This window comes from Comamonas kerstersii (assembly GCF_008801935.1).
Taxonomy (GTDB): Bacteria; Pseudomonadota; Gammaproteobacteria; order Burkholderiales; family Burkholderiaceae_C; genus Comamonas; species Comamonas kerstersii.
Window position 1 is genome coordinate 57,099 of record NZ_VZOT01000009.1, and the last position, 56,165, is coordinate 113,263.

General features: G+C 59.4%; 44 protein-coding genes, 1 tRNA gene, 2 pseudogenes and 1 other annotated feature (1 of these 48 only partly in view). Of the genes and pseudogenes, 29 read left to right on the plus strand and 18 right to left on the minus strand.

Annotation, left to right across the window (positions count from 1 at the left end):
- Positions 1-563, minus strand: the 5' portion of a protein-coding gene (mnmH, locus tag F7P80_RS12410; protein WP_054066332.1) for a tRNA 2-selenouridine(34) synthase MnmH. It extends 484 nt beyond the left edge of the window; only the first 563 of its 1,047 coding nucleotides appear in the window; the start codon lies at positions 561-563; its stop codon lies off the left edge, out of view.
- Positions 564-922: 359 nt separating this feature from the next.
- Between mnmH and fdnG the strand changes: the two genes are divergently transcribed.
- The 9 genes from fdnG to F7P80_RS12455 all read left to right on the plus strand — a co-directional run bounded on the left by fdnG (position 923) and on the right by F7P80_RS12455 (position 13,146).
- Positions 923-3,982, plus strand: coding sequence for a formate dehydrogenase-N subunit alpha (fdnG, locus tag F7P80_RS12415; protein WP_151045098.1), 3,060 nt, complete (start codon positions 923-925; stop codon positions 3,980-3,982).
- A 13-nt stretch (positions 3,983-3,995) separates the two neighbouring features.
- On the plus strand, positions 3,996-4,922 hold the full coding sequence (fdxH, locus tag F7P80_RS12420) for a formate dehydrogenase subunit beta (protein WP_054066329.1): 927 nt from the start codon (positions 3,996-3,998) through the stop codon (positions 4,920-4,922).
- The gene (locus tag F7P80_RS12425) at positions 4,919-5,545 is read left to right on the plus strand and encodes a formate dehydrogenase subunit gamma (RefSeq protein ID WP_151045100.1); all 627 of its coding nucleotides are present in this window, start codon (positions 4,919-4,921) and stop codon (positions 5,543-5,545) included. The genes fdxH and F7P80_RS12425 overlap by 4 nt, the downstream gene beginning before the upstream one ends.
- Before the next feature lie 102 nt (positions 5,546-5,647).
- Positions 5,648-6,622, plus strand: a complete 975-nt coding sequence (fdhE, locus tag F7P80_RS12430; RefSeq protein ID WP_151045103.1) for a formate dehydrogenase accessory protein FdhE — start codon at positions 5,648-5,650, stop codon at positions 6,620-6,622.
- A 126-nt stretch (positions 6,623-6,748) separates the two neighbouring features.
- Positions 6,749-8,155, plus strand: a complete 1,407-nt coding sequence (selA, locus tag F7P80_RS12435) for an L-seryl-tRNA(Sec) selenium transferase (RefSeq protein ID WP_151045105.1) — start codon at positions 6,749-6,751, stop codon at positions 8,153-8,155.
- Positions 8,156-8,367: 212 nt separating this feature from the next.
- Positions 8,368-10,293 (plus strand): selenocysteine-specific translation elongation factor, encoded by a 1,926-nt coding sequence (selB, locus tag F7P80_RS12440; RefSeq protein WP_151045108.1) that lies wholly within the window; start codon positions 8,368-8,370, stop codon positions 10,291-10,293.
- A 65-nt stretch (positions 10,294-10,358) separates the two neighbouring features.
- Positions 10,359-10,454 (plus strand) — tRNA-Sec (locus F7P80_RS12445).
- 274 nt (positions 10,455-10,728) lie between these two features.
- Entirely contained in the window at positions 10,729-12,198 is a 1,470-nt protein-coding gene (locus tag F7P80_RS12450; protein WP_054066325.1) for a cryptochrome/photolyase family protein, read from the plus strand.
- A gap of 102 nt (positions 12,199-12,300) precedes the next feature.
- Positions 12,301-13,146 carry a sulfite exporter TauE/SafE family protein gene (locus F7P80_RS12455; RefSeq protein WP_151045110.1) on the plus strand — a complete coding sequence of 282 codons (846 nt, stop codon included), beginning with the start codon at positions 12,301-12,303 and terminating at the stop codon, positions 13,144-13,146.
- 258 nt (positions 13,147-13,404) lie between these two features.
- Here the strand turns inward: F7P80_RS12455 and F7P80_RS12460 are convergent.
- A pseudogene (locus tag F7P80_RS12460) lies at positions 13,405-13,817 on the minus strand (transposase); the annotation flags it as partial.
- Positions 13,420-13,536, minus strand: a sequence feature (AL1L pseudoknot). (Overlaps the previous pseudogene by 117 nt.)
- A 39-nt stretch (positions 13,818-13,856) precedes the next feature.
- On the opposite strand from F7P80_RS12460, the gene F7P80_RS12465 reads away from it, so the two are divergent.
- Together F7P80_RS12465 and F7P80_RS12470 are read left to right on the plus strand one after the other, a co-directional pair.
- A complete protein-coding gene (locus F7P80_RS12465) occupies positions 13,857-14,264 on the plus strand; it encodes a chemotaxis protein CheW (protein ID WP_428840871.1) in 408 nt (135 codons plus the stop codon).
- 81 nt (positions 14,265-14,345) lie between these two features.
- Positions 14,346-15,482, plus strand: a complete 1,137-nt coding sequence (locus F7P80_RS12470) for an iron-containing alcohol dehydrogenase (protein WP_054066321.1) — start codon at positions 14,346-14,348, stop codon at positions 15,480-15,482.
- A 7-nt stretch (positions 15,483-15,489) separates the two neighbouring features.
- Here the strand turns inward: F7P80_RS12470 and F7P80_RS12475 are convergent, their stop codons facing one another.
- The 8 genes from F7P80_RS12475 to F7P80_RS12510 all read right to left on the minus strand — a co-directional run bounded on the left by F7P80_RS12475 (position 15,490) and on the right by F7P80_RS12510 (position 25,914).
- Complete coding sequence (locus tag F7P80_RS12475; RefSeq protein ID WP_054066320.1) at positions 15,490-15,942, minus strand: Lrp/AsnC family transcriptional regulator; 453 nt, start codon at positions 15,940-15,942, stop codon at positions 15,490-15,492.
- Between the two features lie 348 nt (positions 15,943-16,290).
- Positions 16,291-17,748, minus strand: coding sequence for an efflux transporter outer membrane subunit (locus F7P80_RS12480; RefSeq protein ID WP_170265379.1), 1,458 nt, complete (start codon positions 17,746-17,748; stop codon positions 16,291-16,293).
- A complete protein-coding gene (locus F7P80_RS12485) occupies positions 17,745-20,906 on the minus strand; it encodes an efflux RND transporter permease subunit (RefSeq protein ID WP_151045114.1) in 3,162 nt (1,053 codons plus the stop codon). Before F7P80_RS12485 ends, F7P80_RS12480 begins: the two co-directional genes overlap by 4 nt.
- A gap of 24 nt (positions 20,907-20,930) precedes the next feature.
- Positions 20,931-22,220, minus strand: coding sequence for an efflux RND transporter periplasmic adaptor subunit (locus F7P80_RS12490; protein ID WP_114070914.1), 1,290 nt, complete (start codon positions 22,218-22,220; stop codon positions 20,931-20,933).
- 229 nt (positions 22,221-22,449) lie between these two features.
- Positions 22,450-23,364: an SDR family oxidoreductase gene (locus tag F7P80_RS12495; protein ID WP_054066315.1), complete on the minus strand. Its 915-nt coding sequence runs from the start codon at positions 23,362-23,364 to the stop codon at positions 22,450-22,452.
- 83 nt (positions 23,365-23,447) lie between these two features.
- Entirely contained in the window at positions 23,448-24,464 is a 1,017-nt protein-coding gene (locus tag F7P80_RS12500) for an NADP-dependent oxidoreductase (protein ID WP_151045116.1), read from the minus strand.
- Positions 24,465-24,560: 96 nt separating this feature from the next.
- Positions 24,561-25,001, minus strand: coding sequence for a PaaI family thioesterase (locus tag F7P80_RS12505; RefSeq protein WP_054066313.1), 441 nt, complete (start codon positions 24,999-25,001; stop codon positions 24,561-24,563).
- A 127-nt stretch (positions 25,002-25,128) separates the two neighbouring features.
- The gene (locus tag F7P80_RS12510) at positions 25,129-25,914 is read right to left on the minus strand and encodes an SDR family oxidoreductase (RefSeq protein WP_151045118.1); all 786 of its coding nucleotides are present in this window, start codon (positions 25,912-25,914) and stop codon (positions 25,129-25,131) included.
- A gap of 188 nt (positions 25,915-26,102) precedes the next feature.
- Between F7P80_RS12510 and F7P80_RS12515 the strand changes: the two genes are divergently transcribed.
- Complete coding sequence (locus F7P80_RS12515; RefSeq protein WP_151045120.1) at positions 26,103-26,423, plus strand: hypothetical protein; 321 nt, start codon at positions 26,103-26,105, stop codon at positions 26,421-26,423.
- Between the two features lie 246 nt (positions 26,424-26,669).
- On the opposite strand, the gene purL is transcribed toward F7P80_RS12515, so the two are convergent.
- Positions 26,670-30,680 (minus strand): phosphoribosylformylglycinamidine synthase, encoded by a 4,011-nt coding sequence (purL, locus tag F7P80_RS12520; protein WP_151045122.1) that lies wholly within the window; start codon positions 30,678-30,680, stop codon positions 26,670-26,672.
- Positions 30,681-31,108: 428 nt separating this feature from the next.
- On the opposite strand from purL, the gene map reads away from it, so the two are divergent.
- Positions 31,109-31,924, plus strand: coding sequence for a type I methionyl aminopeptidase (gene map / locus F7P80_RS12525; protein WP_054066309.1), 816 nt, complete (start codon positions 31,109-31,111; stop codon positions 31,922-31,924).
- 326 nt (positions 31,925-32,250) lie between these two features.
- Here map and ompA read toward each other — a convergent pair whose 3' ends face one another.
- Positions 32,251-32,886 (minus strand): outer membrane protein OmpA, encoded by a 636-nt coding sequence (gene ompA, locus F7P80_RS12530; RefSeq protein WP_054066308.1) that lies wholly within the window; start codon positions 32,884-32,886, stop codon positions 32,251-32,253.
- A 240-nt stretch (positions 32,887-33,126) separates the two neighbouring features.
- Between ompA and gyrA the strand changes: the two genes are divergently transcribed.
- From gyrA to F7P80_RS12580, 10 genes are all read left to right on the plus strand, one after another.
- Positions 33,127-35,808, plus strand: a complete 2,682-nt coding sequence (gene gyrA, locus F7P80_RS12535) for a DNA gyrase subunit A (RefSeq protein WP_077393553.1) — start codon at positions 33,127-33,129, stop codon at positions 35,806-35,808.
- Between the two features lie 119 nt (positions 35,809-35,927).
- A complete protein-coding gene (gene serC / locus F7P80_RS12540) occupies positions 35,928-37,034 on the plus strand; it encodes a 3-phosphoserine/phosphohydroxythreonine transaminase (protein ID WP_151045124.1) in 1,107 nt (368 codons plus the stop codon).
- Between the two features lie 120 nt (positions 37,035-37,154).
- Positions 37,155-38,258: a prephenate dehydratase gene (gene pheA, locus F7P80_RS12545; protein ID WP_151045126.1), complete on the plus strand. Its 1,104-nt coding sequence runs from the start codon at positions 37,155-37,157 to the stop codon at positions 38,256-38,258.
- Between the two features lie 9 nt (positions 38,259-38,267).
- Complete coding sequence (locus F7P80_RS12550) at positions 38,268-39,164, plus strand: prephenate dehydrogenase (RefSeq protein ID WP_054066304.1); 897 nt, start codon at positions 38,268-38,270, stop codon at positions 39,162-39,164.
- An 11-nt stretch (positions 39,165-39,175) separates the two neighbouring features.
- The gene (locus F7P80_RS12555; protein WP_151045128.1) at positions 39,176-41,215 is read left to right on the plus strand and encodes a bifunctional 3-phosphoshikimate 1-carboxyvinyltransferase/cytidylate kinase; all 2,040 of its coding nucleotides are present in this window, start codon (positions 39,176-39,178) and stop codon (positions 41,213-41,215) included.
- Positions 41,216-41,371: 156 nt separating this feature from the next.
- Positions 41,372-43,054 (plus strand): 30S ribosomal protein S1, encoded by a 1,683-nt coding sequence (rpsA, locus tag F7P80_RS12560; protein ID WP_054066302.1) that lies wholly within the window; start codon positions 41,372-41,374, stop codon positions 43,052-43,054.
- A 103-nt stretch (positions 43,055-43,157) separates the two neighbouring features.
- Positions 43,158-43,466: an integration host factor subunit beta gene (locus tag F7P80_RS12565; RefSeq protein WP_077345057.1), complete on the plus strand. Its 309-nt coding sequence runs from the start codon at positions 43,158-43,160 to the stop codon at positions 43,464-43,466.
- A gap of 78 nt (positions 43,467-43,544) precedes the next feature.
- Positions 43,545-43,850 (plus strand): LapA family protein, encoded by a 306-nt coding sequence (locus F7P80_RS12570; protein ID WP_054066300.1) that lies wholly within the window; start codon positions 43,545-43,547, stop codon positions 43,848-43,850.
- The gene (gene lapB / locus F7P80_RS12575; RefSeq protein WP_151045130.1) at positions 43,840-44,997 is read left to right on the plus strand and encodes a lipopolysaccharide assembly protein LapB; all 1,158 of its coding nucleotides are present in this window, start codon (positions 43,840-43,842) and stop codon (positions 44,995-44,997) included. Before F7P80_RS12570 ends, lapB begins: the two co-directional genes overlap by 11 nt.
- Positions 44,998-45,120: 123 nt before the next feature.
- Positions 45,121-45,630 (plus strand): flavodoxin family protein, encoded by a 510-nt coding sequence (locus F7P80_RS12580; protein ID WP_054066298.1) that lies wholly within the window; start codon positions 45,121-45,123, stop codon positions 45,628-45,630.
- Here the strand turns inward: F7P80_RS12580 and F7P80_RS12585 are convergent.
- Positions 45,627-46,841, minus strand: coding sequence for an MFS transporter (locus F7P80_RS12585; RefSeq protein ID WP_151045132.1), 1,215 nt, complete (start codon positions 46,839-46,841; stop codon positions 45,627-45,629). The genes F7P80_RS12580 and F7P80_RS12585 overlap by 4 nt on opposite strands.
- A 217-nt stretch (positions 46,842-47,058) precedes the next feature.
- Between F7P80_RS12585 and F7P80_RS12590 the strand changes: the two genes are divergently transcribed.
- From F7P80_RS12590 to F7P80_RS12605, 4 genes are all read left to right on the plus strand, one after another.
- Positions 47,059-47,928 carry a DMT family transporter gene (locus F7P80_RS12590; protein WP_249041465.1) on the plus strand — a complete coding sequence of 290 codons (870 nt, stop codon included), beginning with the start codon at positions 47,059-47,061 and terminating at the stop codon, positions 47,926-47,928.
- A gap of 131 nt (positions 47,929-48,059) precedes the next feature.
- Positions 48,060-48,437 carry a GntR family transcriptional regulator gene (locus F7P80_RS12595; protein ID WP_170265380.1) on the plus strand — a complete coding sequence of 126 codons (378 nt, stop codon included), beginning with the start codon at positions 48,060-48,062 and terminating at the stop codon, positions 48,435-48,437.
- A gap of 310 nt (positions 48,438-48,747) precedes the next feature.
- Positions 48,748-49,185 (plus strand): hypothetical protein, encoded by a 438-nt coding sequence (locus tag F7P80_RS12600; RefSeq protein ID WP_151045137.1) that lies wholly within the window; start codon positions 48,748-48,750, stop codon positions 49,183-49,185.
- A gap of 163 nt (positions 49,186-49,348) precedes the next feature.
- Complete coding sequence (locus F7P80_RS12605; RefSeq protein WP_151045140.1) at positions 49,349-50,215, plus strand: methyl-accepting chemotaxis protein; 867 nt, start codon at positions 49,349-49,351, stop codon at positions 50,213-50,215.
- A 115-nt stretch (positions 50,216-50,330) separates the two neighbouring features.
- Here the strand turns inward: F7P80_RS12605 and F7P80_RS12610 are convergent, their stop codons facing one another.
- Together F7P80_RS12610 and F7P80_RS12615 are read right to left on the minus strand one after the other, a co-directional pair.
- On the minus strand, positions 50,331-51,185 hold the full coding sequence (locus tag F7P80_RS12610; RefSeq protein ID WP_151045143.1) for a GNAT family N-acetyltransferase: 855 nt from the start codon (positions 51,183-51,185) through the stop codon (positions 50,331-50,333).
- A 28-nt stretch (positions 51,186-51,213) separates the two neighbouring features.
- Positions 51,214-52,143: an alpha/beta hydrolase gene (locus F7P80_RS12615; protein ID WP_054066317.1), complete on the minus strand. Its 930-nt coding sequence runs from the start codon at positions 52,141-52,143 to the stop codon at positions 51,214-51,216.
- Positions 52,144-52,416: 273 nt separating this feature from the next.
- Between F7P80_RS12615 and selD the strand changes: the two genes are divergently transcribed.
- Both selD and F7P80_RS12625 read left to right on the plus strand, forming a co-directional pair.
- The gene (gene selD, locus F7P80_RS12620; RefSeq protein WP_054066291.1) at positions 52,417-53,493 is read left to right on the plus strand and encodes a selenide, water dikinase SelD; all 1,077 of its coding nucleotides are present in this window, start codon (positions 52,417-52,419) and stop codon (positions 53,491-53,493) included.
- Positions 53,494-53,643: 150 nt separating this feature from the next.
- Positions 53,644-54,057 (plus strand): peptidase associated/transthyretin-like domain-containing protein, encoded by a 414-nt coding sequence (locus F7P80_RS12625; protein WP_054066290.1) that lies wholly within the window; start codon positions 53,644-53,646, stop codon positions 54,055-54,057.
- Between the two features lie 119 nt (positions 54,058-54,176).
- Here F7P80_RS12625 and F7P80_RS12630 read toward each other — a convergent pair whose 3' ends face one another.
- The 3 genes and pseudogenes from F7P80_RS12630 to F7P80_RS12640 all read right to left on the minus strand — a co-directional run.
- A complete protein-coding gene (locus F7P80_RS12630; protein WP_151045146.1) occupies positions 54,177-55,250 on the minus strand; it encodes an alkene reductase in 1,074 nt (357 codons plus the stop codon).
- A gap of 168 nt (positions 55,251-55,418) precedes the next feature.
- Positions 55,419-55,739: a hypothetical protein gene (locus F7P80_RS12635; protein ID WP_151045149.1), complete on the minus strand. Its 321-nt coding sequence runs from the start codon at positions 55,737-55,739 to the stop codon at positions 55,419-55,421.
- Positions 55,740-56,020: 281 nt separating this feature from the next.
- Positions 56,021-56,165, minus strand: a pseudogene (locus F7P80_RS12640) (IS256 family transposase); the annotation flags it as partial.

Genomic DNA, 56,165 nt, shown 5'->3' on the forward strand with positions numbered 1-56,165 from the left:
GCAACACCAGGCAGACTCCCGAGCAAGGAGCCCTTGTGGCGCGCCAGCCCTTCCAGGTCAATCACCTGCTCGCCCAGCTGCTTCAGCGCATGCAGCACGCGGGTTTTGGCGCTGCCCGTAGCTCCGCAGAGCACACGCATCTGCATCTGTGGAACGATGGATTCAATGTCGTCCACCACCTGACGGCGGAAAGCCTTGTAACCACCGGCCAGCTGCTGGGCATCCCAGCCCACCAGACGCAACCAGGTCACCATGGAACCGCTGCGCAGCCCCCCGCGCCAGCAATAGACCAGCGGTTTCCAGTTGGCAGGCTTATCGGAAAACGTTTCGTACAGGTGCTTGGACAGGTTGGCTGCCACCATGGCAGCGCCCAGACGCTTGGCTTCAAATGGGCTGACCTGCTTGTAAATCGTGCCGATGGTGACGCGTTCTTCGTTGCTCAGCACGGGGCAGTTGATAGCGCCCGGGATGTGATCGAGCTCGAATTCCGCTGGAGTTCTGGCATCAATGATGGTGCTGTAGCTGTCAATTTCCGTGACGCGCACGGGTTGTCGATGGGACATCAGTTAGTCAACGCTTCTCATATGGCCCTTGAGACTTCGTACGATCGACATCTCAAAGCCCAGCAAACACAAAAGGAAGGTCGAACTCGACACACCCATGAACCGTATGGCGCAAGCATACGGATTCACAAATCCCCTCGCCGCTGCATTACCTCCGGCTGCTATGGAAGCCGCAGCAAGTAAGACTGAGCCTGACAGGCAATTCAGGGATTTACATATGTATACCTAATTTCAAAACGTGTAAGTATTGAGCTGCATTCTCCAGTCTTCGGTATCGGATAAAGGTCTATACGTGGTCTTGTATGAGACATAACTCTAGAATGCGCCGCACAAGCGTCAAGTTTTAAAAAGGTAACCCCATGGTGCAATTCTCCAGACGCCAGTTCATGAAAGTGACTGGCTCAAGTCTGGCAGCATCCAGCTTGGCGGTAATGGGTTTCTCGCCCACTGCTGCACTTGCGGAAGTTCGCCAGTACAAGTTGACCGCCGCCACAGTGACACGCCAGACGTGTACTTACTGCTCGGTAGGCTGCGGCATTTTGATGTATTCGATGGGCGACGGCACGCTCAACAACAAGCTGTCCGTCATTCACGTCGAAGGTGACCCAGATCACCCAGTGAACCGCGGCACACTGTGCCCCAAGGGCGCATCGCTGCTGGACTTTGTTCACAGCCCCAGCCGCCTGCAGTACCCCGAGTACCGCGCTCCTGGTTCCAGCGAGTGGAAGCGTATCTCCTGGGATGAAGCACTGGATCGCATCGCAAAGCTTCTGAAGGAAGACCGCGATGCCAACTTCATCGAAAAGAATGAAAAGGGCCAAACGGTTAACCGTTGGGTCACTACCGGCATGCTGGCGGCTTCGGCCTCCAGCAACGAAGCCGGTTATGTCACGCACAAGGTAGCCCGTTCCTGGGGTCTGCTGGCGCTGGACAACCAAGCACGTGTCTGACACGGCCCAACGGTGGCAGGTCTTGCCCCAACATTTGGCCGTGGCGCTATGACAAATCACTGGGTTGACATCAAGAACGCTGATGTCATCCTGATCATGGGCGGTAACGCTGCTGAAGCGCACCCCTGTGGTTTCAAATGGGTTACCGAAGCGAAGGCGCACAACAACGCGCACTTCATGGTAGTTGACCCCCGCTTTAACCGTTCTGCCGCTGTGGCCGATTTCTATGCCCCTATCCGTTCGGGCTCGGACATCGTGTTCCTCGGAGGCATCATCAACTACCTGTTGACGAACGACAAGATCCACCACGAATACGTGAAGAACTACACAGACTTCTCGTTCATCGTGCGTGAAGACTTCGCGTTCGACGAAGGTATCTTCTCGGGCTACAACCCTGAAACTCGTACCTACGACAAGGCTTCGTGGGATTACGAACTGGGCGAAGATGGCTTCGTGAAGGTGGACCCCACCCTGCAACACCCTCGTTGCGTGTACCAGTGGCTCAAGCGCCATTACGCTTCCTACACCCCTGAAAAGGTGGAAAGCGTCTGCGGTACGCCCAAGGAGAAGTTCCTGCACGTTGCAGAAAAGTTTGCTTCCACAGCGCAAGCTGGCCGTGTTGCAACCATCATGTACGCCCTGGGCTGGACACAGCACACCATCGGCGCACAGATGCTGCGTACTGGCGCCATGATTCAGCTGCTGTGCGGCAACATCGGTGTGGCCGGTGGTGGTATGAACGCGCTGCGCGGTCACTCCAACATTCAGGGCCTGACCGACCTGGGTATTCTGTCCGCTTCGCTGCCTGGTTACCTGTCGCTGCCTAACGAAGCTGAGCAGGAATACTCCAAGTACATCGCTGCACGCACCCCTAAGCTGCTGCGTCCCGGCCAGATGAACTACTGGCAGAACACGCCCAAGTTCCATGTGAGCTTGATGAAGGCGTGGTGGGGCCCTGCTGCAACTGCGGAAAACAACTGGGCTTATGACTATCTGCCCAAGCTGGACATGCAGTACGACATGCTGCGCATCTTCGACCTGATGGTGCAAGGCAAGGTCAATGGCTACATCGCCCAAGGCTTCAACCCTCTGGCGGCTCTGGCCAACTCCAACAACGTGCGCGAAGGCTTGAAGAAGCTGAAGTTCCTCGTTGTGATGGATCCGCTGGTTACAGAAACTTCCGAGTTCTGGAAGAGCTACGGCGAGTTCAACGATGTGGACAGCGCCTCCATCCAGACCGAAGTGTTCCGTCTGCCTACGACCTGCTTCGCTGAAGAAGACGGTGCAGTAGTGAGCTCTTCGCGCGTGCTGCAGTGGCACTGGAAGGCTTCCGAACCTCCAGGAGAAGCCCGCACCGACATAGCCATCATGTCGGGCCTGCACCTGCGTCTGAAGAAACTTTACGAAACCGAAGGCGGCAAGTTCCCTGACCCTATCGTCAACCTGTGGTGGCCTTACGCCCGTGCAGACCATCCTACTTCCGAGGAAATCGCCAAGGAATACAACGGTCGCGCACTGGTAGACCTGAAGGATGCCAACGGCAACATCATCCGCAAGGCGGGTGAACAGCTGAGCGGCTTTGGAGAGCTGCGTGATGACGGTTCGACCGTGGGCGGTTGCTGGATCTGGTCCGGCTGCTGGACATCGTCGGGCAATCAGATGGCTCGCCGTGACAACAGCGACCCAACAGGTATCGGCAATACGCTGAACTGGGCGTGGGCATGGCCTGCTAACCGCCGCGTGCTGTACAACCGTGCCTCGGCTGACCGCCAGGGCAAGCCATTCAATCCGAACCGTGTTCTGATCGAATGGAACGGCAGCAAGTGGGTCGGTGCAGACGTACCAGACATCGCTCTGACAGCCAACCCTGAAGTGGTGAATCCGTTCATCATGAACCCCGAGGGCGTGGCTCGCTTCTTCTCGCGCAAGGGCATGAACGACGGTCCATTCCCAACGCACTACGAAGCGTTCGACAACCCACTGGGCTACAACCCCATGTACCCCAAAAACAAGCTGGCAGTGATCAACCCTGCTGCTCGTATCTTGAAGTCTACCGAAGGCACTCAGGGCTCGCCCGAAGAGTTCCCGCACGTGGGTACGACCTATCGTTTGACCGAGCACTTCCACTACTGGACCAAGCACGTGCAGCTGAACAACATCATTCAGCCACAGCAGTTCGTGGAAATCGGTGAAGCGTTGGCCAAGGAACTGGGTATCGAAGACAGCCAGATGGTGAAGGTCTCGTCCAAGCGTGGCTTCGTGAAGGCAGTTGCCGTGGTGACCAAGCGCATCAAGCCTCTGCAGATCGACGGCAAGACCATCCACCAGGTGGGCGTGCCCATCCACTGGGGCTTCTCGTCGACAGGTCGTAAGGGCTATCTGGCCAACAACCTGACTGCTTCGATTGGTGATGCCAACAGCCAAACCCCTGAATCCAAGACCTTCCTCGTGAAGGTTGAGAAGGCATAAGGAGGAATAGCTGATGTCTTCAACCATGTCTCTCGATATCAAGCGTCGCTCTGCGACGACTACCCCCTCCCCCAGCGCGCGCGGCGCGCACGCTGGCGAGGTGGCCAAGCTGATCGACGTCTCCAAGTGCATTGGCTGCAAGGCTTGCCAAACAGCTTGCATGGAGTGGAACGATCTGCGCGATGCCATCGGTGTGGTGGATGACGGCTATAACAACCCGACCGATCTGACCGATCAGTCGTGGACCGTCATGCGCTTTACCGAGTACGAAAATGAAGCCACAGGCAACCTGGAATGGCTGATCCGCAAGGACGGCTGTATGCACTGTGACGACCCCGGCTGCTTGAAGGCTTGCCCTTCGCCCGGAGCCATCGTTCAGTACAAGAACGGTATCGTTGACTTCCAGCAAGACCAGTGCGTGGGCTGCGGCTACTGCGTCACAGGCTGCCCATTCAACATTCCACGTATCTCCAAGAAGGACAACAAGGCGTACAAGTGCACCTTGTGTTCGGACCGCGTGGCTGTTGGCATGGAACCTGCCTGCGTCAAGACCTGCCCTACCGGTGCCATCATGTTTGGCACCAAGGAAGCCATGAAGGATCAGGCCGAGACTCGTATCGCCGACCTGAACCGCCGTGGCTATGCCAACGCTGGCCTGTACGACCCACAGGGTGTGGGCGGCACGCACGTGATGTACGTTCTGCATCACGCTGACAAGCCATCTCTCTACAAGGGCCTGCCTGACGATCCTTCGATCAGCCCCATGGTCTCTCTGTGGAAGGGCGTTGCTAAACCTTTGGCTGTTGCAGCCTTGGGCGTTGCTGCCGTTGGCAGCCTGTTCCATTACATCACCAAGGGCCCGAACGACGTGTCCAAGGAACTGGAAGATGAAATGGAACGCAAGGACGCCGAAGCTGAGAAGAAGGAGAAGAGCAAATGAAACGCAATCCCCGCGACCTCGTGCGCTATAACGCATCGGAACGCGCCAACCACTGGGTGGTAGGCATTTGCTTCATCTTGCTGGCTCTGTCTGGCTTGGCGTTCTTTCACCCCGCCTTCTTCCCGCTGACTCAGCTGTTTGGTGGCGGCCCATGGACTCGCATCCTGCACCCCTATATCGGTGTAGTGATGGCCGTGTTCTTCATCATCATGGCGTTCCGCTTCTGGCGCTTGAACGTGATTGAGCCTCGCGATATCGAGTGGCTCAAGAACGTGAACAAGATGATTGATGGTGATGACCATGACATGCCTGAACAAGGCAAGTACAACGGCGGTCAAAAGCTGTTGTTCTGGGGTCTGGTCATCGGCATGGCTCTGATCACCATCTCCGGCTTCCTGATGTGGCGCGCCTGGTGGAACCTGCCCGTGGACGTTGTCCGCTCGGCTTCCGTCATCCACGCCGTCGCAGCAGTCTGGATGATTGGCCTGATCATCATGCACGTCTATGCGGCTATTTGGACCAAGGGTACGATCCGCGCCATGCTGTATGGCACAGTGACACGTGCTTGGGCCAAGCAACACCACCGCGGCTGGTATCGCAAGATGACCGGCGACAACAAATAAGTCGCCGCAGAAGCTGCAATAGAAGTCACTTAGACGCTTGTTGATTACCGCCGGTATTGCCCAGCTGGGCGTACCGGCGGTTTCAATTCAGGGATTTATTTCATGCAAACACGCATTCTCCAACCCGGCGAAATTGAAGCACTGGACAAGACCTCCTTCCCCCGAGTGCTGCTACCACAAGTCTCCACACTGTTTGCGGAACGTGCTGCGCGTCTGCGTCAACTGGCTGACGGCAATCCCATTGCCGACTATCTGCAATTTGCAGCCAAGATTGTGGATGCACAGCATGCGGCTGCAGGCTCCGTAGAGCTGCAGCCCATGGACCGCAGCAATATCGAGCGCTCGCAGCAGTTCTCCATGCCCCTGCTGCCCGCCGCCGACCACATTGACCCCGCATGGCAGCAAGTACTGAATGCCATGCTGGACACTCTGTCTGGCAGCGAAGGCCTGCCAGAGCCCCTGCAGCCTTTGCTGCAGTCGCTGCGCGACCTGAGCCAGGACGAGCGTGACACCATTGCCAAGCGCCTGCTGCAAAAAGAAGTGGCCGCGCGCCACATTGGCATGGCTCCTTTCATCATGGCTGCCCTGCAAGTCACCTACGCCCAGCGTGCTGCAGCCCTGGATGTGGAAGATGTTCCCTACACCGACCCTGCCACCATCTGCCCAGTCTGCGCCAGCGAGCCTGTCTCCAGCGTACTGCGCATTGGCGGCAAGGCCAACGGTCACCGCTATCTGCACTGCGGCACCTGCTGCACAGAGTGGCAGCTGGTACGCGTGAAGTGCTCGCACTGTGAATCCACCAAGGGCATTCACTACCAGAGCGTTGAAGGCGGCAAGGAAGTGGTAACTGCTGAAACCTGTGACGAATGCGGCACCTACCGCAAGGTCGTCAACCAGGAAAAAGACCCCATGGCCGAACCTCTGGCCGATGATCTGGCCACACTGACGCTGGATTTGCTGATGAGCGAGAACACCCAGTTCAAGCGTGCCAGCGCCAACCCTCTGCTGTTTGTGGCTGTGGCCGAAGAACAGACAGACGCACAAAGCGCGGAACTGGTAGACCCTGCGGCAGAATAAAGGCTTCCGCATCCGCCGAAAGGCCGCGCAAGCGGCCTTTATTTTTGTTAGTACCGTTCACACCACCGTGCCAACCGCAGATCAAGGGTGGTGGGAGCGGGCCTTAGCCCCATTGCGAGTTCCACATTGAACACTGCCGCCCCCCGTCTGCCTTCGGTAGACAAACTGCTACAAACCCCCGTCTTGCAAGGCTTGCAGACTGAATTTGGCCGCTCCAGCGTGACCAATGCAGTTCGGCAAGTGCTGGATACCCTGCGTCTGCAGCTGCGTGATGGCTCGCTGCAGGCCGAGCAGGTGCAGGAAACTGTACTGACCACCGCCGTGCAGCAGCGCCTGACTGAGCGCTTTGCACCACGCCTCAAATCTGTGTTCAACCTCACGGGCACCGTGCTGCACACCAACCTGGGCCGCGCCCTGCTGCCGCAGGAAGCCGTAGATGCCGTGGTCGAAGCCCTGACCAACCCCGCCAATCTGGAATACGACCTGGAGACTGGCGGCCGTGGCGACCGTGATGATCTGGTCGAGCAGCTGATCTGCGAACTCACCGGCGCCGAAGCTGCCACCATCGTCAACAACAATGCCGCTGCTGTGCTGCTGACACTGTCTACCCTCGCACCCGGCAAGGAAGTGGTGGTCTCACGCGGTGAGCTGGTGGAAATTGGCGGTGCTTTCCGCATTCCAGACATCATGAAGCGTGCAGGCTGCCAGCTCGTGGAAGTGGGCACCACCAATCGTACGCACGCCAAGGACTATGCCGAGGCCGTCACCGAAAACACCGCCCTGCTCATGAAGGTGCACACCAGCAACTACGAGGTGGTGGGCTTTACCAAGAGCGTGTCAGATGCCGAAGTGACCGCCATGGCGCACGAGCGCGGCCTGAACATGATCGTAGATCTGGGCAGTGGCACCTTGGTCGATCTGCGCGACTGGGGCCTGCCGCATGAAGTCACCGTGCGCGAGACCGTGGAAGCAGGCGCTGATGTGGTGACCTTCTCTGGCGACAAGCTGCTGGGCGGCCCACAGGCCGGCATCATCGTCGGCCGCAAGGACTTGATCGCCAGGATCAAGAAAAACCCCATGAAGCGCGCCCTGCGCGTGGGCAAGCTCACACTGGCCGCGCTGGAGCCCACGCTGCGCCTGTACCTGCACCCCGAAAAACTGGCCGAGCGTCTGACCACGCTGCGCCTGTTCACCCGTCCCCAGGCCAATATGCAGGCGCAGGCCGAAAGCCTGGTGCCGCAGCTGCAAGCTGCGCTGGGTGCAGCCTGGGTGGTAGAAACTGCTGCCATGAACAGCCAGATTGGCAGCGGTGCCCTGCCCGTAGAAAACCTGCCCAGCTGGGGCCTCAAGCTCTACCCCGCCAGCGGCAAGCAGGCGGGCCGCCAGCTCACCCAGCTGGAAGCCCGCCTGCGCGCCCTGCCGCGCCCCGTCATTGGGCGACTGCATGACGATGCCCTGTGGCTGGACCTGCGCTGTCTGGAAGCGCACATGCAGCCCCAGTTTGAGCAGCAGCTCTCGCAGCTCTCAAAATAAATAGCTGCCAGCGCTTGATTTATAAGTGATTCAGATATAAATCATTCTGAAACCCTTGTTTTTTCAGCGCTAGCCGCTCTTTTTTTCATAAAAGCTACCGTGACAAGCCTGTACCGCAACCACGATGGACCGGCTTGTTTCCGCAGCGCTTGATACGCACCGCAGTCACGTGCACCGTGCATGACTGCGGTGCACAATCGGGAAGTAATTGCATGATCATTGGTACCGCCGGACATATCGACCACGGAAAGACCACCCTGGTTCGCGCGCTCACCGGGGTGGAGACCGACCGCCTCAAAGAAGAAAAAGCACGCGGCATCTCCATTGAACTGGGCTACGCCTATGTGCCGCTGCCCAATGGCGATGTCATGGGCATCATTGACGTGCCCGGCCACGAACGCTTTGTGCACACCATGGCCGCCGGTGCCGTAGGCATTGACCATGCCCTGCTGGTGGTGGCCGCGGACGACGGCGTCATGCCCCAGACGCTGGAGCACCTGGAAATCCTGCAACTGCTGGGCGTGAAAAAAGGCACGGTGGCCCTGACCAAGGTAGACCGCGTGCTGCCCGAGCGCATTGCCGATGTGCGTGCAGAAATTGAAGCCATTCTGTCGGTCACTGCTCTTGCCGGCAGTCCCATTTTTGCAACGGCGGCCAGCCAGCCCGAAGACCCCGGCGTTGCGCATCTGCGCGCCCACCTAGAAGTGCAGGCGCAGATGATGCACGCCCGCCCGCAGGATGGCCTGTTTCGTCTGGCCGTAGACCGCGTCTTTACCCTGCCCGGTCAGGGTACGGTGGTCACAGGCACGGTGTTCAACGGCAAAGTCGCTGTGGGAGACGTGCTGCACCACTCCAGCAGCGGCAAAGAAGTGCGCGTTCGCAGCATTCACGCCCAGAACCAGGCCGCAGAGGCGGGCGTTGCAGGTCAGCGCTGCGCACTCAACCTTGCAGGCATTGCCAAGGAAGACATCATCCGCGGCGACTGGATTGCCGACGCCCGCGTGCTGCAGGCCACCGACCGCATCGACATCCGCATGCACCTGCTGGCCGAAGCCCCCCGCATGCAGCAGTGGACCACGGTGCACGTACACATCGGCACCCAACGCTGCACGGCCCACATTGCCCTGCTGCAGGACGAGCCCATAGAACCCGGCACAGAAGCCGTCGTCCAGCTGGTGCTGGATGAGCCCGTCTTCGCCATCCCCGGGGACCGCCTGATTCTGCGTAACGCCCAGGCCACCCGCACCATTGCCGGCGGCATGGTGCTGGACCCTTACGCCCCCGCACGCAAGCGCCGCAGCGCAGAACGCTTTGCCTACCTGCAGGCGCTGGAGCAGCTGATTGCCACCGGCAGCCCCGAAGCGCTGATTGCCCACTCCAGCTACGGCGTCAGCCTCTCGCAGCTGCGCCGCCTCAGCGGCCATGCGCTCGATGCCCTGCAGCTGCCTGGCGTGCAGCGCATCGGCCAGACCGACGAAGATGCCATCCTGATCGACGCCGCACGCTGGAAGCAGCTGCAGCAGCAGGTGATAGACACCATCACCCATTTCCACGAGAAATACCCGGACGAGCCCGGCATCAACGCCGCACGCCTGCGCCGCATGGCCTGGCCCGGCCTGATCCACGCACAGCACGACAAACTCTGGCGCGCACTGATTGATCAACTGCTGGCTGAAAAGCACCTGTCCAGCAGCGGTGCCTGGCTGCACCTGCCCGGCCACAGCGTGCAGCTGACTGCCAATGAGCAGACGCTGGCCGAGCAATTGCTGCCCAAGCTGCAGGAAGGCCGCTTTGACCCACCCTGGGTACGCGACCTGGCCAATGACACCTGCACCAGCGAAGAACTGGTGCGCCAGCTGCTGCGCAAGCTCGCACGCCAGGGCCAACTGTTCCAGGTGGTCAAGGACTTGTTCTACACCGCCGCCAACATGGACGAGCTGGCACGCATCATCAAGACGCTGGCCGATGCCACGCCCAACGGCGAAGTCATGGCCCGCGAATTCCGCGACGCCACCGGCCTGGGCCGCAAGCGCGCCATCCAGATCATCGAATGCTTTGACCGCCTCGGCTACACCCGCCGCGTGCGGGACGCACACATTCTGCGCCCCGATGCCCAATGGCATAGTCACAAGGCCTGAGCATAAAATTGCCCGTGTTCGCGCATGTATCTTGCGCAACGCGCTACAATTTGCGCTTCTTCTTTGGAAGGCAATCGTGCCCGGTGGTGCGGCCAGGCTTCAAACTTGGTGGAGGGTGTTAGCCACTCTCGGGTTGGTTCGACTCCAGCTGCTTTCCGCCAAATTCAAAAGCCTTGGCTCCGTGTGGAGCCGAGGCTTTTTTCATTGTTAACTCATGACTAAAAACTGAGTTGCAGACCGAATTGACCACGCGTTTCTTTGAAGTTACTTGAACCTCTTTGATAAGAAATATTGCCCCATGCACTCAGACTTTCAGTACTGGAAGGCATTACGACCCAGCAGTCACTGGATCGCATCGCCGAACTGGTCGCACAGTGGCGACAGACACACCAGACCGGTTCAGCACACTAAGCAATCGTGACAGGTAACGCTTTGATGACCATAGCTGCTGACCGCGCCCTGGTATGGATACGCAGAGACCTGCGCTGCAACGATCACGCGGCGCTCTACTACGCACTGCGCCGTTTCAAGCAGGTGTACTGCGCTTTTGTGTTTGATACCGACATCCTGCATGCGCTACCCAGCAAACAGGACCGACGCGTGGAATTCATCCATGCCAGCGTCGTGCAGCTGCATGAGCAACTCCGAGCGCTCGGTGAGCAAAGCGGCGTGCAGGGAGCCGGCCTGATCGTGCGCCATGGGCCAGCCTCCCAGTGCATTGTCCAGCTCGCCAGCGAACTGGGCGTACAGGAAGTTCTGACCAACCGCGACTACGAGCCTCAGGCCATGGCGCGCGACCAGCAGGTGCAGCAGGCACTGCAACAACTGGGCATTGCCTTTAGTGATTACAAAGACCAGGTGCTGCTGGACAGGAACGAAGTCCTTACACAGCAAGACAAGCCCTATAGCGTTTTCACCCCGTACAAGCGCGCCTGGCTTCAAAAACTCGATGCATTCCAGCTCACACCCTACCCCGTAGAGCGCCACGCCCACCATCTGGCAACATTGCCAGCACAAAATCTGCTGCCGACACTGGAAGAACTTGGCTTTGTCCGCACCAACTTGCACACACTGCTCCTGCCTATTGGCATGCAAGGCGCCCAGCAATTACTACGGGACTTTCTGAGCCGCATGCACCTCTACCATGAAGCCAGAGACTATCCAGGCCGCAAAGGGGTGTCATACCTGTCCGTACATTTGCGCTTTGGCACGATTTCCATCCGCCAAATCGCTCAACTGGCCCATGAACGTGCAGCACAAGGTGACGAAGGCGCACAGACCTGGCTGTCTGAACTGGCCTGGCGTGACTTTTATTTCATGATTCTGTGGCATCACCCCCATGTGGTGACGCAATCTTTCCGCCCTGAATATGACGGCGTGCAGTGGGATGAAGCCCCTGCACTGTGGCAAGCCTGGTGCGAAGGCCGCACCGGCTACCCGCTGGTGGACGCCGCCATGCGCCAGCTGCTGCAGACCGGCTACATGCACAACCGCCTGCGCATGGTCGTTGCCAGCTTTTTGACCAAAGACCTGGGCATTGACTGGCGCCGTGGTGAGCAGTTTTTTGCACAGCATCTGAACGACTACGACCTCGCTGCCAACAACGGGGGCTGGCAATGGGCGGCCTCCACAGGCTGCGATGCCCAGCCCTGGTTTCGCATCTTCAACCCCATTACCCAGTCACAGCGGTTTGACCCAGACGGTCGTTTTATCCGGCGCTATGTGCCAGAGCTGGCCAGATTGCCAGACAAACACATCCACTTCCCGGCCAGCATGCAGCCACAGCAATTGCAAGCCTGCGGCGTGCAGTTAGGCAAGGACTACCCACAGCCCATCGTAGACCACGCTTCGGCGCGCCAGAGAACACTGATGCGCTTTCATTTTCTCAGCCAATCAGACAGCTGATGCAGCCATCACACCTTGGCCATGGAGAGAAGCACTTCTCCTGCAGCGCTGCATGAACGAGCTTTGTAGGATGACGCTTCCGCACACCACCACCCTCACACCATGGATGCATTACTGACTCACGGAACGGCATGGATCGTCAGCCTGAGCCTTGCGCTACTGCTTACCGGCTTGGTAGCAGGCACGCTGGCAGGCCTGCTTGGTATTGGCGGTGGGATTGTGATTGTTCCCATGCTGTATTTCCTGTTTCACCTGCTGCAGGTAGACCCAGCCGTGCTGATGCATGTGGTGATTGGCACATCCCTGGCTACCATCATCCCTACCTCCGTGATGAGCAGCCGGGCACACAACAAGCGCGGCAATCTCGATAAAGCACTGGCCATGCAGCTGCTGCCTGGTGTCTTGCTGGGTGTCTTGCTCGGTGCGCTGACCAGCCGCTATCTGGCAGGTACATGGCTGACTGTCATTTTTGCCAGCATGGCCTTGTTGATCGCCATCAAGATGGGCATCAACTTTCAGGCCGCACCGCTTGGCCAGCATATGCCTGCACGCATAGGCAGCACTGCATTTGGCACCTTGATTGGTGGTGTTTCCACCCTGATTGGCGTCGGTGGCGGCACTTTGAGCGTACCTATTCTGTCCAGCTTCGGTGTTCCCATGCGCACTGCCGTGGGCTCCAGCGCCTTGATTGGCTGCTTTATCAGTATTCCGGGCACGCTGGCTTTCATCATCAATGGCTGGCACCAGAGCCAGCTGCCGCCCTGGAGTCTGGGCTATGTCAATGTGCTGTGCTTTGCACTCATTGTGCCAACCAGCATGCTCAGCACCTCCTGGGGTGCTGCCCTTGCAAGCCGCATCAACAACCAGCACCTGCAAAAGGTATTTGCCTTGTTCTTGCTGATCACGGCTGCGCATATGTTCTACGGATTGCTGCAACAGCACACCTGAGCGCTACCACCTCAAGCCCCTGCTGCTCAAGCACCAGCAGCACCACATTACGCCGACCGCCTCAGTGAATCACACCGGGTTTGGTTGAGGCTAGTTTGTTGAAGTGCAGGCGTCAGCCTGCACGGTCTTGGCAACTTGCCGCCAGTAGTTTGCCTCAGCTTCCGCTGGCGGTATATGTCCTATGGATTCCAGCAATCTGCCGTGGTTGAACCAGTGCACCCACTGCAGCGTTGCCAGCTCCAGGGATTGCTGAACCCTGCGCCTGTAGCCCGATGGGGCAATTTGCAGCAGCCTACAAATTGGCTCGACCCCATAGGCATCACGGTACCTATCTACGAAGTCAATCAGCTCTTGATGCGACGGTCCAGCTCCGCCTGCGCAAAAAAAGCGCTCGCAGCCTTGAGGATGTCATTGGCCCGGCGCAGCTCCTTGTTCTCTCGCTCAAGTTGTTTGAGCCGCTCACGCTCATCCGTGGTCAACCCTGGCCGTTGGCCTGCATCTATTTCTTTGCGCTGCACCCATCCATGCAAGGTGCTGACAGAGCAGCCAATCTTGGGGGCTATTGATTCACATGCGCCCCACAGTGATGCGTAATCCGCTTGGCATTCCTGCACCAAACGTACGGCACGTTCACGTACCTCGGGGCTAAAACGAGCAGCTTTAGTGTTCATGACTCAATCCTCTCAGGAGTTGAGCCTCCACGGAAGCCGGTGCGATTCACCACGATGACCGAGGTGCCACTGATGCCTGCCTGTGTGCGCGGCGTGATCAATCTGCGCGGCGCTGTCGTACCCGTCATGGACTTGCAGGCACGCTTTGGCCAGACACCCAGCCCGGTCACCAAGCGCACCTGTATCGTCATTGTAGAAGTACTGGGCCCCGAAGGGCAGCAGGTCATGGGCGTAGTGGTCGATGCCGTCAATGAAGTGCTGGATATTGATGCCAGCGACATTGAGCCGCCACCAGCCTTTGGAACCCGCATTCGTACGGACTTCATCTCCGGCATGGGTAAGGTACGCGGCAAATTTGTGATCTTGCTCAATGTGAATCGCGTGCTGGACCTGGACGATCTGCAGGCCATGTCCGAAGCGCTGTCCGTAGCCAGCGACATGGCGTAATCGCTGCGCCCTGAGAGCCCTAGGGTTCTCAAGGTAGCCATCCAGATAGCAGTCCTCCAAGATGGGGCCAGGAGGACTGCTATGACCTGGATGAATTACGTCACTCAGATTCAATTTGACTTTGGCGCTGTGCGCCTGCTTCCCCAGGAATGCCAGCGGCTTGGCATTCACCGGCCACTGATCGTGACAGACGCTGGCGTCAAGGCGGCAGGCGTGCTGCAAAAGGCGCTGGACACACTCACGGACCTGCCTGTTACCGTGTTTGATGCCACCCCATCCAACCCCACAGAAACTGCCGTGCGCACGGCTGCCCAGCTGTACCAGCAGCATCAGTGTGATGGACTGATTGCCGTGGGCGGCGGCAGTGCTATCGACTGCGCCAAGGGCGTTGCGATTGCCGTGACCCACCCAGGCCCACTCAAGCACTACGCAACCATTGAAGGTGGCTCTCCACGCATCACCGAAGCGGTAGCCCCCATCATCGCCGTCCCGACCACCAGCGGCACAGGCAGCGAAGTGGCGCGCGGCGCCATCATCATCGTGGATGACCAGCGCAAGCTCGGATTTCACTCCTGGCATCTGGTGCCCAAGGTCGCCATCTGCGATCCTGAACTCACCTATGGCCTGCCCCCGCTGCTGACCGCAGCAACGGGCATGGACGCCATCGCGCACTGCATGGAAACCTTTATGTCCGCCGCCTTCAACCCTCCAGCTGACGGCATTGCCCTGGATGGCCTGACACGTGGCTGGGCACATATTGAACGCGCCACACGCAATGGCAAAGACGCTGAAGCCCGCAGACAACTCATGAGTGCCAGCATGCAAGGTGCGCTGGCTTTTCAGAAAGGGCTGGGCTGTGTACACAGTCTGAGCCATAGTCTGGGTGGGCACGCCCCACACTTGCACCACGGCACGCTGAATGCCATTTTTCTGCCTGCTGTCGTGCGTTTTAATGCCGATGCCGAACCCGTGCAGCGTGAGCAGCGTCTCGAAAAAATGGCCCACGCCATGGGACTGCGCAGCGCCAGTGACATACCAGATGCCATTCGCGACATGAATGCACGACTGGGCCTGCCCCAAGGCCTGTCAACGCTGGGCGTACAGCCCGAAAGTTTCCAGGCGGTGATTGATGGCGCACTCAAAGACCACTGCCATGGCACCAATCCACGACTGGCAACGGCCGAAGACTACGAATCCATGCTGCTGCAGTCCATGTGAACACACCCTAACCCAAAGGCATTTCCGCACGCTTGAGGGTGCGCAGCACAAACATGGACTGGCTGTGCTGAATGCCTTTGATCTTGTAGAGCTTCTCACGCAGCAGGCGTTCGTAGTCGCGCGTGTCCTTGACCATGACGCGCAGCAGATAGTCGTAGGTGCCAGAGACCAGGTGTGCCTCCACCACCTCGGGAATGGTCGCCAGCTGCTCGCCAAACTTTTCCAGCGTGTTGTCGCTGTGGCTGTTGAGCGTGACCATGAGCAGCACCGTGTCGTTCAAGCCCAGCGCCTGGGGATTGAGGCGCACGGTATAGCCTTCGATCACGCCTTCGTCTTCCATGCGCTTGATGCGTGTCCAGCACGGCGATGGGCTCAACCCCACTTCCTGGCCAATCTCCTGCAAGCTGGCACGTGCATTACGCTGCAAAGCAGCGAGAATTTTTCGATCTGTTTTATCCATGCAGCAAATTTTGCTGCATATCCATATTTCAAAAAATATTTTTCTAAAAAACTTCAAGTTTCATAGCGCAGCAGCAGCATTTTTTGCGGCGCAACATGCACACTTACAGCCATGGAAGCAGCGCCTACCGGAGTTGTTGAAAGCCATTTCATCGCCACGGCCGATTACCGTCAGCCCGCAGCCATGTGACCCCAGCCATCGCAAGCTTTATGCAAAAAGGCCGATCTGCCATACCCCCTGCAGATCGGCCTTTTTGTTTGCAACCGGCTACAACGTGCTTGATGCTTCGTTGCCAAGTCTTGGCTCAAACGCCCATCTTCGATGGGCTGTCCGCTGTACACGGTTGTGCTATGAATTGCTGTTGGAAACGACAGCAACCGTCTCCTGCCCGCCCAGCGTCTTCCAGAGCGTGACACGGTTGATCTGCTCTGCCAGCCGCAGCGCAATCAAGTTTTGCTGGGCCGCATACAGGCTGCGCTGGGCGTCAAGCACGGTCAGGTAGTCATCCACACCTGCCTGAAAGCGTGCTTCCGACAGCTCAAACGCTTTTTGTGTGGCTTGCACCATGCCGTACTGGGCCCCCAGGCGGGCGCCCCACTGTGCGCGGTCAGCCAGTGCATCGGCCACTTCCTTGAAAGCGGTTTGCACGGCTTTTTCGTACTGCGCCAGCGCAATGCGCTCATTGGCCTTGGCAACTTCTACCCCTGCGCGCAGGCGACCACCATCAAAGATAGGCAGCTTGATCTGCGGCATAAAGCTCCAGGTGCCAGTGCCACTGCCAAAGAGTTGATCCAGTTCACGACTGCCAGAGCCCACACTGCCTGTCAGAGAGATGCTGGGGAACAGCGCTGCCCGCGCCGCGCCGATATTGGCATTCATGGCACGCAGGTTGTGCTCTGCAGCTTGTACATCCGGGCGCTGCAGCAGCACGCTGGATGACAGATTTTCCGGCACAGGCAGCAGGCCCAGATTGCTGGACGTATCCACCATCAGCGTCTGAGTTTCAGGCAGCAGCTCGGCAGGCACACTGCCGCCGACCAGCAACTCCAGCGCATTGCGGCTGCGCTGCACCTGAGAGGTATAGGCCGCCACATCGCCGCGTGCAGTCTCGACAGTCGACAAATTTTGCGCCAGCACCAGCCCGGAAGTGGCGCCCAGCTCATACATCCGCCTGGTCAGTTCATAGGCTTTTTCACGGCTCTCCAGTGTGCTTTTGGCCAGCGCCAGACGTGCCAGATCAGCCGCCAGATTCAGCCAGGCATTACTCACCTCGGCAATCAGCCCAATCTGTACATTGCGCTGGTTGGCCTCAGACTGCAAAAAGGCCTGCAGACCTGCTTCACTCAGGTTGCGAATACGGCCCCAGAAATCAATCTCATAGCTGGCAAAGCCCAGCTGTGCGGTGAACTGCTCGCTCACCGTGGATTGACCGTTGCTCAAGTCCGCACTGTTGCGGCTGCGCGTACCTTGCGCCTGTGCGGTAACGCTGGGCAGCAGATCCGCACGCGTAATGCCGTACTGGGCACGCGCCTTCTCCATATTGGCCACGGCCACGCGCAGGTCGCGGTTATGACTCAATGCCAGCGCCACCACCTGTCGCAGCTGTGGGTTAGCCACCCAGTTCAGCGCCTTGACGGTGTCAAGCGCACTTTCGCTGGCCTCTATGCTGCGAGCGGCACCGGCAACGATGCTGTCTGGCACAGCCAGTGCAGGCTGCTCATACTTGGGTGCAAGGTTACAGGCAGACAGCCATACAGCTGCCAAGGCAGCGGCCACCACGGGCCGCAGTGTCATTGTCTTCATCATGCGGCTTTTTCCTGTGTGTTGGCGGGAGTGTCATCGTTGCGCGAACGGCTCTTGAACCAGCTGCGAATCAGCAGGAAGAACACGGGCACCATGAACAGGCCCAGCACGGTAGAAGCCACCGTACCACCCAGCACTGCGGTGCCGATGGAATTGCGGCCACCCGCTCCAGCACCCGTACCCAGTGCCAGCGGAATCACACCGAAGCCAAAAGCCAGCGAAGTCATCAGGATAGGACGCAGACGCATGCGCACGGCTTCCACCGTCGCATCAAACAGGTTTTTGCCTTGCTCCTGCAGCTGCACGGCAAACTCCACGATCAGGATGGCGTTCTTGGACGCCAGGCCCACCGTGGTCAGCAAGCCCACCTGGAAGTACACATCGTTGGTCAAGCCACGCGTGTAGGTCGCCAGCAGCGCCCCGACGACACCCAGCGGCACGGCCAGCATGACGGACAGCGGCACGGTCCAGCTTTCGTACAGTGCGGCAAGGCACAGGAACACAAACAGAATCGAGATGGCATACAGCAGCGGAGCCTGTGCACCCGACTGACGTTCCTGCAGCGAAGCACCCGTCCACTCATAGCCAATGCCAGGAGGCATGTCCTTAAGAATGTCTTCCACGATCTGCATAGCCACACCTGAGCTCACCCCCGGCGCTGCATTGCCCACGATTTCAAAGGCTGGAGAGCCGTTGTAGCGCAGCAGCTGCGGAGAGCCATAGGCCCAGTACGTGGTCGAGAAAGCGCTGAAAGGCACCATCTCGCCGTTCTTGTTGCGCACCGTCCATTTCGCAATATCTTGCGGCAGCATGCGGTGTGGCGCATCACCCTGAATGTAGACCCGCTTGACGCGGCCGTTGTTCAGGAAGTCGTTCACATAGGTACCACCCATGGCGCTGGAGAGCACGCTGTTGATGTCGCTGTATGACAGGTTCAGCGCTGCGGCCTTACGGTCATCAATATCCAGGCGCAGCTCTGTGGCGTCGTCCAGATTGGTGGTGCGCACACTGGCCAGCTCCGGATGCTTGCGCGCTTCGGCGAGGAACTGGTCTTTGGCTGCCAGCAAAGCATCATGACCCAGGCCATTCAAGTCCTTGAGCATGAAGTTAAAACCAGCGTTGGAGCCCAGACCGCGCACGGCAGGCGGCAGCATCACAAAAATGCGTGCGTCACGAATCTGGGCAGACAGCTCCTGTGTGGCACGGTGTGCAAAAGCACCTGCGCCCTGCGACTCCAGGGGACGCTGATCCCAGGGCTTCAGGCGTACAAAGCCGCGTGCCGAGCTCTGGTCACCGCTCAGACCAGAAACCTGGTTAAAGCTCACCACATCAGGCTGCGCAGCAAAGTATTCACGCACCTGATCCAGCACTTCCTGCAAACGGGCATCGGCTGCGCCAGCAGGCAGATTCACGTTCACATACACAAAGCCCTGGTCTTCATCGGGCAGGAAGGACGTGGGCAATCGACTCATCAACAGCCACACGGCCGCCAGAATCACCAGAAAAATCAGCATCATGCGCTTGGCACGGCGCAGCGACCAGGCCACAGCGTTCTGGTAGCGCACGGCGGTCGCATCAAAGTGGTGGTTGAACCAGCGGAAGAACCTGTCATTGATGCCCAGCAGACCACGGCGCACCATCTTCTCACCACCATGATTGGAAGGCGCCTTGAGAATGGTGGCGCACAGTGCAGGCGTGAGCGTCAGCGCTACAAACACTGAGAAAGCCATGGCAGCCACGATGGTGATGGAGAACTGACGGTAAATCACACCGGTGGAGCCGCCGAAAAAGGCCATGGGCACGAATACGGCAGACAGTGTCACACCGATACCAATCAGCACTGAGGTGATCTCCCGCATGGACTGGCGTGTTGCTTCCTTGGGTGACAAGCCGGTTTCGTGCATCACCCGCTCAACGTTTTCCACAACCACAATGGCGTCATCCACCAGCAGGCCAATGGCCAGCACCATGGCAAACATGGTCAGCGTGTTGATGGAATAGCCCGCAGCAGCCAGCACGCCGAAGGTGCCCAGCAGCACCACAGGCACGGCAATCGCAGGAATCAGCGTGGCACGGAAGTTCTGCAGGAAGATGAACATCACGATCACCACCAGCACCATGGCTTCCACCAGCGCCTTGACCACCTCCTGAATCGATGCACGCACAAAGGGCGTGGAGTCCGAACTCACAAAGTAATCAATCTCATTGGGGAAGAACGGCTTGAGCTCGGCCAGTTTGGCAGATACCGCATCGGCCACATCCATGGCGTTAGCACCGTCAGCCAGCACAATACCCAGGCCTGCACCTGCCATGCCATTGAGCTTGGCTTTGACGGTCAGGTTGTCCGGGCCCAGCTCCACACGCGCCACGTCCTTGATGGTCACCACCGAGCCATCGGGTGAAGCCTTGAGCACCACATCTTCAAACTGCTCCACCGTCTGCAGCTTGGTACGTGCGGTAATGGTGGCATTGAGCTGTTGCCCCTCGACAGCAGGCAGTGCACCCAGCTGGCCGGCAGAAACCTGTGCATTCTGGGCATTGAGCGCCGAGATCAGGTCCGCAGGCATCAGCCCGTACTTTTGCATCAGTGCCGGATCCATCCAGATACGCATGGCGTAACTGGTGCCAAACACATTCACATCACCCACGCCATCAATGCGGCCAATGATGTCCACGATATTGGAGTTCAGATAGTCACCAATATCCACCTGCGTCATCGCAGGGTCAGTGGAATAGAAGCTGTAGGTGACCAGAAAGTCCTGGCCGCCCTTGTTGACGAATACACCACGGCTCTTGACCGCATCTGGCAGCCGGTTCATGGCCGCCTGCAGCTTGTTCTGCACCTGCACCTGGGCCACGTCAATGTCCGTGCCTGGCGCAAAGGTCAGTGTGGTACGCGAGCGGCCAGAAGCATCCGACGTAGAGCTCATATAGAGCATGTTGTCGATGCCCTTGAGTTGCTGCTCAATGATCTGGGTGACGGAGTTCTCCACCGTCTCAGCCGAGGCCCCCGTGTACTGCGCCGTGATGGTCACGCGTGGCGGGGCAATATCCGGGTATTGCTCCAGCGGCAAGGTAAAGATGGAAAGCGTCCCCGCCAGCATGATGACGATGGCGATCACCCAGGCAAAAATGGGGCGATTGATAAAAAACTGTGCCATAAACTGCAGCCCTTTGTGTCGTGCTTACTTGGGCTGCGCTGCGGCACGCAGGGCAGCAGCCGCGGCTTGCGGATCTACCGGCTTGGCACCGGACTTGGCATTCGGATCCACTTCTACCACCTTGACCGTATCACCAGGTTTGATGCGCTGGAACCCGTCCACAATCACACGCTCACCCGCCTGCAAGCCCTTGTCCAGCAGCCAGTTCGTACCAATGGCGCGCCCCAGCTCCACGGCGCGGCGCTCAACATTGCCATCCGCATTGACAACCATGACATGGGCACGGCCCGTCAAATCGCGCGTCACCGAGCGCTGCGGCACCAGAATGGCTTCAGGAGCCAGTCCCGTAGGCAGCTGCGCCTGCACAAACATGCCGGGCAGGAGCACCCCATCAGGGTTGGGCACCACAGCACGCAAGGTCACGGTGCCCATGGTGGCATTGACGATCTGCCCCGAAAAGGCAAGCTTGCCCTCATGGTCATAAGTACTGCCGTCTTCGAGCTGGATACGGACGGGTATCTGATCCCCATCGACCTTCTGGTAGCGCCCTGACGCCCAGTCATTGCGCAACTGCAGCAAATCGGCCGTGGACTGGGTGAAGTCCACATACATGGGGTCCATCTGCACGATTTCCGTCAACGGTGTGGTCTGGTTGGCAGTCACCAGCGCACCGGGGGTCACGTTGGAGATGCTGATGCGCCCGGAAATGGGTGCTTCAATGCGGCTGTAGCGCAGATTGATACGTGCATTGTCCAGCGCGGCTTTGGCCACGGCCACATCTGCTCGAGCCTGTTTGGCTGCTGCTTCGCTCTGCTCAAACGCCTGCTCACTGATGGCCTTGATCTTGACCAGCTCTGCATTGCGGCGTGCCGTGGCTTCTGCCGTCTGCAAATTGGCTTGCGCCTTGGCCAGCGCTGCTTCCGCGCTGGTTTCGGCTGCCTTCAGGCTGGCAGCATCGAGCTGGTACAGGGGCTGCCCCTGCTTGACCATGGCACCTTCGGTGAACAGACGCTTTTGCACAATCCCGCTGACCTGGGGCCGCACTTCCGCACTCAGAAAGGCTGCGGTACGACCAGGCAAGGTGGTATCGAGCTGCTGGCTTTGCTTTTGCAGTATGACCACGCCTACTTCTGGTGCAGCAGCCTGTATCTGCCCTGCTGCTGGGGCATCAGATTCTTGGGCACAGCCCGTGAGCATAGCTACGGCCAGCATGACTGCGGCCATACCTCCGGTTTTTAAACGCTGCTGATGCGGAACAACAAAGCTGCTGGGCAAGCGGTTTCTGGCAGGAGGGCTGGCATGTGCTGAGGTCATGAGAACTTGTTATTGGATGGCAAAACTGACACATTCTCACGCCGTAATGTTGCGTTTCTGTAAAGCCATTCAAGCAAGCCGTAATTCTTGCCATGCTTTCGCAGAAAACGCTCGTCAAAGAAAGCTGCAACGCGAGAAAAAAACTGCCTAAAGGATGGGCTGTGCACCAGAAAAGTTCCCACTGGTAAGCAATTTACATACCCAGCCCTGCCGGGCAGTTCTGTCAGTCTCAAACCGCCTGACGCAGCATCTGGCGCATCTGCTCACCCAGCTCCGGGCGGCTGGCAAAGGCATCGGTAGGATTGCGCAGCTCCAGGAGATCTTCCATGCGCATTTGCACGCCGTCCAGGGCATGGGGGTGGCTAAAGATATAGAACTGGTTATCAGCCATGGCGGCAAACACCTTGCTGGCAATGTCCTTGGCTGAGACCTTGCCCGAGCTGACCGCCTTTTGCATCATGCTGCGCGCCAGCTGCTGACTGGGCGTCAGCGTGGCTGCATCGGGTGCATCAGGCCGGTTGCGCTCGCTGTTGGCTATGCCCGTAGGCACGAAATAAGGACACAGCACACTGCAGTGCACTTGGTCAGTGACCAGCCGCAAATCCTGATACAGGGTTTCGGTCAAGCTCACCACCGCATGCTTGCTGACGTTATAGACCCCCATATTGGGCGGCGACACCAGCCCCGCCATGCTGGCGGTGTTCACCATATGCCCCTGCCAATCCGGGTCCTTGCGCGCAGCCTCCAGCATCATGGGCATAAACAGGCGGACCCCGTGAATCACGCCCCACAGGTTCACTCCCAGCACCCATTCCCAGTCACGCACAGACTGCTCCCACAGCAAACCGCCTGCGCCCCCCACACCCGCATTGTTAAAGACGAAATGCGGTGCACCCAACGTGCTTTGCACCTGGCTGGCCAGCGCCTGCATGGCGGCGGCATCGCTCACATCAACCTGACACGCCATGACCTCGGGGGCCCCCAGCGCGCGCGCCTCGGCCTCCGCACTGGCCAAGGCTTGCGCCTCTACATCCACCAATACCAGCTGCATGCCTGCGCTAGCCGCAATGCGCATGCACTCCAGACCAAAGCCAGAACCTGCACCGGTCAGCACAGCGGTTTTACCTGACAAGCCATTCAACATCGGTGTCTCACTATCGTTATGTACTGGAATACGACCACAGCAAGACTGCTTCAAGCCTTGCTGCATTGAAAGCGTGAACAGGTCTAGATCAGCTGAACCAGCTGCTTGCCAAAGTTCTTGCCCTTGAGCATGCCCAGAAATGCCTCGGGGGCGTTTTCCAGCCCCTGCGCGATGCTCTCGCGGGGACGCAACTGCCCCTGTGCGACCAGGGTTGCCAGCTCCTGCAGGGCCTGGGGCCAGACATCCATGTGCTCGCTGACGATAAAGCCTTCCATCTTCACGCGGTTGATGAGGATGAGGGCGGGGTTCTGCAGAGGCAGTGGCGCGCCGTCATAGCCTGCGATCATGCCGCACAGCGCCACCCGCGCAAACGCATTGGCACGCAGCAGCACCGCGTCCAGCAGATAGCCCCCCACATTCTCAAAGTAGCCATCAATCCCATTCGGGCAGGCCTGCTTGAGTGCCTGCGACATGGCTTTGAGGTCGCTGTGGGCACGGTAGTCAATACAGGCATCAAAACCCAGTTCATTGACCGCATAGGCGCATTTTTCCGGGCCACCTGCAATACCCACAACACGGCAGCCGCGTGCCTTGGCCAGTGCACCAAAGGCACTGCCCACCGCGCCTGTCGCTGCACTGACCACCACCGTTTCTCCTGGCTTGGGGTTGATGATCTTGACCAGCCCATACCACGCCGTCACGCCGGGCATGCCAACGGCTCCCAGGTAGTAAGACAGTGGCACGTGCGTGGTATCCACCTTGCGCAGCATGCCAGGGGCGTTGCCATCCACCACGCTGTACAGCTGCCAGCCGCCCATACCGACGACCTTGTCCCCTGGCTGGAACTTGGCATGGCGGCTTTCCACCACCTCACCCACCGTACCGCCGAGCATGACTTCGCCCAGCGGCTGGGGCGCGGCATAGCTCTTGCTGTCATTCATGCGGCCACGCATGTAAGGGTCCAGACTCAGGTAATGGTGACGCACCAGCACCTGGCCTTCCTGCAAGGCAGGAGTTTCCGTTTCCACCAGCTTGAAATTGCTGACAGCAGCTTCGCCCTCAGGACGGTTGTCCAGCAGAATCTGTTGATTGCGCGGCATGTATATCTCCTTTATTTATAGCTATAAGCGCTTGCTACATAAGCTCTAGAGGCCAATTTCATTCATAAAGCAGAACAGCCTGCGCTGTCCTGCCTGTCAGTCTGTGGCAATCACGGTCTGCGCCACCCCACCCTTTTGGCCGGGCTTGACGGTGCGGGGCATGTACTTGAAGGTGCCCGTGGCATGGGTGCACAGGCGGCCTTCGCTGTCATAGACCTTGCCCTCGCAATAGGCCATGGTCTTGGTGCGATGCAGCACCCATCCCTTGGCGACCAGAGGCCCGCGCGCTGCCTGCATGAAGCTGGTCTTCATCTCGATGGTCACGCAGCCAAAGTCATCACTTTCCAGGCTGCGTGCAGCCACGGCCATGGTCACATCCAGCAGCGTCATGCTGGCGCCGCCGTGTGTCACATCAAAAGTGTTCAGATGCTCAGGCCTGGCGGTGTAGTGCAACTCCGACTCACCGTTTTCCATCTTGTGCAAAGTGAATCCCAGGTGGTCCACAAAGGGGATGGGATGTACGCCAAAACTCAACATATCGTGTCTCCGTATACATGCTTGCTGCAATGGGCTGCAAGCATAGCGGCGAGAACACCAAGCCACGCTGAAAAGCTGTCACTTTGGAGTAATGGCGACAATCCCATACGCGCAGGCCTGACTGCGCTTAGCCCAGAATGGCACTCACGCCACCGTCCACCGCCATCCATTGCCCGGTGATGTGCTTACCTGCATCGCTGGCCAGCAGCACAGTCAGGCCCTTGAGATCTTCGCTGTCTCCCAGGCGGCGCAGCGGCGCGCGGCCTGCCATCTTTTCTTCGCCCATGGTGTCAATCAGCACCTCAGCCATCTTGGTGCGGAAAAAACCGGGGCAGATGGCGTTGACCGTAATGCCATGCGGCCCCCACTCAGCCGCCAGCGCGCGCGTGAAATTCAGCACGGCACCCTTGGAGGTGTTGTAGGCAATGGTTTTCATCTCAGTGGGGTTACCGCCCAACCCTGCAATCGAAGCCAGATTGATGATGCGCCCTCCGCGCTCGAGCATGCCCGCCTTGGCCACCGCCTGACTCAGCAAAAAGTAACCACGGACATTGAGGTTCATCACCTTGTCCCAGGCGGAGACAGGGTGGTCTTGCGCAGGCGCGCCCCAGCTGGCTCCCGCGTTGTTGACCAGGATGTCAATGTGGCCCAGCTTTTCGGTGGCCTCTGCCACCAGACGCTGAATGTCGGCCTCATTGGCGCAATCCGCTGCAATCCATTGGGCATCAATCCCTTGCGCCTGCAGCTCCTGGGCAGCAGCTTCCAGGTCATGGGCTTTGCGCGAAGTCAGCACCAGCCGCGCTCCGGCCTCTCCCAGCGCCTGCGCCATCTGCCATCCCAGGCCGCGGGAACCTCCCGTTACCAGGGCCGTTTTGCCTTTCAAGTCAAACAGTTGTTGCACGGTGCGTGTCATGTATGGCGTCTCCTGCTCAATGTGTTGCTATGCCAGTCCATTGTGCGGTGCACACGGCACAGCCCCTGTCGCCAGCGCGAAGCCTGAAGCTCAGGAAAGCCCTGATACGCAGCACCGCCATCAGCCTCTTGCATGACATGCAAAATTAACTGTATATTTACACAATACTGTTGATTTATACATATCTCATGTTTGCAACTGAATTGACCGAAGCCTCCGCAGCTTTCACCGTTTCCCTGTGCGACTACCCCGGCCTGCCCGAGCAGGAACGCCAACGCGCTGAAACCCGCTACGCACGCACGCTGGCGCGCCAGCTGGGCGGTGAAGCACAGGTCATAGAAACACTTCGATTGCTGGAGCGCCTGGAAGATGCCCCACCTGAAGAGATCACCGAAGAAGCCAGGGCTGCCTACCAGCGCTGGATGAAAGCCGCACGCGCCGCCGCCGAAATGGGCATGCAAGGTCTGGGTGGCGAGGAAGGCTGCTACTTCGAAGTCCGCACGCATTGATCGTAAAAACCGTAGCTATCAGCGCTTGCTGCATAAGCCCTGAAGCCTTAAAAGACCAAAAACTCAAGCACAAAAAAGCCCCAAGGCCAAAACCTTGGGGCTTTTTGATACGTAGTGCAACTGCTGGAGACGCTCTCACAAGCCAGCACATCGGAGATATGCGTTTGAGACGAGAAGCGAAGCAGCAGACAGTACAAGTAGTACGGCAAGGCTTCGCGACGAAGTATCAAGGCTTGTGTGAGTGGATCACCCCAGCCACTTGCGGGCGTTGCGCCACACACGCATCCAGGGGCTGAATTCCGACTTATCGCCCGAAGTCCAGCTCATCTGGATGTTGCGGAACACGCGCTCTGGGTGCGGCATCATGGCGGTGAAGCGGCCATCCGCAGTCGTCACCGCCGTCAGGCCACCTTCGGAGCCATTGGGGTTGAACGGATACTGCTCGGTCGCATTGCCGTGGTTGTCCACATAGCGCATGGCGCGCAGCACCTGGTCGGCATTGCCACGGAACTTGAAGTTGGCGTAGCCCTCACCGTGTGCCACAGCGATAGGCAGGCGGGAACCCGCCATGCCCTGCAGGAAGATGGAAGGCGACTCCAGCACTTCCACCATGGACAGACGTGCCTCAAAGCGGTTGCTCTGGTTCTGCGTAAAGCGTGGCCAGTCCTGCGCACCGGGGATAATGTCCGCCAGTTCAGCAAACATCTGGCAGCCATTGCACACGCCCAGACCAAAGGTGTCGCCGCGGCCAAAGAAGGCCTGGAATTGCTCGGACAGGCGATCATTGAACGTGATCGAGCGTGCCCAGCCAATACCAGCGCCCAGCGTGTCGCCGTAGCTGAAACCACCGCAGGCCACCACACCAGCAAAGTCCTTGAGCTGTGCACGGCCCGACTGCAAGTCCGTCATGTGCACGTCCACGGCTTCAAAACCGGCTTCGGTAAAGGCATAGGCCATTTCCACGTGCGAGTTCACACCCTGCTCACGCAGCACAGCCACGCGGGGCTTGGCCTGCAGGTTCAGGAATGGCGCAGCCACATCTTCCTTGGGATCAAACGTCAGATGCACGTGCATGCCGGGATCGCTTGGCTCACCGGCAGCAGCATGCTCGCTGTCAGCGCAGACAGGGTTGTCACGTTGCTGGCAGATCTTCCAGCTCACAGCGTCCCAGACCTGGTGCAGGTCAGACAGCGAAGCGCCAAACACCTTTTGCGCATCGCGCCAGACTTGCAGTTCGCCCTTGCCAGCATCGACGGGCGACGATACAGGACGGGTCTTGCCAATAATGTGGCTGCACTGGATCAGACCGTGCTCGCGCAGCACCTGCATGACTTCGCTGCGGTCTCCGGTACGGATTTGCAGCACCACACCCAGCTCTTCGTTGAACAAAGCACGCAGGGTCTGCTCTTCGCGGCGGCCTGCGACCTGCTGACCCCAGTTCTTGCCTTCACCAGAATCCATGCGACTGTCGGAAATGCCATCACCTTCGGTGATCAGCATGTCCACATTCAGCGCCACGCCCACGTGGCCAGCAAAAGCCATCTCAGCCACAGTAGCCAGCAAGCCACCGTCGCCCTTGTCGTGGTAGGCCAGGATCTTGCCTTGGGCGCGCAGCTGGTTCACGGCATCGACCAGGGCGATCAAGTCCTTGGGGTCGTCCAGATCTGGCGTTTCATTGCCCGCCTGGTTGACCACCTGACCGATGATGGAGCCGCCCATACGCATCTTGCCGCGACCCAGATCAATCAGCACCAGCGAGGAGTCGTCCACTTCAGCATTCAGCTGCGGTGTCAGCGTGCCACGCACATCATCAATAGCGGCAAAGCCGGTGATGATCAGGCTCACAGGCGATGTGACCTTTTTCACCTCGCCGTTTTCGGTCCATTGTGTGCGCATGGACAGGGAGTCCTTGCCTACGGGAATGGAGATATTCAGCGCAGGGCACAGCTCCATGCCCACGGCCTTCACCGTGGCGTACAGCTCGGCGTCTTCACCGGGCTCACCACAGGCAGCCATCCAGTTGGCCGACATCTTGACCTTGGACAGCTCAATGGGCGCAGCCAGCATATTGGTGATGGCTTCGGCCACGGCCATGCGGCCCGAGGCAGGCGCGTTGATGGCAGCCAGCGGTGTGCGCTCGCCCATGGCCATGGCTTCGCCCTTGAAGCCCTGGTAATCAGCCAGTGTCACAGCCACGTCAGCCACGGGAACCTGCCAGGGGCCAACCATCTGGTCACGGTGTGTCAAACCACCCACGGCGCGGTCGCCAATGGTGATCAGGAAACGCTTGGACGCCACCGTGGGGTGGGCCAGCACTTCGATCACGGCCTTTTCCAGGGGCAAGCCGGTCAGGTCCATAGCGGGCAGTTCACGCTGAACCGTCGCCACGTCCTTGGTCATCTTTGGTGGCTTGCCCAGCAGCACGTTCATGGGCATGTTCACGGGGAACTTCTGGTCGCCGGATTCAACGGCGGTGTCTTCCAGAATCAGGTCACGTTCTTCGGTGGCCACACCTATCACGGCGAAGGGGCAACGCTCGCGTTCACAGAAAGCGGTGAACTCATCCAGAGATTCAGGAGCAATCGCCAGCACATAGCGCTCTTGCGATTCGTTGGACCAGATTTCCTTGGGTGCCAGGCCCGACTCTTCCAGCTTGACCTTGCGCAGGTCAAAACGTGCGCCACGACCTGCATCGTTGGTCAACTCAGGGAAAGCATTGGACAAGCCGCCTGCACCCACGTCATGAATGGCCAGAATGGGGTTCTTGTCGCCCTGGGCCCAGCAGTGGTTAATGACTTCCTGCGCACGGCGCTCGATTTCGGGGTTGCCGCGCTGCACGGAGTCAAAGTCCAGCTCAGCCGCATTGGTGCCGGTTGCCATAGAGCTGGCCGCACCACCGCCCATGCCAATACGCATGCCGGGTCCGCCCAGCTGAATCAGCAGCGTTCCTGCGGGGAATTCGATCTTCTTGGTCAGATCCGCATCGATCACGCCCAGACCACCGGCGATCATGATGGGCTTGTGGTAGCCGCGGGTGATGTCACCCACTTGCTGTTCGTATTCGCGGAAGTAGCCTGTCAGGTTAGGACGGCCAAACTCGTTGTTGAACGCCGCGCCACCCAGGGGGCCTTCAATCATGATTTGCAGCGGGCTGGCAATGTGCTCGGGCTTGCCCACTTCGCTGCCCCACAGCTTGGAGACCGTAAAGCCCGTCAGACCTGCCTTGGGCTTGGATCCGCGGCCGGTTGCGCCTTCGTCGCGGATTTCACCGCCTGCGCCGGTGGATGCACCGGGGAAAGGCGAAATCGCGGTGGGGTGGTTGTGCGTTTCCACCTTCATCAGCACATGGTTGACAGCCTTCTGCTTTTGATAGCTAGGAGCGCTTGCTGCATCTGCCTTGGCATCAAATTTCGCTACAAAGCGCTCAACCTCATGGCCTTCCATGATGGAAGCGTTGTCCGCATAGGCCACGATGGTGTGCTGGGGCGAGACGGCTTCGGTATTGCGGATCATGCCGAACAGCGACTTGTCTTGCGCCACGCCATCGATGATGAAGTTGGCGTTAAAGATCTTGTGGCGGCAGTGCTCGGAGTTGGCCTGCGCGAACATCATCAGCTCTACGTCCGAAGGGTTGCGCCCCAGACCGTTGAAGGCATTGACCAGGTATTCGATCTCGTCGTCTGCCAGCGCCAGGCCCCACTGCTTGTTGGCAGCTTCCAGCGCAGCGCGACCACCGCCCAGCACATCCACAAACTCCATGGGCTGTGCGGCCAGTGTGGTGAACAACTTTTCTGCTTCTGCACGCGTAGCAAACACCGACTCGGTCATGCGGTCGTGCAACAGTGCGGCGATCTGGCCCAGCTGCTCGCTGCTCAGTTCAGGCGTGCCGCCAAGCAGGCCAGACTTGAGGCTGATGCGATATTCCGTGATGCGCTCGACGCGAAACACATCCAGGCCGCAGTTGCGCGCAATGTCCGTGGCCTTGGAAGCCCAGGGCGAGATCGTGCCCATTCGGGGGGTGACGACCAGCGCCACACCTTCGCCACTGCCTTCATACGGATCACCATACGTCAACAAGGCCGCCAGACGCTGAGATTGTTCAGCAGTCACAGCGGCCTCGGTGGCAACAAGATGTACAAAGCGGGCGTCAATGCCCGTGATCTTCGGATGGATAGCGACCAGATCGGTCAGGAGTTGCTGGGCGCGGAACGAGCTCAGGGCGTTTCCACCCTCAAACTGAGTCAAATGCAAGGTCACGAGGCGGCCTGTTTATGTGAAGGCTGGTGAAAAGCATCCACACCCTGCAGGCAAGGCAACAGCGTGTGGATGCTGAATCGAGAGAAGGTCTATTTTACCGGGACGAATACTCCCTATATGGAAAGCAATATGAGCAAGCGACATAGATACATGAGCGAAGCACAGGCTTCAGGACTCTGCTAGGGCGTGTTCACATCAACATTGGGTTCGCTGCCCCTGATTATGGAGATCACCAATGGGGTTGAAGGCTTGGGGGCGGTCTGCGTTGTTGCGGCAGCTTGCAAGGCGCTCGGCATTGCTGCGCCACCGCGCCTAGCATCCCATCCCCAAGCCTTCAACGCGAATCTCAAGCTTTATGTGAACACGCCCTAGGGGCAAAAAGTGCATTGTGTGAGCGATGGAAGCGCTGCAGTGGAATAATTGACGGCATGAGCATCACCATCAAAACCCCCGAAGAAATCGAACGCATGCGCATTGCAGGCCGTTTGGCTTCGGAAGTGCTGGACTACATCACCCCCTTCATCAAGCCCGGCATCACCACTGCAGAAATCGACCGCCTAGGCGCAGAATGCATGGCCAAGCAAGGCACACGCTCTGCGACGATTGGCTACCAGCCCCCCGGCTACCCCCCCTACCCCGGTCATCTGTGCACCTCTCCCAACCATGTGGTGTGCCACGGCATTCCCAACGACAAGCCCCTGAAGAAGGGAGACATCCTGAACGTGGACGTGACTGTCATCACCGAAGATGGCTGGTATGGCGACAACAGCCGCATGTTCATGATTGGTGAAGGCACCATTGCAGGCAAGCGCCTGTCCAAGCTCACCTTTGAAGCCATGTGGCTGGGCATTCAGCAAGTCAAGCCCGGAGCCACCTTGGGCGATATTGGCCACGCCATCCAGACTTACGCAGAAAAGCACAACCTTTCTGTGGTGCGCGAATACTGCGGCCACGGCATTGGACAGAAGTTCCACGAAGAGCCCCAGGTACTGCACTATGGCAAGCCCGGCACTGGCGTTGTCCTCGAAGAAGGCATGGTCTTCACCATTGAACCCATGCTCAATCTGGGTAAACGTGAGGTCAAGGAACTGGGCCAGGACGGCTGGACCATCATCACCAAGGACCGCAGCCTGTCTGCCCAATGGGAACTGATGCTGGCTGTCACCAAGACCGGCTATGACATCCTGACCTGGTCGGACGGCTCACCCACACCTCCCGATTTCATCCAGAGCATTCGTACCTGATACGCAAAGCGACTCAGGGCTGAATGCATCTCTGAGCTGGAATCATCGCCACGGCCCTCATCAGGGCCGTTGCTGCTTGATGGGCGGGAAAAAACGGCGAGAAATCTCGGCATCGTTCGCTGCTACCTGCGGCTGACAGATGGCTGTGCGGCTGATGTTTGATTCGGGAGTAGCTCTCCCCACACCCTCTTTTCCATCATTGACCGAAAAGTGAAGCACCCATGAAAAAAGGCAACGTGCCAAACACGTTGCCTTTTTCATGTGCATGCCAGCTGTTACGACTGGCATGGCTCCATGACTGGAGCGCTTGCAATCTTCAGAGAAGATTACTTGCGTGTACCGACCACTTCGATGTCCACGCGACGGTTCTTCGCACGGCCTTCGGCAGTCTTGTTGGAAGCGATAGGCTGAGCTTCACCCTTGCCTTCGGTGTAGATGCGGCTTGCATCGATGCCCTTGGACACCAGGTAAGCCTTCACAGCTTGAGCGCGACGCTCAGACAGCTTCAGGTTGTAAGCTTCTGTACCGATGGAGTCGGTGTGACCCACAGCCACAACCACTTCCAGGTTGATGTCCTTGATCAGCTGAGCCAGTTCGTCCAGAGTAGCCTTGCCAGCAGGCTTCAGCACGGACTTGTCAAAGTCAAAGAAGGTGTCAGCAGCAAAGCTCACCTTGGAAGCTGTAGGAGCAGGTGCAGGAGCTACAACAACTTCTTCAACCTTTTCTACCACTTCAACCACAGGAACCAGAGCACCGTCGCAGCCAGCAGCTGCAGTAGCGGGTGTCCAGTTGGCATCGCGCCAGCACAGTTCGTTGGTGCCGTTCTTCCACACCAGCTCGCCGGAGCCGTTTTGCCAGTTATCGATGGTCTTGCCACCGTCGGCAGCTGTCACTTGTGCGCCGGCAGCAGTTGCCAGAGCTGCAGTTGCAAACAGGATCGCTACTTTGTTCAGTTTCTTCATGGTTCTCCTCTTGGGGATTAAGCCGCAGTGCATGCACTACGAAATTCATGGACGTCATTAGTGACCATCACCAAGAACGCTGGAAATCATTGTGCCACACGGATTCTTCGAATGCTTGGCTGCGCAAGACTCTGGCGGTAGGACAAATGCGGAATGCAGATCAGATGTTGCCTGTCAGCAACAACGCATTGCATCTAAAATGGCCTCCATCGTCGTCATTGCATAACCCCGCACAACTACATGACCCAGTTCGCTAAAGAAACTTTGCCTATCAGCCTCGAAGAGGAAATGCGCCGCAGTTACCTCGATTACGCGATGAGCGTGATTGTGGGCCGCGCCCTTCCCGATGCGCGTGATGGCTTAAAGCCTGTGCATCGTCGCGTGCTGTATGCAATGCACGAGCTCAACAACGATTGGAATCGCCCCTACAAGAAGTCTGCCCGTATCGTGGGTGACGTAATTGGTAAGTACCACCCACACGGCGACAGCGCGGTATACGACACCATCGTGCGCATGGCCCAGGACTTCTCGCTGCGCCACATGCTGGTGGACGGCCAGGGTAACTTCGGATCGGTGGACGGCGACAGCGCAGCGGCCATGCGATACACCGAAATTCGCCTGTCCAAGATTGCCCACGAAATGCTGGCTGACATCGACAAGGAAACCGTCGATTTCGGCCCCAACTATGACGGCTCCGAACAGGAACCCCTGACACTGCCTACACGCCTGCCCAACCTGCTGGTCAATGGCTCTGCTGGTATTGCCGTGGGTATGGCGACCAATATTCCTCCGCACAACTTGAATGAAGTGGTGGACGCCTGCCTGCACCTGCTGCGCAACCCTGAAGCCGGTGTGGATGAACTGATGGACATCATCCCTGCGCCTGACTTCCCAACTGCCGGCATCATCTACGGCATCAACGGTGTCAAGGAAGCCTATCGCACCGGCCGTGGCCGCATCGTGATGCGCGCCAAGGTGCACTTTGAAGATATCGACCGTGGCCAGCGCCAAGCCATCATCGTCGATGAGCTCCCCTACCAGGTCAACAAGAAGACGCTGCAAGAGCGCATGGCTGAGCTGGTGCACGAAAAGCGCATTGAAGGCATCAGCCACATCCAGGACGAGTCCGACAAGTCCGGCATGCGCCTGGTGATCGAGCTCAAGCGCGGCGAAGTGCCAGAAGTGGTGCTGAACAACCTGTACAAGCAGACTCAGCTGCAGGACACCTTTGGTGTGAACATGGTGGCACTGGTCGATGGCCAGCCCAAGCTATGCAACCTCAAGGATCTGATCCAGGTCTTCCTGCAGCACCGCCGCGAAGTGGTGACTCGCCGTACCGTGTTTGAGCTGCGCAAGGCACGCGACCGCGGTCACATTCTGGAAGGTCTGGCCGTTGCGCTGGCCAATATTGACGACTTCATCGCCATCATCCGCAACGCCCCCACACCACCTGTGGCCAAGGCCGAGCTGATGAACCGCACCTGGGACAGCAAGCTGGTGCGCGAGATGCTGACCCGCACCCGTGAAGATGGCTCTGCAGTCAATGCCGACGACTACCGCCCCGAGTCGCTGGAAAAAGAATTCGGTCTGGGTCAGGACGGCCTGTACCGTCTGTCCGAGACACAGGCGCAGGAAATTCTGCAAATGCGCCTGCAGCGCCTGACTGGTCTGGAGCAGGACAAGATCGTCGCCGAATACCGCGACATCATGGCCGCCATCGAAGACCTGCTGGACATCCTGGCCAAGCCCGAGCGCGTGTCCGTCATCATTGGCGACGAGTTAACCCAACTCAAGGCTGAATTTGGTCAGAACAAGATTGGCGCTCGCCGCTCGACCATCGAGTACAGCGCACAGGACCTGTCCACCGAAGACCTGATCACCCCCACCGACATGGTGGTGACGCTCTCGCACACCGGCTACATCAAGAGCCAGCCTTTGTCTGAATACCGCGCCCAAAAGCGTGGTGGCCGCGGCAAGCAGGCCACACAGACCAAGGAAGACGACTGGATTGACCAGCTGTTCATTGCGAACACACACGACTACCTGCTGTGCTTCTCCAACCGTGGCCGCATGTACTGGCTCAAGGTCTGGGAAGTTCCCTCGGGTTCGCGCAACTCGCGTGGCCGCCCCATCGTCAACATGTTCCCGCTGCAGGAAGGCGAAAAGATCAACGTGGTGCTGCCGCTCACGGGTGATAACCGCAGCTTCCCTGAAGACCACTACGTCTTCATGGCCACCAGCATGGGCACCGTGAAGAAGACCGCTTTGAACGAATTCAGCAACCCTCGCAAGGCCGGCATCATTGCCGTTGGCCTGGACGAAGGCGACTACCTGATTGGCGCAGCGCTGACCGACGGCAAGCACGACGTGATGCTGTTCTCTGACGCAGGCAAGGCCGTGCGCTTTGACGAAAACGATGTGCGCCCCATGGGCCGCAATGCACGTGGCGTGCGCGGCATGAACCTAGAAGATGGCCAGAGTGTGATTGCCATGCTGGTGGCCGACGCTGAAGGCCTGGATGGCGGCGACCACTCTGTGGCCCAGAGCGTGCTGACCGCCACTGAAAACGGCTACGGCAAGCGCACCCACATCAGCGAATACACCCGCCACGGCCGTGGCACCAAGGGCATGATTGCCATCCAGCAGTCCGAGCGCAACGGTAAGGTGGTCGCAGCTACCCTGGTTGCACCTGAAGACGAAATCATGCTGATCACCGACAAGGGCGTGCTGGTGCGCACCCGTGTGGCAGAGATCCGCGAGATGGGTCGTGCAACGCAAGGCGTGACACTGATCAGCTTGGACGAAGGCGCCAAGCTCAGCGGCCTGCAACGCATTGCCGAAAACGATGCGAATGGCAATGAGAGCGACGGTGATGGTGAGGCGGCCGACAGCGGCGCAGCACCAGACGCCGCTGCCGAGTAAGAAAAGAACGACACCCCATAGCGCAAGCCGTGGGGTGTTTTTTCATCTAAGATCGATTTTTTTTGATAGCTGCTGGCGCACACCCATGCTGCGCCAGTCGTGATTTGACTGTAAGAACGATGAGCCGCCCTTTCAATTTCTCCGCCGGTCCTGCCGCCATTCCTGAAGAAGTTCTGCAACAAGCTGCCAACGAAATGCTCAACTGGGGCAATTCCGGCATGGGCGTAATGGAGATGAGCCACCGCGGCAAGGAGTTCATCAGCATTTACGAAGCTGCAGAAGCCGACCTGCGCGAGCTGCTGGCCGTGCCTGCCAACTTCAAGATTCTGTTCATGCAAGGCGGCGGTCTGGCAGAGAACGCCATTGTTCCGCTGAACCTGTCCAAGGGCGGCACGGCCGACTTTGTGGTCACCGGCAGCTGGAGCCAGAAATCCTTCAAGGAAGCCGCCAAGTACGCCCACAACCACCTGGCCGCCAGCGGCGAAGCCAGCAGCTACACCTCCATTCCTGATGCAGCCAGCTGGCAGCTGTCCAGCGATGCGCAGTACGTGCACATCTGCAGCAACGAAACCATCCATGGCGTGGAATACCAGGAACTGCCCGACCTGAAGGCACTGGGTTGCGATGCACCTCTGGTGATTGATTTCTCTTCCAACGTGGCCTCCCGCCCACTGGACTGGAGCCGCGTAGGCCTGGCCTTTGGTGGCGCGCAAAAGAACATTGGCCCTGCGGGCCTGACCATCGTCATCGTGCGTGAAGACCTGCTGGGCCATGCGCTGGACATCTGTCCCTCGGCCTTTAACTACAAGACCGTGGCAGACAACAACTCCATGTTCAACACCCCACCCACCTGGGGCATCTACATGGCTGGCCTGACCTTCCAGTGGCTCAAGCGCCAGCGTGAAGGCGAGCTGACCGGCGTGGCCGCCATGGAAGCGCGCAACAAGGCCAAGGCCGATGTCTTCTACGACTATCTGGACCACTCCCAGCTATACGTGAACAAGGTGGACAAGGCCTGCCGCTCGCGCATGAACATCCCCTTCTTCCTGCGTGACGAAAGCCGCAACGAAGCCTTCCTGGCCGCTGCCAAGGAGCGCGGCCTGCTGCAGCTCAAGGGCCACAAGTCCGTGGGCGGCATGCGCGCCAGCATCTACAACGCCATGCCGATGGAAGGTGTGCGCGCACTGGTCGACTTCATGCAGGATTTCGAACGCACCAGCGCCTGATTCGCCCACAAGAATTTAAAAATAAGAGCTGCTAGCGCTCTCTACACAAGGGATTCAGAATGATTTCATATTGAAACCCTTGCTGGACCAGCGCTAGCCGCTTCTCTTTTCGAGGAAGCCATGAGCACAGAACCCCAAGCCAGCCCTGAACTGCTGCAGCTGCGCAATCAGATTGACAGCCTGGACCGCCAAATGTTGGAGCTGGTCAACCAGCGCGCCAAAGTCGCGGAGCAAGTGGGTGAGCTGAAGAAAAAAGAAGGCTCGGCCTTCTTCCGCCCTGACCGCGTCGCGCAGGTGATCGAAAAGATCAAGGCCAGCAACCCCGGCCCACTCAAGGGCGCGCACGTAGCCGCCATCTGGCGCGAAATCATGTCTGCCTGCCTGGCGCTCGAATCTCCCCAGCGCGTGGCCGTGCTGGGTCCCGCAGGCACGTTCTGTGAAGAAGCCGCCGTGCAGTACTTTGGCGGCGCAGCCGACTTCCTCTACTGCAACACCTTTGAAGAAGTGTTCCACGCCACGGCCGCAGGCAGCGCGCAGTACGGCGTGGTCGGCGTGGAAAACTCCACCGAAGGCGTGGTCAACCGCACGCTGGACATGTTCCGCCACACACCCTGCCACATCGTGGGCGAGGTCAGCATGCTGATTCGCCACAACCTGCTGCGCACCAGCAACTCCATCGATGGCATCGAGGTCGTGGCTGCCCACCCACAGGCCCTGGCGCAGTGCCACGCCTGGCTGTCCAAGCACCTGCCGCATGCGGAGCGCCGCCCGGTCGAGAGCAACGCCGAAGGTGCGCGTCTGGCTGCACTGAACCCCACATGGGCGGGCATCAGCAGCGAACGCGCCGCTCAGCAGTTTGGCCTGCATATCGTCAGCCATGCGATTCAGGACGATGCCTACAACCGCACGCGGTTTGCCATCATCTGCCTGCCCCATACGCTGCCAACCCCTGCGCCCACGGGCAAGGATTCGACCAGCCTGGTGCTCTCCGTCAACAACCGCCCAGGTGCGGTGCACGACCTGCTGGTGCCACTAAAAAAGCACGGCGTATCGATGACGCGCATCGAATCGCGCCCTGCCCGCACTGGCCAGTGGGAGTATTACTTCTACATCGACATCGAAGGCCACCCTGCACAGGAGAACGTTGCCAAGGCGCTTCAGGAGCTGCAGGATCTGTCAGCCTTCTACAAAGTGCTGGGCACCTACCCCACCCCTGCGGAATAAGGCTGCGCCATGTTTGAACAACTCGGACTCATTGGCTGCGGCCTCATGGGGGGCTCTTTTGCGCTGGCACTCAAAAAAGCCGGACTGGTCAAGCGCGTGGTCGGCTACAGCAAGTCCCCCACCACCACGGCACGCGCCCTGCAGATGGGCGTGATTGATGTGGAAGCCCCTTCCGCACTGCTGGCCGCAGCGGGCGCGGATCTGGTGCTGCTGGCCGTGCCCGTGGGTGCGACCGAAGCCACACTCAAATCCATCAAGCACCTGGTCACCCCAGAGATGCTGATCATGGACGTAGGCTCCACCAAGGGCGACGTGGTGCAGGCTGCACGCCATGCGCTGGGCAACCAGCTGGCCAGCTTTGTGCCTGCACACCCCAATACTGGCAAGGAAGTCGCGGGCGTGGCCCATGCGGATGCCGACCTGTACCAGGGCGCCAAAGTCATACTCACGCCCACCGAACGCACGCTGACCCAGCACCTGCACAAGGCGCAGGCGCTGTGGACCGCGCTGGGCTGCGAGGTACGCGTGATGGCGCCCGAGACACACGACGCGGCTTTTGCCGCCATCAGCCACCTGCCCCACATGCTGGCATTTGCCATGATGCAAAGCGTGATGCGCCAGGAGCAGGCCGACGCTTTCCTGAGCGTGGCGGGCCCCGGTTTTCGGGACTTCACCCGCATTGCCGCTGGCGACCCCAAAATGTGGCGCGACATTCTGCTGGCCAACAAGGCCGAGGTACTGGCCCAGGCGCAGCACTTCAAACAGGCTGTACAAGCCTTTGAAGACGTGCTGCAGGCTGGCAATGCCCAGGCCCTTGAAGACCTGATCACCCTGGCCAGCGCCGCACGCGCCCAGTGCCGCTTTAACCAGCCAGCTTCCGCTGCCGAACCTGCCCTCACCGCTTGAGTTGCTTGCGCATGTACACCACCGCTTTTCTTGACCTTCCTCATCTGGCCACTGCCAGCGGTAGCGTGCAGCTGCCAGGCTCCAAGAGCATTTCCAACCGCGTGCTGCTGCTGGCAGCGCTGAGTCAGGGCTCGACCACCATCCACGACCTGCTGGATTCGGACGACACCCGCGTCATGCTTCAGGCCCTGCAGCAGATCGGCTGCGTGGTCGAGCCTGCCGCCGTTGTGCCCGGTCAGCCGCTGCGCATCACCGGCCTGGGTGGCAAGCTCCCCAGCGCTGATCTGCACCAACTCTTCCTCGGCAACGCTGGCACAGCCATGCGCCCCTTGACGGCGGCGCTATCGCTGCTGGGCGGCAATTTTGAGATGAGCGGTGTGCCGCGCATGCACGAGCGTCCCATTGGCGACCTGGTCGATGCCCTGCGCCAGCTGGGCTGCCAGATTGATTACCTGGGCAACGAGGGCTATCCCCCGCTGCGCATTGCACCCGCAGACTTGTCACAACTGGACCGCAGCCAGCCCATTCGTGTGCGTGGCGATGTCTCCAGCCAGTTTCTGACCGCGCTGCTCATGGCCCTGCCGCTGATTGCCCAGCAGCAAGCCGTGCACATCGAAGTCGTGGGCGAGCTGATCTCCAAGCCCTACATCCACATCACGCTGGAGCTGCTGGCGCGCTTTGGCATTGTGGTGGCCAACGACAACTGGCAGCGCTTCACCATCCCCGCAGGCAGCCGCTACCAGTCGCCCGGCGAGGTATACGTAGAGGCAGATGCCTCATCCGCTAGCTACTTCATAGCGCTTGGTGCAATATCCACGGGCGCTAGAGGCAAAAATGGCATTAAAGTGCTGGGCGTAGGCAAAGACTCTATCCAGGGCGATATCCGCTTTGTGGAGGCCGCCCAGGCCATGGGCGCCGTGGTGGAAAGCGGCCCCAACTGGCTGCATATTTCACGCGGCAGCTGGCCCCTGAAGGCCATTGATCTGGACTGCAACCATATTCCAGACGCTGCCATGACCCTGGCCACCATGGCGCTGTATGCCACAGGCAGCACCACGCTGCGCAATATTGCTAGCTGGCGCGTCAAGGAAACCGACCGCATCGCTGCCATGGCCTGCGAACTGCGCAAGCTGGGTGCCACGGTGGAAGAAGGCCCAGACTTCATCCGCATTACGCCGCCCGCCCAGCCGTCTGACTGGAAAGCTGCCAGCATTCACACCTATGACGACCACCGCGTGGCCATGTGCTTTTCACTGGCCGCGTTCAACCCGGCGGGTCTGCCCGTGCGCATTGAAGACCCCAAGTGCGTGGGCAAGACCTTCCCCGATTATTTCGAAGCATTTTTCAGCGTGACCCAAGCTTCCCAACCCGCTCCCGTGATCTGTATTGATGGCCCCACCGCCTCGGGCAAAGGCACGGTCGCTTCTCTGGTGGCCGAGCGACTCGGCTTTCACCTGCTCGACTCTGGAGCGCTCTACCGGATCACCGGCCTGGCGGCTTCGCGCGCAGGCATGGCCCTGACCGAAGACAACGCCCAGGCCATTGCCAACCTTATTCTCAGCAAGGCCATTTGCTTCACATCCGACCAGCGTGTGCTGCTGGACGGCGAAGACGTGTCGCTGGCCATCCGCACCGAAGCAGCAGGCATGAATGCCTCCAAGGTCTCGGCTTTGCCCGCCGTGCGTGAGGCGCTGCTGCAGGTGCAGCGCGACTTTCGCAAGCTGCCCGGCCTGGTGGCCGACGGCCGCGACATGGGCACCACCATCTTCCCTGACGCCCCTTTGAAGGTCTATTTGACGGCCAGCGTGCAGTGCCGCGCTGAGCGCCGTTACAAGCAATTGATTTCCAAAGGACTTTCTGCTAATATGTCAGACCTTTATGCCGACCTTGAGGCGCGCGACGCACGCGACATGAATCGCGCCGCATCGCCCTTGAAGCCTGCTGAAGACGCTTTGCACTGGGACAACTCCGAAAGCACGATTGAACAAGCCGTGCAGCAGGTACTGGACTGGTGGCAAGCACGCCAGCCTTTTGCGCCAGCACAGGGCTGACACCCCAGGCCCGTCAGCCACATCCGCGCTACACGCGCACTGGCCAGAACGGTTCTCAACCTTTAACCCGCAGGAATTTCCTGCACCCTCCGATTGCAGTCATAAAAACGTGTGGCAATGGTGCCGCCGGAAACCTGCATTCGGTCAAGGAACTACATGTCTGAATCTTTTGCCGCCCTTTTTGAAGAATCGTTGCAACGCACTGAAATGCGTCCCGGCGAAGTTATCACTGCTGAAGTCGTGCGCGTTGAGCACAACTTCGTGGTGGTGAACGCTGGCTTGAAGTCTGAAGCCTATGTGCCAATCGACGAGTTCAAGAACGACCAGGGCGAAATCGAAGTTCAAGTTGGTGACTTCGTGTCCGTGGCCATCGGCTCGATCGAAAACGGCTACGGCGACACCATCCTGTCCCGTGACACCGCTAAGCGTCTGGCTTCCTGGCTGTCGCTGGAGCAAGCTCTGGAATCCGGCGAATTCGTGACCGGCACCACTTCTGGCAAGGTCAAGGGCGGCCTGACTGTTCTGGTCAACGGCATCCGTGCATTCCTGCCCGGTTCGCTGATCGACACACGTCCCGTTAAGGATCTGACTCCTTACGAAAACAAGACCATGGAATTCAAGGTCATCAAGCTGGACCGCAAGCGCAACAACGTTGTGCTGAGCCGTCGCGCTGTGGTGGAAGCCTCCATGGGCGAAGAGCGCGCCAAGCTGATGGAAACCCTGAAGGAAGGCGCTATCGTTCAGGGCGTGGTGAAGAACATCACCGAATACGGTGCGTTCGTTGACCTGGGCGGCATCGACGGTCTGCTGCACATCACCGACATGGCATGGCGTCGCGTACGTCACCCATCCGAAGTGGTGACAGCTGGCCAGGAAATCACTGCCAAGATCCTGAAGTTCGACACCGACAAGAACCGCGTGTCTCTGGGTCTGAAGCAAATGGGCGACGACCCATGGATGGGCGTTTCCCGCCGTTATCCTTCGGGCACACGTCTGTTCGGCAAGGTGACCAACATTGCCGACTACGGCGCATTCGTGGAACTGGAACCCGGCATCGAAGGCCTGGTGCACGTTTCCGAAATGGACTGGACCAACAAGAACGTTGCTCCTTCCAAGCTGGTTGCCCTGGGCGACGAAGTCGAAGTGATGGTTCTGGAAATCGACGAAGACAAGCGTCGTATCTCCCTGGGCATGAAGCAGTGCAAGGCTAACCCCTGGCAAGAATTCGCTCAGAACACCAAGCGCGGCGACAAGGTGAAGGGCCCCATCAAGTCCATCACTGACTTCGGCGTGTTCGTGGGCCTGCCTTCCGGCATCGATGGCCTGGTGCACCTGTCTGACCTGTCCTGGAACGAAACTGGCGAAGCCGCCGTTCGTAACTACAAGAAGGGCCAGGAAGTGGAAGCCATCGTTCTGGGCGTTGACGTCGAGCGCGAGCGCATCTCCCTGGGCATCAAGCAGCTGGACAGCGATCCTTTCACCACATTCGTGACAGTGAACGACAAGGGCTCCATCGTGACCGGTAAGGTCAAGACTGTGGACGCCAAGGGCGCTGAAATCGACCTGGGTGACGACATCGTTGGCTACCTGCGCGTTTCCGAAATCTCCGTTGAGCGCGTGGAAGACGCACGCAACGTGCTGAAGGAAGGCGACGAAGTGACTGCTGTGGTGACCAACGTGGACCGCAAGTCCCGCAACATCCAGCTGTCCATCAAGCAGAAGGACCACGTGGAACAGCAAGAAGCCATGGCTTCCCTGTCTGCGCAAGCTTCCAAGGAAAATGCCGGTACAACTAGCCTGGGTGCTCTGCTGCGCGCCAAGCTGGACGCCGACAAGTAATCAGCTTGTTGCCAACTGCTCTCTGAGCAGTTGCTAAGCTATACGGCGGACGCTTTAGGGCGTCCGCTATTTTTTTCCAGGTTTTGCTTGGGATGATTGAGCCATGACACGATCTGATTTAGTTGAAGAGCTGGCAGCACGCTTCGACCAGCTCACCCAGCGTGACGCAGAACATGCTGTAAAAACCATTCAAGACGCGATCTGTGCCGCCCTTGTTCAAGGCCAGCGCATCGAAATCCGCGGTTTTGGCAGTTTCTCTGTCTCCCGCCGCCCCGCTCGCATCGGTCGCAACCCTCGCAGCGGCGAATCCGTACACATTCCCGAAAAGCGCGTGCCACATTTCAAGCCTGGCAAGGCTTTGCGTGAAGCCGTCGATTTTCAACCTACCCCCTCTGCTGCGACCGGCAGCTAAAAAGACCGTGCAGGTCTTACAAGCTTGCCCACTGCCCCTCCTATGCCCCTAAAATTCAGGCACTAAGGAAGGGCTCGCATGAAATACCTGCTGTGGCTGCTCAAGGCAGCCATTTTTTTCACCCTGTTTGCCTTTGCGCTGAACAATCAGCAAACCGTCACCGTGCACTTTTTCTTTGGCACGTACTGGCTGGCCCCGCTCGTGCTCGTCGTGCTGGCCGCTTTCGTGGCCGGGCTGATTGCAGGCATGCTGGTGATGGTGCCCCGCTGGTGGAAGCAGCGCAGCACAGCGGCCAAGCTCAGCAAGACAGAAGCTGCGGCCGACAACCAGGCGGCAGACTCCGCATCTCCAGACCCTATTCCTCCCACCATCCATGGACTTTGATCTCAGCTGGATTCTCCTGGGCCTGCCCCTTGCCTTTGGGCTGGGCTGGCTGGCCTCCCGCATGGACTTGCGCCAAGTGCGCCAGGACAACCGTCAGGCACCCAAGGCTTACTTCAAGGGCTTGAACTTTCTGCTCAACGAACAGCAGGACAAAGCCATTGATGCCTTTATCGAAGCCATCCAGAACGACCCGGAAACTGCAGACCTGCACTTTGCACTGGGCAATCTGTTCCGCCGCCGTGGCGAATATCACCGCGCCGTGCGCGTGCACGAGCATCTGCTCTCGCGCGCCGACCTGTCCAAGGAAGACCGCGAACGTGCCCAGCATGGCCTGGCACAGGACTTTCTGAAAGCCGGTCTGCTGGACCGCGCCGAAGAAGCCCTGCGCCGCCTAGAAGGCTCGGCCTATGAAGCTGAAGCCCGCCTGGCACTGCTGGCGATTTACGAGCGCTCTCGCGACTGGGCACAGGCTGCAGACATCGTGCGCCGCATGCAGCAAGCCCATCAGGGCGACTTCAGCGGGCGCCTGGCGCATTACCTGTGCGAACAGGCTGCCGAACAAGCCAGCCACGCACAGCTGGACGCCGCACACCAGCTGCTGCAAGAAGCCGTGCGTACAGCGCCACAAAGCCCACGCCCACGCATTGAACTGGCACGCATTCAGCACCGCCTGAACCAGTCGCAACAGGCGTGGAAGACATTGCAGGACCTGGCCAATACCGCCCCGCAAGGCCTGCCACTGGCAGCGCCCCTGCTGCTGGAAGTGGCTACTGCGACCGAGCAACAGGCCGCAGCCGCCCAGCTGCTGCGCAGCCGCTACGAGCAAATGCCTTCGCTGGATTTGCTCGATGCCCTGGTGGCCCTGGGCACCTCGCCTGTCGAAGGCCAGGGCGAGAGCCGCGACTGGTATGTGCAGCACCTGACCAAGGAGCCATCGCTTGTTGCCACCACCAAGTGGCTGGCAGGTGAGCAGCTCGCGCATGAAGAGCATCACCCCGCCGTGCAGAAGGCGCTGGAGCACGCCAGCAAGCCGCTGAGCCGCTACCGCTGTGCCGCCTGCGGCTTTGAAGCCCGCCAGCACTTCTGGCATTGCCCCGGCTGCCAGAGCTGGGACAGCTACCCAGCACGCCGCGTGGAAGAGCTGTAAGCACCACGCTTTCAAAACAGAAGCTGCCAGCGCTCGCCAATCAATGATTTCAGATATAAAAGTATTTGAAATCAAGCATTGGAAAGCGCTGGCAGCTTTTCTTTTAGGAGCAACCCCGTGTCTATGACCACTTCCGCTATCCACCAGACCCTGCTGATCGTCTACCACTCCAGCACAGGCGGTGCAGCGCAAATGGCACAGGCCGTACTGGCTGGTGCACAGCTGGAGCCACAGATACAGACACGGCTGCTGCACGCCAGCCAGGCACAGCCACAGGACGTGCTCGACGCCGATGGTTATGTCTTTGTTACGCCCGAATATCTGGCCGCCATCAGCGGGCTGATGAAGGATTTTTTTGACCGCTGCTATTACCCGGCACTGGAGCGCATTCAGGGCCGCCCCTATGCCAGCCTGATCTGTGCAGGCAGTGACGGCAGCAATGCCGCCCGCCAGATCGCGCGCATTGCCACAGGCTGGCGGCTCAAGGCAGTGTCAGAACCCCTGATCGTCTGCACCCATGCACAAAGCCCGGAGGCCATTGCAGCCCCCAAGCACATTCCGCAGCAGGATCTGGACCGCTGTAGCGAACTGGGTCAAGCGCTGGCCAGCGGCCTGCAGCAGGGCATCTTTTAGCGCTGCGGACCGGTGATGACTTCCCGCACGCGCACCGGCTGCGGGCGGAACCAGAACGTCAGCACCAGTGCTGCGCAGCAGGCAAACAGCACCGGCACCATGGCCAGACGCAGCCCCCAGATTTCGCCAATAAAACCCAGCGCTGGCGGCCCCACCAGAATGGCCACATAGCCCAGCACGGCGACTGCACCCACACGCTGTGCGCTGTTGCCCTCGCCTTCTGCCGCAGCAGACAGCGCCAGCGGAAAACCCAGGGCCGAGCCCAGCCCCCACAGCACCACGGCCACGCCGCCCCAGAGGGCACTCTGTGCGCAGATCACCATCAGCAGCCCCACGCCGCCGAGCACAGCACTGGCACGCATCAGCTGCAGGCGGGTCAAGCGCTGCAGCAGCCACTGCCCACTCAGGCGCGCCAAAGTCACGCCGATCGTGAACAGCAAATAGATCAAGGTGCCCTGCGCGCTGCTGAACTGGTAGCCATCCACCATGAGCAGCGGCAGCCAGTCATGGGCCGCACCTTCAGCCAGAGCCAGCCCCAGCGCAAACAGCCCGATCAGCAGCACGCGCGGGTCTTTGAACGCCATGAGCACAAAACCCGGTTTTGCCTCTTGCGTGCCAGATGTCGTCTGAGCCTGGGCGCTCAGGTTATCCACGTGACGCAACAGGGGCACAGTCAGCACCGCAGCCATCACCGCCAGCCCCAGCAGATGCCACAGCACGGGCACATGCAACCAGGCCATGCCTGTGCCCAGCAAGGCACCCAGCACGCAGCCCAGGCTAAAACTGCCATGCAGCGTCGTCATCAGCGTGCGTTGCTGCTGCCGCTCCAGCGCCCCGGCTTCCACATTCACCGCAATGTCGGCCCAGCCCATGCCCACGCCAAACAGCATGAAGCCCGCCACGACCACGGGGATGCTGGCCATCCCTGCCCCCACAGCCAGCAATGCCACGCCCAGCAGATTCACGCCCATGCCAGCACCCGCCGCACGGCGGGCATGCAGACGCTCCACCAGCAAGTTGGCCGAAAGAATGCCCAGCATGGAACCCGTGGCAAAGCCGAACAGAATCAGGCCCATCTGCTCCGTGCTGGCCTGCAGTCCATCGCGCAATGCAGGCGTGCGCGACACCCAGCTGGACGTCACCATGCCCAGCAATACGAACAGCGCATACAAGGCCCTGCGCTGCACGCGCTCCTGTTTGTTTTCCAACATCTCACACCTTTAATCAGGCACGCATGCTAGCGGCGAACCGTCTGGCCTGCCGCATCAGCCAGCCTCTCTGAGCAAAGCCTGGGCCTATCCATGCATCAGCACGGCACGCTTTTCGGGTTTCATGCACACACATGAGCTGCAGTGCCATACGCCTGAGGCATAGTCATGCCCCATGCATACCAATTCACAAATTCATGCCCACCTGCGGCTCGTTGGCATGGCCGTTCTGTGGGGCGCATCCTGGCCTGCTGGCCGCATCATTGCCCAATCCATGCCGCCGCTGGCAGGTGCCTGCCTGCGCTTTGCACTGGCCGCCATGGCGTTGATTCCCTGGCTGTACTGGGCAGGTGGCATGCAGCAGCTCAAAAGCTGGAGTGTGCAGCGCTGGCTGGGCATGACTGCCGCTGGCGCCACCGGTGTGTTTGGCTACGCGGCGTTTTTCCTGTCTGGCCTGCAGCATCTGCCTGCGGGCAAGGCCGCGCTGGTGATTACGCTCAACCCGGTCATGACGCTGCTCATTGCCGCATGGCTGTTCAAGGAAAGGCTGAACACCATCATCGGCCTGGGCATGCTGCTGGCCTTTATCGGTGCTGTGGCGGTTCTCTCGCACGGTCAGCCACTGGCGCTGCTGCAAGGCGGCATGGGGGTAGGCGAACTCCTGATTCTGGGCTGCGTGGTCTGCTGGGTGCTCTACACCCTGATTGGCCGCTGGATGCTCACGGGCGTAGATGCGCTCTCTACCACCACCGTCACCAGTTCTATTGGTGCCTTGCTGCTGCTTATCGCCAGCCTGTGCATCGAAGGCCCTGCTGCGTTCGATGCTGCCATCCACAGTGGCCGCACGGCCTGGATGGCGCTGCTGTTTCTGGCCTTTGGTGCCACAGCACTGGCTTATGCCTGGTACTTTGATGGCGTCAAGGCACTGGGCGCCGGCGCTGCTTCCGGCTATATCACCCTGGTGCCGCTGTTTGGTGTGCTGATCTCTGCCTGGCTGCTGGGTGAAGCCATAGACCTGCCCATGGTGGTGGGCGGTGCCATGGCCATTGGCGGCACAGCCATCATGAACTGGGGGCGCATGCGCGCCTGATTGTCCAGTCGCGCCCGCAGAAACTACACGCCGGGCCATACCATTGGAGCCAGCCCCCATCGCTGCGCAGAGGCTGGCGGACAATGGCCGCTTTTCATTGCCGCAGTGCCGTTGCACTGCATGACCGTCTCATGTCCGTCAGTTTTACCCCGCAGCCTCAGGCATTGAGCGCTGCCATTGCCGATCGTCTGCGCCAGGAAGTGTTACAGGGGCAATGGTCACCGGGTGAAACCATCAACGATGGCATGCTGGCCGCGCGCTATGGCGTTCAGCGGGCCCCCGTACGTGAGGCCATGCAGCAACTGTCCCAGGAAGGTCTGCTGTGCGCCTGCACGCCGCATGGCATGACGCTGGCTAGCCCCAGCCCGGCGCAGATTGCGGAGGCCCAGGAACTGCAGGCACTGCTGCAGCACTATCTGAACCAGCACCAGGCTGTAGACGATGGGCTGGCGCAGCGCATGCTGACGATGGCCAGCCAGCGCATGCAGCTGGCTGCACTGCATGCCTAGCCCGGTTGCCGCGCACCCTGTCTGTACTGTCAACCTGCATTTTTTCGGCCAAGTTTAGGTTCTCATAATACAAATAAAGAAAATCTGCAGGATTAACAAAGGTTCACAATGCGACCATGAAATATCGTCGCCTTTATTGGGGTTGCACATTCATCCTTTCAGCATCTTGATAGAATCAAGCAATTATTCGGCAAACCTTTAATAATATCTTCTATTATTCCAGTCTGTGTTTTTCGTTGGATTTCAAGGCTCTGCGCTCTCTCATCGCACATTTCACCATTTAGCTCCGATTGCATATTGGATTTTTCGCATGAGCGCGTCTGCTTTTTCTTCATCTATTACGAGCGCGCACAGCCACGCCGGCAACACACTGAGCGTACAGAGTGCCATGGACCACGTCAGCCTGCAGGCTGACCGCCTGATGCTCGCCCTCGTCGCCATCGCCTCCATTCTGGCTTTCCCGATTGGCTGGCACTACTCCAACATGGATATCGCCACCTGGGCAGCACCTTTGCTGATCGCTGTGGCGGCTGGTCTGTATGCCTGCTGTGCTGGCACGGCAGTCACACGCTATGCCCTGCCCTTGATTCTGTGCGCCGCCGTGGCACTGCAGATCCAGGTATCGCTGGGCACCCTGGAATTTCACTTCGGAGTGTTCGTGACCCTGGCCCTGGTCATGGTCTACCGCGAGTGGCGCGTGGTGGTGGCATGTGCAGCTTTTTTTTGCCATACACCATATTCTGTTTGACCGCTTGCAGGCCTGGGGCTATGACATTTACTGCACCAGCGCAGCTGATTTTCAGAAAATTCTGCTGCATGCCATTTTCGTGGTACTGCAAACAGCGGTAGAGATATTTATTCTCCTGAGAATATCCAGTTCTTTCAAACAAGGCATTGAATTACAGGCCCTGGTGAATACCATTCATGATGGCGACCGATTTAATCTGCATATTTCCAGCGAAAATGTGCAAACCCCGCTGGCCCTTGATCTGAAGCAATTGATTATGAAGCTGGACAGCATTGTGCGCACCGTCACCGACAGCGTGGCCCAGCTGCATGCCACCACCCAGTCCATCCAGAGCGGCAGCAGCGATTTGTCGGTACGCACGGAAACTGCCTGCAGCGCGCTGGAAGAAACCGCCAACGCTGCCGCCCGTGTGCTCAGCATCGTGGAGCAGGCCCGCAGCCTGGCGCAAGATGCCGATCGCGTGACGCACGACGCTGCGCATGCGGCCCAGCAAAGCCATACACTTGTGGAACAGCTCGCACAGAGCATGAGTGCCATCAACCAGCAGTCCGAGCAGATTGCAGACATTGCCACCGTCGTGGACGGCCTGGCCTTCCAGACCAATCTGCTCGCACTGAACGCGGCGGTGGAAGCTGCCCGTGCCGGTGAACATGGCCGTGGCTTTGCCGTGGTGGCAGAAGAAGTGCGTCACCTGGCGCTGCGCTCCGCAGACTCTGCCAAGCAGATTCGTGAGCTGATTCAGACATCCGTGCAGACCGTCGGTGTCGGCAGTGCGCAGAGCAAAGACGCGCTGAACGCCATCGGCACCCTTTCTCGCATGGCACATGACATTACCAGCCGCATGCAGGATATTGCCAGCGCCACCCACTCGCAGACGGAGGCCATGTCTGACATTACCCAGGCCATCCACCAGCTGGAAAGCACCATGTCGCAGAACGCTGCGCTGGCAGAGCAGTCCAGCGCCTTTGCCGCCAGCCTGCAAAGGCAGACGGTCCACCTGGCAGACAGTGTGCAAGCTTTTAAAAATTAATAGCTGTCAGCGCAGATAAACAAAAGGGTTGAGATAGATATCTATCTCAACCCTTTGTTTTTTGGGCGCTAGGCGCTTTCAGTTTCAGAGCAATCTGTGTGCGGCTGCCTGCAGCTCATAGCACTTTGCGCATGGTGATATGGTCAATGCCCGCCTCGTCGTAGACCTCGCCTTCCGCCACAAAACCTGCGCGGGCGTAAAAGCGCTGGGCATGCAGCTGGGCGTGGAGTACGACTTCCTTGTCGCCACGGTCACGGGCGGCCTGGATCAGGGTGTCCAGCACCTGGCGACCCAGCGCGCCACCACGCATTTCGCGCGCTACGGCCATGCGGCCGATGCGGCCTACGCCGGGCGCATCGCTGACCAGACGGCCTGTGGCCACGGGATGCCCCAGACGGTTCACGGCCACCACATGGCGGCAGATGGGATCAAACTCGTCAATCTCGATCTCGCGCGGCACGCCCTGCTCTTTGACGAAGACTTCCATGCGCAGGCGCTCGGCCAGACGCCCCAGATCGTTCCAGTTACCTGAGCGCAGCTCGACCATGTCCTCCCCCGCCTCATAGGCGGTGAGCATGTCGCGCAACTGCTGCGGCACGGGCTGGGGCTCGCGCTCTTCATTGGCGAACACATAGACCAGCTCTACGGTGTTGAGCAGCTGCTGGCCGCGGAAGATACCTGCCTCAAACTGCAGCGAGGTATTGCCCTGCTTCACGCAGCGAATGCCAACGTCCAGCATATCCCCCATCTGGGCAGAGGCGTGGTAGGTCACCGACGCCTTTTTCACGAACAGCTCGCCGCCCAGGCTGGCCCAGCTTTGCGCATAGGGCATGGCCATCTGCTTCCAGTATTCGGTGATGGCCACATCGGCATACATCAGATAGTGGGCGTTGAACACAATCTTCTGGGCATCGACTTCTGCCCAGCGCACGCTCAGGCGGTGGTGGCAGCGGAAATCCTGTGGTTGCATGGGTGCTTTGCTTCTTTCTTTGAATGTGTCAGAGGTTTACAGTGGTTCCAAGCGCTGCACGCAGCGCGGCGGCCATGTCTGCATGGGCCTGGCGGGCTTCGGCAATGGCACGGCCCATTTTGACGAATTCGTGCGTCACGCCCTTGTAGATTTCCAGCTCCACGGGCACACCGGCCATGCGCAGCATGTCCGCGTACTGCACGCCTTCATCCACCAGCGGATCGAGTTCAGCCAGGCAGAAAAAGGCCGGGGCCACACCTTCCACATCGGGAGCGAGCAGCGGGGCAAAGCGCCAGTCCTCGCGGTCCGCCGCATCACGCACATAGTGGTTGAAGAACCAGTGAATGCCTTCGCGCTCCAGCACCAGGCCGGTGGCGTAGCGTAGGTGCGAGTCCGTGTCCTGGTGCGCGCAGGTGCCGGGGTAGATCAGCAGCTGCAGCTGCAAGGGCAGCCCGGCATCGCGTGCCAGCAGCGCACAGGCAGCTGCCAGCGTGCCACCGGCGCTGTCGCCGCCCACGGCCATGCAGCTGCTGTCCAGCCCCAGCGTCTGGCCTTGCTGGTGCAGCCACTGCAGCGCATCCCAGGCGTCGTTGATGGCGGTGGGGAACTTGTGCTCCGGCGCAAGCCGGTAGTCCAGCGACACCACGGCGCAACCTGCCTGAAACGCCAGCTCACGGCACAGGGTGTCGTGCGTGGCCACGCTGCCAATGGTGAAGCCACCGCCATGCAGATACAGCAGCACAGGCAGTGGCTGCGCGGTACTTGGTGCATACAGGCGCGCATGCAGCTGCGTGCCATCGCGTGCAGGAATCGCAATGTCTTCCACGCGGGGCAATGCTTTGCTGGCAATTTCCAGCACCCCGGCGCCTGCCTCGTAGGCCGCACGCGCCTGCTCGGGCGTGAGCGTATGCAGATGGGGACGGTTGGCACGCGCCATGCGGCGCAGCACATCGCGCATGGCAGGGGTCAATGGGTGGTTCAGTTCGTGTGGTTCAGTCACGGCGCACAGGCAGCAATCACAAAGCCGCACATCATGCAGCAATCAGATACCGATTGCAGTCACAGCAGCACAGACTGTGGGGCTTGCGATGCACGTCCTCGCACACGCCGCAAGCCCGCACACCACGGTCACGTGCAGAACTGGCGCACAATGTGCGCTGAATGCCACACAGGGCATATCTTCTTTTTCTGTGAGCCACTTAACTGTGCTGCGTGCAGCCATTGAACCAACATGACACAAGCTCCCAACTCCACGCCTGCTGCCAATTTGACGCCCCGCCTGACTTCCCTGTCCCACGGCGGTGGTTGCGGCTGCAAGATTGCCCCCGGCGTTCTGGCCAAGCTGATTGGCCAGAGCACCCTGCCCAAGCAGTTCTTTGCCGACCTGCTGGTAGGCACGGAAACGGCAGACGATGCTGCCGTGTACCGCATCAACGATGAGCAGGCCATTGTCGCCACGACCGACTTTTTCATGCCCATCGTGGACAACCCACGTGACTTTGGCCGCATTGCTGCCACCAACGCCCTGTCGGACATCTACGCCATGGGCGGCACACCGCTGATGGCGCTGGCCATTGTGGGCATGCCTATCAATGTGCTGCCCCACGAAACCATTGCAGAAATTCTGGATGGCGGCGCATCCATCTGCCAGGAAGCTGGCATTCCGCTGGCCGGCGGCCACTCCATCGACTCCGTAGAGCCTATCTACGGTCTGGTGGGCATTGGCATCGTCAACCCCAAGCAGCTCAAGCGCAATGCCGACGCCAAGGCAGGCGACGTGCTGGTGCTGGGCAAGCCACTGGGCGTGGGTATCTACTCCGCAGCACTGAAGAAGAACCTGCTGGACGAAGCGGGCTACGCTGCCATGGTGGGTGCAACCACCAAGCTCAACCGCCCCGGTGCAGACCTGTCCAAACTCGACGGCGTGCATGCCTTGACGGACGTGACCGGCTTTGGCCTGCTGGGCCACAGTCTGGAACTGGCACGCGGCGCCAAGCTGACAGCCCACATTGACCTGAATGCCCTGCCCATCCTGCCCGGCGTGATGGAGCTGGCCGAGCAAGGCATCTTCACCGGTGCTTCTGGCCGTAACTGGACGTCCTACGGCGAAGCCATCCGCCTGCCCGAAAACATCACCGATGCCCAGCGCGCCTTGCTGACCGACCCACAAACCTCCGGCGGCCTGCTGGTGTCCTGCACGCCAGACACTGTGGACGAAGTGCTGCGTACCTTCCAGCAGCACGGCTTTGCCGATGCCTGCGTGATTGGCCGTATGGAAGCTGGCGAACCCGAAGTGCGCGTGGCCTGAGCGCCCTTCACGCCTCTTCACAAAAACGCCCGTGCACCAACGCCTGACGTTTTTTCTTACATGGCTTGCGCATGCGCACTGGCATATGGAGACAAGCGCTGCGCACACAGTACAAGACTCCTCATCCCAAGCTGTTGAAAGGAGTTCTCCATGCTGCAATTGAATGCCAAGCTGCTCGCCCTGCTGGCCTGTGCTTCGCTGGCTCCACATGCCTTCGCACAAGGCAATACCGGTGCCATTCCCGCTTTCGTCACCCAAGGTGCGCTGTCATACAGCTGTGGCGGTATTGGAGAGACCCAGTCCAGCGCCATGACGCAGGCTCAAAGTCAGTTTCCTCTGTCCTTGCTGTTTGTGGCCAAGGGGGGCGCGTATCTGGCCAATGTGAATGTGAGCGTCACCAATGCGCAGAACGCCACCGAGCAGTTCAATGCCGGTGGCCCCATATGCCTGCTGAAGCTGCCTGCAGGCAATTACACCGTGAGCGCCACAGCACCAGATGGCAGCACCCAGACCAAGACCGTGACGGTAGACAGCACCAGCAAGACGCTGGAGTTTGTGTATTGATGCCTGCACCTGCCTGCGCTGCGTAGCAGGTGCGCATGAAAAAGGGTTGTGCCAAGCACAACCCTTAAAAATGGCGCTAAGGCTTATGCAGCAAGCGCTGGCTGCTATTAAAAGCGCAATTACTTCGCCTGCAGCTGCTCCAGCGTGGGGTAGTCGTTATAGCCCGTAGCATCCGGGCTATAGATGGTCGAAGCATTGAGTTCGTTCCACGCCGCACCCTTGGCAATGCGCTCTGGCAGATCAGGGTTGGCGATAAAGGCACGGCCAAAGGCCACGGCATCCGCCGCGCCGCTGGCGACCACGGCCTGTGCCTGTTCAGCAGTGAAGCTGTCATTGGCAATGAACACGCCCTTGAACACCTGGCGCATGTGCTGGCCAATGGGCAGCACGCCGTCTTTCAGCTCTTCACGCGAGAAGATAAAGCCCAGCTTGCGCGCCTGCAGCTGCTCCGCCACATAGGTAAACAGCGCCACAGGGTTGCTGTCGCTCATGCTGTGCGTATTGCTCATGGGGTTCAGGTGCACGCCAATGCGCTCGGCAGGCCACTCCTTGAGCAAGGCATCCACCGTCTCCAGCAGGAAGCGCGCACGATTTTCAATGCTGCCGCCGTACTGGTCGGTACGCTGGTTGCTGCCTTCGTGCAGGAACTGGTCAAACAGATAGCCGTTGGCAGCATGCACTTCAATAAAGTCAAAACCTGCCTCTTTCGCATTGCGGGCGGCTTGCACAAAGTCCTGCACGATGCCTGCAATCTCCGCCGTTTCCAGGGCGCGGGGCACGGCATAGGGGCGCTTGGGACGCAACACACTCACATCGCCTTCAGCGGCAATCGCACTGGGGGCCACTGGCAGCTGGCCATCAAGCAATTCAGGGTCAGAAATACGGCCCACATGCCACAGCTGCACGGCAATATGGCCACCTGCGGCATGGACTGCATCGGTTACGCGTTTCCAGCCAGCCACCTGCTGGGCCGACCAGATACCGGGGGTGTTCGGATAGCCCACGCCCATGGGGCATACGGAAGTGGCCTCCGTCAAAATCAGGCCCGCCGTGGCACGCTGGCGGTAATGCTCTACCTGCAAGTCACCCACGCTGCGCTGCTCAAAGGCGCGCATGCGGGTCAAGGGAGCCATGAAAATTCGGTTGGGCAGCTGCACGCTACCGATTTGCAAGGGGGTATGTAACTGCGACATCAATGACTTTCTTCAGGCCAGCAACACCTCATCAGGTGTCTGGCAATTGCACAACAGGCTTGCTAGATGCAGCCTGCTACAGGAAATACAAGAGCAAGCACTATCAAAAAAATCGCCATGCATCGCAGGGGGCCATCAAGTGCCACCACACGCGCAGCGCCAGCTTGCTCAGATCTTCCACCAGCCCACCATGCCCAGTGCAGACAGCGCCCACATCAGCATCAGCGCGTGGCGCTGCCACTGCACACGCTGGCGCAGCCATGTGAAATAGACCACGGCCGTCACCCCTGCAATTGCCAGTGCCATCAGTGGCAGGCTGGTCATCAGAGCGCTGGCGCGTGCGCCTTCTTCCAGCGGCACATGCATGGTGGCCAGCAAGGCCAGCGGCAGGCAACCCGTCACGGTCAGCGTGAAAGCCGCCAGCGCATAAGACCAGCCAAAGCTCAGGCCCAGAAACGAGTGGAATACGGGAGGAGTTGGCTTGGACATAGGCACCACAGAGAAAACAGAAAAAGGGGCTCGGATTGTAGAGCCGGGGCCACACCAGTGATGGCAACAGGCTCTTGGCCCAAAGGCCAGGGAGCCCGTCCCCACCAAAGCACAGCCTGAATCGTTGTCTGCCGACTGCGCCCAAGCATTCTGACTACGGTGCTGCACCGAACAGGCTTGCAGTGCTTATGCAGTCAGCACTGCAAGCTATAAAAACCAATGAAGCCAGCAACTCCAGGTTTCAGGAGGGTGTCCGAATTTTTGTGTAAACGGTTCGGACGTCAGTTCGCGGAGAGTCCGTCTCCAAACTCAATCGTAAACCGATTCAGAGCTGCCTTCCAATCTCGGATGGGCATCGTCCACTTGCGGCTGATGTTGTGCAGTGCCAAGTAAAACAGCTTGAGCAGTGCCTCATCGCTGGGGAAT

What these genes read in the sequence shown, in the direction of transcription:
- fdxH (WP_054066329.1), top strand. Translation starts at nt 3,996, where the DNA reads ATGTCTTCAACCATGTCTCTCGATATCAAGCGTCGCTCTGCGACGACT.
- F7P80_RS12425 (WP_151045100.1), top strand. Translation starts at nt 4,919, where the DNA reads ATGAAACGCAATCCCCGCGACCTCGTGCGCTATAACGCATCGGAACGC.
- fdhE (WP_151045103.1), top strand. Translation starts at nt 5,648, where the DNA reads ATGCAAACACGCATTCTCCAACCCGGCGAAATTGAAGCACTGGACAAG.
- selB (WP_151045108.1), top strand. Translation starts at nt 8,368, where the DNA reads ATGATCATTGGTACCGCCGGACATATCGACCACGGAAAGACCACCCTG.
- F7P80_RS12450 (WP_054066325.1), top strand. Translation starts at nt 10,729, where the DNA reads ATGACCATAGCTGCTGACCGCGCCCTGGTATGGATACGCAGAGACCTG.
- F7P80_RS12455 (WP_151045110.1), top strand. Translation starts at nt 12,301, where the DNA reads ATGGATGCATTACTGACTCACGGAACGGCATGGATCGTCAGCCTGAGC.
- F7P80_RS12470 (WP_054066321.1), top strand. Translation starts at nt 14,346, where the DNA reads ATGACCTGGATGAATTACGTCACTCAGATTCAATTTGACTTTGGCGCT.
- F7P80_RS12475 (WP_054066320.1), bottom strand. Translation starts at nt 15,942, where the DNA reads ATGGATAAAACAGATCGAAAAATTCTCGCTGCTTTGCAGCGTAATGCA.
- F7P80_RS12480 (WP_170265379.1), bottom strand. Translation starts at nt 17,748, where the DNA reads ATGATGAAGACAATGACACTGCGGCCCGTGGTGGCCGCTGCCTTGGCA.
- F7P80_RS12485 (WP_151045114.1), bottom strand. Translation starts at nt 20,906, where the DNA reads ATGGCACAGTTTTTTATCAATCGCCCCATTTTTGCCTGGGTGATCGCC.
- F7P80_RS12490 (WP_114070914.1), bottom strand. Translation starts at nt 22,220, where the DNA reads ATGACCTCAGCACATGCCAGCCCTCCTGCCAGAAACCGCTTGCCCAGC.
- F7P80_RS12495 (WP_054066315.1), bottom strand. Translation starts at nt 23,364, where the DNA reads ATGTTGAATGGCTTGTCAGGTAAAACCGCTGTGCTGACCGGTGCAGGT.
- F7P80_RS12500 (WP_151045116.1), bottom strand. Translation starts at nt 24,464, where the DNA reads ATGCCGCGCAATCAACAGATTCTGCTGGACAACCGTCCTGAGGGCGAA.
- F7P80_RS12505 (WP_054066313.1), bottom strand. Translation starts at nt 25,001, where the DNA reads ATGTTGAGTTTTGGCGTACATCCCATCCCCTTTGTGGACCACCTGGGA.
- F7P80_RS12510 (WP_151045118.1), bottom strand. Translation starts at nt 25,914, where the DNA reads ATGACACGCACCGTGCAACAACTGTTTGACTTGAAAGGCAAAACGGCC.
- F7P80_RS12515 (WP_151045120.1), top strand. Translation starts at nt 26,103, where the DNA reads ATGTTTGCAACTGAATTGACCGAAGCCTCCGCAGCTTTCACCGTTTCC.
- map (WP_054066309.1), top strand. Translation starts at nt 31,109, where the DNA reads ATGAGCATCACCATCAAAACCCCCGAAGAAATCGAACGCATGCGCATT.
- ompA (WP_054066308.1), bottom strand. Translation starts at nt 32,886, where the DNA reads ATGAAGAAACTGAACAAAGTAGCGATCCTGTTTGCAACTGCAGCTCTG.
- gyrA (WP_077393553.1), top strand. Translation starts at nt 33,127, where the DNA reads ATGACCCAGTTCGCTAAAGAAACTTTGCCTATCAGCCTCGAAGAGGAA.
- serC (WP_151045124.1), top strand. Translation starts at nt 35,928, where the DNA reads ATGAGCCGCCCTTTCAATTTCTCCGCCGGTCCTGCCGCCATTCCTGAA.
- pheA (WP_151045126.1), top strand. Translation starts at nt 37,155, where the DNA reads ATGAGCACAGAACCCCAAGCCAGCCCTGAACTGCTGCAGCTGCGCAAT.
- F7P80_RS12550 (WP_054066304.1), top strand. Translation starts at nt 38,268, where the DNA reads ATGTTTGAACAACTCGGACTCATTGGCTGCGGCCTCATGGGGGGCTCT.
- F7P80_RS12555 (WP_151045128.1), top strand. Translation starts at nt 39,176, where the DNA reads ATGTACACCACCGCTTTTCTTGACCTTCCTCATCTGGCCACTGCCAGC.
- rpsA (WP_054066302.1), top strand. Translation starts at nt 41,372, where the DNA reads ATGTCTGAATCTTTTGCCGCCCTTTTTGAAGAATCGTTGCAACGCACT.
- F7P80_RS12565 (WP_077345057.1), top strand. Translation starts at nt 43,158, where the DNA reads ATGACACGATCTGATTTAGTTGAAGAGCTGGCAGCACGCTTCGACCAG.
- F7P80_RS12570 (WP_054066300.1), top strand. Translation starts at nt 43,545, where the DNA reads ATGAAATACCTGCTGTGGCTGCTCAAGGCAGCCATTTTTTTCACCCTG.
- lapB (WP_151045130.1), top strand. Translation starts at nt 43,840, where the DNA reads ATGGACTTTGATCTCAGCTGGATTCTCCTGGGCCTGCCCCTTGCCTTT.
- F7P80_RS12580 (WP_054066298.1), top strand. Translation starts at nt 45,121, where the DNA reads ATGACCACTTCCGCTATCCACCAGACCCTGCTGATCGTCTACCACTCC.
- F7P80_RS12585 (WP_151045132.1), bottom strand. Translation starts at nt 46,841, where the DNA reads ATGTTGGAAAACAAACAGGAGCGCGTGCAGCGCAGGGCCTTGTATGCG.
- F7P80_RS12590 (WP_249041465.1), top strand. Translation starts at nt 47,059, where the DNA reads ATGGCCGTTCTGTGGGGCGCATCCTGGCCTGCTGGCCGCATCATTGCC.
- F7P80_RS12595 (WP_170265380.1), top strand. Translation starts at nt 48,060, where the DNA reads ATGTCCGTCAGTTTTACCCCGCAGCCTCAGGCATTGAGCGCTGCCATT.
- F7P80_RS12600 (WP_151045137.1), top strand. Translation starts at nt 48,748, where the DNA reads ATGAGCGCGTCTGCTTTTTCTTCATCTATTACGAGCGCGCACAGCCAC.
- F7P80_RS12610 (WP_151045143.1), bottom strand. Translation starts at nt 51,185, where the DNA reads ATGCAACCACAGGATTTCCGCTGCCACCACCGCCTGAGCGTGCGCTGG.
- F7P80_RS12615 (WP_054066317.1), bottom strand. Translation starts at nt 52,143, where the DNA reads ATGCGCGATGTGCTGCGCCGCATGGCGCGTGCCAACCGTCCCCATCTG.
- selD (WP_054066291.1), top strand. Translation starts at nt 52,417, where the DNA reads ATGACACAAGCTCCCAACTCCACGCCTGCTGCCAATTTGACGCCCCGC.
- F7P80_RS12625 (WP_054066290.1), top strand. Translation starts at nt 53,644, where the DNA reads ATGCTGCAATTGAATGCCAAGCTGCTCGCCCTGCTGGCCTGTGCTTCG.
- F7P80_RS12630 (WP_151045146.1), bottom strand. Translation starts at nt 55,250, where the DNA reads ATGTCGCAGTTACATACCCCCTTGCAAATCGGTAGCGTGCAGCTGCCC.
- F7P80_RS12635 (WP_151045149.1), bottom strand. Translation starts at nt 55,739, where the DNA reads ATGTCCAAGCCAACTCCTCCCGTATTCCACTCGTTTCTGGGCCTGAGC.